General features: G+C 45.3%; 48 protein-coding genes and 1 pseudogene (1 of these 49 only partly in view). 12 read left to right on the plus strand and 37 right to left on the minus strand.

Translation table 11 applies throughout. The features are described 5' to 3' along the window. Positions 1–9,497, minus strand: the 5' portion of a protein-coding gene (locus tag BN98_RS07315) for a SpaA isopeptide-forming pilin-related protein (protein ID WP_019189379.1). Its footprint begins 4,873 nt before the window's first position; the window shows 9,497 of its 14,370 coding nt (coding positions 1–9,497); it begins with the start codon at positions 9,495–9,497; the stop codon falls past the left edge of the window. 469 nt (positions 9,498–9,966) lie between these two features. Here BN98_RS07315 and BN98_RS07320 point away from each other — a divergent pair, with 469 nt between their 5' ends. Together BN98_RS07320 and BN98_RS07325 are read left to right on the plus strand one after the other, a co-directional pair. Continuing rightward, positions 9,967–11,532, plus strand: coding sequence for an AcpB/EbpR/MafR family transcriptional regulator (locus BN98_RS07320; protein ID WP_019189378.1), 1,566 nt, complete (start codon positions 9,967–9,969; stop codon positions 11,530–11,532). Then, positions 11,529–13,004 carry an AcpB/EbpR/MafR family transcriptional regulator gene (locus BN98_RS07325; RefSeq protein WP_019189377.1) on the plus strand — a complete coding sequence of 492 codons (1,476 nt, stop codon included), beginning with the start codon at positions 11,529–11,531 and terminating at the stop codon, positions 13,002–13,004. Before BN98_RS07320 ends, BN98_RS07325 begins: the two co-directional genes overlap by 4 nt. Before the next feature lie 58 nt (positions 13,005–13,062). On the opposite strand, the gene BN98_RS07330 is transcribed toward BN98_RS07325, so the two are convergent. From BN98_RS07330 to BN98_RS07345, 4 genes are all read right to left on the minus strand, one after another. Beyond that, on the minus strand, positions 13,063–13,722 hold the full coding sequence (locus BN98_RS07330; RefSeq protein WP_019189376.1) for an SIMPL domain-containing protein: 660 nt from the start codon (positions 13,720–13,722) through the stop codon (positions 13,063–13,065). A gap of 62 nt (positions 13,723–13,784) precedes the next feature. Beyond that, positions 13,785–14,534, minus strand: a complete 750-nt coding sequence (locus BN98_RS07335) for a nucleoside phosphorylase (protein ID WP_019189375.1) — start codon at positions 14,532–14,534, stop codon at positions 13,785–13,787. Further along, positions 14,524–15,036 carry an NUDIX hydrolase gene (locus tag BN98_RS07340; RefSeq protein WP_019189374.1) on the minus strand — a complete coding sequence of 171 codons (513 nt, stop codon included), beginning with the start codon at positions 15,034–15,036 and terminating at the stop codon, positions 14,524–14,526. Before BN98_RS07340 ends, BN98_RS07335 begins: the two co-directional genes overlap by 11 nt. 594 nt (positions 15,037–15,630) lie before the next feature. Beyond that, entirely contained in the window at positions 15,631–15,957 is a 327-nt protein-coding gene (locus BN98_RS07345; protein ID WP_019189373.1) for a cupin domain-containing protein, read from the minus strand. 181 nt (positions 15,958–16,138) lie between these two features. On the opposite strand from BN98_RS07345, the gene BN98_RS07350 reads away from it, so the two are divergent. Together BN98_RS07350 and BN98_RS07355 are read left to right on the plus strand one after the other, a co-directional pair. Continuing rightward, a complete protein-coding gene (locus BN98_RS07350) occupies positions 16,139–16,810 on the plus strand; it encodes a Crp/Fnr family transcriptional regulator (protein ID WP_019189372.1) in 672 nt (223 codons plus the stop codon). Then, entirely contained in the window at positions 16,803–17,171 is a 369-nt protein-coding gene (locus BN98_RS07355; RefSeq protein ID WP_019189371.1) for a DUF488 domain-containing protein, read from the plus strand. The genes BN98_RS07350 and BN98_RS07355 overlap by 8 nt, the downstream gene beginning before the upstream one ends. Positions 17,172–17,305: 134 nt before the next feature. Here BN98_RS07355 and BN98_RS07360 read toward each other — a convergent pair whose 3' ends face one another. The 20 genes from BN98_RS07360 to BN98_RS07455 all read right to left on the minus strand — a co-directional run bounded on the left by BN98_RS07360 (position 17,306) and on the right by BN98_RS07455 (position 42,058). Next, on the minus strand, positions 17,306–18,577 hold the full coding sequence (locus tag BN98_RS07360) for a DUF438 domain-containing protein (RefSeq protein ID WP_019189370.1): 1,272 nt from the start codon (positions 18,575–18,577) through the stop codon (positions 17,306–17,308). Between the two features lie 201 nt (positions 18,578–18,778). Beyond that, positions 18,779–19,165 (minus strand): ABC transporter permease, encoded by a 387-nt coding sequence (locus tag BN98_RS07365; RefSeq protein WP_242826689.1) that lies wholly within the window; start codon positions 19,163–19,165, stop codon positions 18,779–18,781. 124 nt (positions 19,166–19,289) lie between these two features. Continuing rightward, the gene (locus BN98_RS07370) at positions 19,290–20,228 is read right to left on the minus strand and encodes an alpha/beta hydrolase (RefSeq protein WP_019189368.1); all 939 of its coding nucleotides are present in this window, start codon (positions 20,226–20,228) and stop codon (positions 19,290–19,292) included. An 89-nt stretch (positions 20,229–20,317) separates the two neighbouring features. Further along, positions 20,318–20,851, minus strand: coding sequence for a methyltransferase family protein (locus tag BN98_RS07375; protein WP_154654978.1), 534 nt, complete (start codon positions 20,849–20,851; stop codon positions 20,318–20,320). Positions 20,852–20,892: 41 nt separating this feature from the next. Beyond that, positions 20,893–21,567, minus strand: a complete 675-nt coding sequence (locus BN98_RS07380) for a DNA alkylation repair protein (protein WP_019189366.1) — start codon at positions 21,565–21,567, stop codon at positions 20,893–20,895. Positions 21,568–21,572: 5 nt separating this feature from the next. Next, on the minus strand, positions 21,573–22,634 hold the full coding sequence (locus BN98_RS07385) for a Fic family protein (RefSeq protein WP_019189365.1): 1,062 nt from the start codon (positions 22,632–22,634) through the stop codon (positions 21,573–21,575). A gap of 77 nt (positions 22,635–22,711) precedes the next feature. Next, the gene (locus BN98_RS07390; protein WP_019189364.1) at positions 22,712–24,214 is read right to left on the minus strand and encodes a YcxB family protein; all 1,503 of its coding nucleotides are present in this window, start codon (positions 24,212–24,214) and stop codon (positions 22,712–22,714) included. A gap of 130 nt (positions 24,215–24,344) precedes the next feature. After that, a complete protein-coding gene (locus BN98_RS08505; RefSeq protein ID WP_052332337.1) occupies positions 24,345–28,709 on the minus strand; it encodes an InlB B-repeat-containing protein in 4,365 nt (1,454 codons plus the stop codon). Between the two features lie 238 nt (positions 28,710–28,947). Continuing rightward, entirely contained in the window at positions 28,948–29,271 is a 324-nt protein-coding gene (locus BN98_RS07400; RefSeq protein WP_019189362.1) for a type II toxin-antitoxin system RelE/ParE family toxin, read from the minus strand. Next, positions 29,271–29,573, minus strand: coding sequence for a type II toxin-antitoxin system RelB/DinJ family antitoxin (locus BN98_RS07405; protein ID WP_019189361.1), 303 nt, complete (start codon positions 29,571–29,573; stop codon positions 29,271–29,273). Before BN98_RS07405 ends, BN98_RS07400 begins: the two co-directional genes overlap by 1 nt. Before the next feature lie 160 nt (positions 29,574–29,733). Further along, the gene (locus tag BN98_RS07410) at positions 29,734–30,270 is read right to left on the minus strand and encodes an LOG family protein (protein ID WP_019189360.1); all 537 of its coding nucleotides are present in this window, start codon (positions 30,268–30,270) and stop codon (positions 29,734–29,736) included. A gap of 215 nt (positions 30,271–30,485) precedes the next feature. Then, positions 30,486–30,638 carry a hypothetical protein gene (locus BN98_RS08345; protein WP_019189359.1) on the minus strand — a complete coding sequence of 51 codons (153 nt, stop codon included), beginning with the start codon at positions 30,636–30,638 and terminating at the stop codon, positions 30,486–30,488. A 69-nt stretch (positions 30,639–30,707) separates the two neighbouring features. Further along, positions 30,708–31,484, minus strand: a complete 777-nt coding sequence (locus BN98_RS07420; RefSeq protein ID WP_207636737.1) for an ADP-ribosylglycohydrolase family protein — start codon at positions 31,482–31,484, stop codon at positions 30,708–30,710. Between the two features lie 329 nt (positions 31,485–31,813). Beyond that, the gene (locus BN98_RS07425) at positions 31,814–33,550 is read right to left on the minus strand and encodes an ABC transporter ATP-binding protein (protein WP_019189357.1); all 1,737 of its coding nucleotides are present in this window, start codon (positions 33,548–33,550) and stop codon (positions 31,814–31,816) included. 3 nt (positions 33,551–33,553) lie between these two features. Next, on the minus strand, positions 33,554–35,467 hold the full coding sequence (locus tag BN98_RS07430; RefSeq protein WP_019189356.1) for an ABC transporter ATP-binding protein: 1,914 nt from the start codon (positions 35,465–35,467) through the stop codon (positions 33,554–33,556). A gap of 63 nt (positions 35,468–35,530) precedes the next feature. Further along, the gene (locus tag BN98_RS07435) at positions 35,531–37,252 is read right to left on the minus strand and encodes an ABC transporter ATP-binding protein (protein WP_019189355.1); all 1,722 of its coding nucleotides are present in this window, start codon (positions 37,250–37,252) and stop codon (positions 35,531–35,533) included. Continuing rightward, a complete protein-coding gene (locus BN98_RS07440; RefSeq protein ID WP_019189354.1) occupies positions 37,252–38,991 on the minus strand; it encodes an ABC transporter ATP-binding protein in 1,740 nt (579 codons plus the stop codon). The genes BN98_RS07435 and BN98_RS07440 overlap by 1 nt, the downstream gene beginning before the upstream one ends. Before the next feature lie 85 nt (positions 38,992–39,076). Then, entirely contained in the window at positions 39,077–39,673 is a 597-nt protein-coding gene (locus tag BN98_RS07445; protein WP_019189353.1) for a TetR/AcrR family transcriptional regulator, read from the minus strand. Positions 39,674–39,931: 258 nt separating this feature from the next. Further along, positions 39,932–41,431 carry a hypothetical protein gene (locus tag BN98_RS07450; protein ID WP_019189352.1) on the minus strand — a complete coding sequence of 500 codons (1,500 nt, stop codon included), beginning with the start codon at positions 41,429–41,431 and terminating at the stop codon, positions 39,932–39,934. Positions 41,432–41,539: 108 nt separating this feature from the next. Beyond that, complete coding sequence (locus BN98_RS07455) at positions 41,540–42,058, minus strand: hypothetical protein (RefSeq protein ID WP_019189351.1); 519 nt, start codon at positions 42,056–42,058, stop codon at positions 41,540–41,542. 238 nt (positions 42,059–42,296) lie between these two features. Between BN98_RS07455 and BN98_RS07460 the strand changes: the two genes are divergently transcribed. The 3 genes from BN98_RS07460 to BN98_RS07470 are packed head-to-tail and all read left to right on the plus strand — an operon-like array spanning position 42,297 to position 43,879. Further along, the gene (locus BN98_RS07460) at positions 42,297–43,046 is read left to right on the plus strand and encodes an alpha/beta fold hydrolase (protein WP_019189349.1); all 750 of its coding nucleotides are present in this window, start codon (positions 42,297–42,299) and stop codon (positions 43,044–43,046) included. 24 nt (positions 43,047–43,070) lie between these two features. Further along, positions 43,071–43,355, plus strand: coding sequence for a hypothetical protein (locus BN98_RS07465; protein WP_019189348.1), 285 nt, complete (start codon positions 43,071–43,073; stop codon positions 43,353–43,355). Between the two features lie 11 nt (positions 43,356–43,366). Further along, a complete protein-coding gene (locus BN98_RS07470) occupies positions 43,367–43,879 on the plus strand; it encodes a hypothetical protein (RefSeq protein WP_019189347.1) in 513 nt (170 codons plus the stop codon). A 220-nt stretch (positions 43,880–44,099) separates the two neighbouring features. Here the strand turns inward: BN98_RS07470 and BN98_RS07475 are convergent, their stop codons facing one another. From BN98_RS07475 to BN98_RS07510, 9 genes are all read right to left on the minus strand, one after another. Next, positions 44,100–44,546 carry an ASCH domain-containing protein gene (locus tag BN98_RS07475; RefSeq protein WP_019189346.1) on the minus strand — a complete coding sequence of 149 codons (447 nt, stop codon included), beginning with the start codon at positions 44,544–44,546 and terminating at the stop codon, positions 44,100–44,102. A gap of 28 nt (positions 44,547–44,574) precedes the next feature. Further along, complete coding sequence (locus BN98_RS07480; RefSeq protein ID WP_019189345.1) at positions 44,575–44,943, minus strand: hypothetical protein; 369 nt, start codon at positions 44,941–44,943, stop codon at positions 44,575–44,577. Positions 44,944–45,467: 524 nt separating this feature from the next. After that, entirely contained in the window at positions 45,468–46,739 is a 1,272-nt protein-coding gene (locus BN98_RS07485) for an ATP-binding protein (protein ID WP_019189344.1), read from the minus strand. A gap of 601 nt (positions 46,740–47,340) precedes the next feature. Continuing rightward, positions 47,341–48,051: a succinate dehydrogenase/fumarate reductase iron-sulfur subunit gene (locus BN98_RS08255; protein ID WP_019189343.1), complete on the minus strand. Its 711-nt coding sequence runs from the start codon at positions 48,049–48,051 to the stop codon at positions 47,341–47,343. Next, complete coding sequence (locus BN98_RS07490; RefSeq protein ID WP_019189342.1) at positions 48,048–49,592, minus strand: FAD-binding protein; 1,545 nt, start codon at positions 49,590–49,592, stop codon at positions 48,048–48,050. The genes BN98_RS08255 and BN98_RS07490 overlap by 4 nt, the downstream gene beginning before the upstream one ends. After that, the gene (locus BN98_RS07495; protein WP_019189341.1) at positions 49,589–50,128 is read right to left on the minus strand and encodes a hypothetical protein; all 540 of its coding nucleotides are present in this window, start codon (positions 50,126–50,128) and stop codon (positions 49,589–49,591) included. Before BN98_RS07495 ends, BN98_RS07490 begins: the two co-directional genes overlap by 4 nt. Positions 50,129–50,138: 10 nt before the next feature. Next, complete coding sequence (locus tag BN98_RS07500; protein ID WP_019189340.1) at positions 50,139–50,657, minus strand: DUF6921 family protein; 519 nt, start codon at positions 50,655–50,657, stop codon at positions 50,139–50,141. A 16-nt stretch (positions 50,658–50,673) separates the two neighbouring features. Next, complete coding sequence (locus BN98_RS07505; protein ID WP_019189339.1) at positions 50,674–53,028, minus strand: heavy metal translocating P-type ATPase; 2,355 nt, start codon at positions 53,026–53,028, stop codon at positions 50,674–50,676. Between the two features lie 68 nt (positions 53,029–53,096). Then, positions 53,097–53,447: an ArsR/SmtB family transcription factor gene (locus BN98_RS07510; protein ID WP_019189338.1), complete on the minus strand. Its 351-nt coding sequence runs from the start codon at positions 53,445–53,447 to the stop codon at positions 53,097–53,099. A gap of 105 nt (positions 53,448–53,552) precedes the next feature. Between BN98_RS07510 and BN98_RS08355 the strand changes: the two are divergent. Beyond that, positions 53,553–54,437, plus strand: a pseudogene (locus BN98_RS08355) (DDE-type integrase/transposase/recombinase); the annotation flags it as partial. Positions 54,438–54,503: 66 nt separating this feature from the next. Further along, a complete protein-coding gene (locus tag BN98_RS08260) occupies positions 54,504–54,716 on the plus strand; it encodes a helix-turn-helix domain-containing protein (protein WP_195891114.1) in 213 nt (70 codons plus the stop codon). 103 nt (positions 54,717–54,819) lie between these two features. Here the strand turns inward: BN98_RS08260 and BN98_RS08615 are convergent, their stop codons facing one another. Together BN98_RS08615 and BN98_RS08700 are read right to left on the minus strand one after the other, a co-directional pair. Beyond that, on the minus strand, positions 54,820–55,020 hold the full coding sequence (locus BN98_RS08615) for a hypothetical protein (protein ID WP_242826690.1): 201 nt from the start codon (positions 55,018–55,020) through the stop codon (positions 54,820–54,822). 607 nt (positions 55,021–55,627) lie between these two features. Continuing rightward, positions 55,628–55,750 (minus strand): hypothetical protein, encoded by a 123-nt coding sequence (locus BN98_RS08700; protein ID WP_338045875.1) that lies wholly within the window; start codon positions 55,748–55,750, stop codon positions 55,628–55,630. A gap of 133 nt (positions 55,751–55,883) precedes the next feature. Here BN98_RS08700 and BN98_RS08770 point away from each other — a divergent pair, with 133 nt between their 5' ends. The 3 genes from BN98_RS08770 to BN98_RS08430 are packed head-to-tail and all read left to right on the plus strand — an operon-like array spanning position 55,884 to position 56,385. Next, the gene (locus BN98_RS08770; RefSeq protein WP_242826691.1) at positions 55,884–56,000 is read left to right on the plus strand and encodes a recombinase family protein; all 117 of its coding nucleotides are present in this window, start codon (positions 55,884–55,886) and stop codon (positions 55,998–56,000) included. Beyond that, positions 55,997–56,185, plus strand: a complete 189-nt coding sequence (locus BN98_RS08775; RefSeq protein WP_242826692.1) for a recombinase zinc beta ribbon domain-containing protein — start codon at positions 55,997–55,999, stop codon at positions 56,183–56,185. The genes BN98_RS08770 and BN98_RS08775 overlap by 4 nt, the downstream gene beginning before the upstream one ends. Then, positions 56,098–56,385, plus strand: a complete 288-nt coding sequence (locus BN98_RS08430) for a hypothetical protein (RefSeq protein ID WP_019189333.1) — start codon at positions 56,098–56,100, stop codon at positions 56,383–56,385. The genes BN98_RS08775 and BN98_RS08430 overlap by 88 nt, the downstream gene beginning before the upstream one ends. A gap of 6 nt (positions 56,386–56,391) precedes the next feature. On the opposite strand, the gene BN98_RS07535 is transcribed toward BN98_RS08430, so the two are convergent. After that, a partial coding sequence (locus BN98_RS07535) for an ATP-binding cassette domain-containing protein (protein ID WP_040942867.1) occupies positions 56,392–57,542 on the minus strand: 1,151 nt, incomplete at its 5' end.

Consider the following 57,542-nt stretch of genomic DNA (forward strand, 5'->3'; position numbering starts at 1 on the left):
CCTTCCGGTATCTTCGTTTCCTTTAAGTGGTAGATGCCATCCTTTAACTTATCAAAAATGAATTGGTTCTTGGCCTTTCGGGTGGGCTTGATCCCCGGCTGAATCTCTACCCCGTTTTCTACTTTGACGAGTTCGAATTCCGCCCCTTCCAAAGGCTTACCGTCCTGATCCACCTTGTTGATGAAGAATTCCGTCTGGGAGTTGGTGATGCCTACGACGCTGGGGATTGTCGTCTTTGTTCCGGGTGTTTTTCCAGGTATGGTCAAGTCGGTTGCCGGCACCATGTTGTCGGTTTTAAATTGCTGTGCAAACGTGCTGTAATCCGTGGATGTAAGGAAACGATCATCCTGCGCGCGGCCATCAAAATCTCTTGCCTTCTGGATCCAGTCCTTGACAATCAAAGGTCGAATCGTCGCACCGGAGACGCCATCGATGCTCTCGCCCTTCCAGCCATCCTTCTTCCAATTTTCGTGAATCGGCTGGCCGTACTCGTTAATGGGCATCATCTGCCCCTGCATCTCCTTACCCTTTTCGTCTTTGGGCTTCGGATCCGTAAACGCTACCCAGCCCTTCCGGTACCACATTCCGGGAATCGTGGGGTGGTTACCATAGGACTGTTCCGCAATCACATCGCCATATTTGTCTTTGACATAAGTAGCCGGGTCCACCGGATTTCCGTGTAAATCCTCGCCGTTGGCATCTTTGGGCCGAATAATCAAGGGCTTCCGTCCGTCGGTCTGATAGACAAAGACCTTAAATCCCTCTTGGTCAGCAGTGATATCCTCCGCCGGACGATTTGTCGCGTTCGGGTCCGGCAAAGTATACGGATAAAGCATCTGGCTGTAGGCAACGGCTGCCGCCTGTTTCTTAGCCTCTGCTTCACTAACACCCGAAGACAAGTAGTCTTTCCAGTCTCTGGACTTGGCATGGAGCTCCTTCAGGAAGGAGGTCGGGCGAATCTGGACAATCCACATATAATTCGGCAGGGCAAAGCCCGGTGCCGTTTCGGTTTCTTCCAGATAGAAGTTATAATTCACCGGCAGATTATCAAAGGTGATGATTCCGTTCTCATCTGTGACCAGCTCGGCTCCCGTTGTTACCTGAGTGGTATGCTCGGTCTCGACAATTTCAAAGTTCCGACCCAAGGCGGCCCAGAGCTTAAACTTAGCGCCAGCCAAGGGCTTTCCGTCTCCTTCTTTGGTCTTTTGAACTGAGAAGAAGGTGGATCCGCGATAGTTTCTTACCACATAGGATCCTGTTCCGGGGTCTATCGTAGCGCTGGACATAATATCGGCATCATCCCCCTGCTTCCCCTTGCGGAAGCCGGTGATGATAGTTCCGTTATCGGAGGGCTTGAAATCCGTGATCTGATGGGTCTCTCCCGGATGTTCCTCGGTCGCAGAAGTGAAGAAGGTCAACTTGCTGGTAAATTTATCGTCGTGAACCTCGAGCTCACCCTTGACCTCGATAACATAGAAGTCCGTAGAGGGCAGGCTATCCGTAGAGGGCAGGCCATCCAACTTGATCGCCGACAGGTTAGCCGGCGCTTTGACTTCTTTGACTAAGCTGAGGTCATAGTTTGTTGTATCCAGGGCTTTGTTGAAGTCCATGGGGGCGGGCTTGCGGCCCCCCTGCGTTACCTTCCAAATCTTATAGGACGCATTGACAATCGGGTTATCCGCCGCAGCAGAGAAGAGCCCAAAATTAGCCTCGGTTAAACGCTCGCCGTTGCGGTTCACGTAGATCCGCTGCGTATAGAGCATTTTACGGTTGCCTTGGTTGTGGTCCGTAGCTTCGACCTGCGTAATGGCTGTCTCCACGGAAACATTGTTCTTCATCGTTTTCTGGATGCCCAGAATCCAATCGCCATCCTTCTTGGTTCTTTCCTTGAAGGATTTAATGTCTTTCGGTTTTCCGTCGGCGTCAATGGTAAATGTCGATACCGCCTGAACCGGAAGTTCGTAGCCTAAAACCGGCTTGGTTTCATAAATACCGTAATCGCCCGGGGGCAAGTTCTTAAAGCCGAACTCGCCGTTAGGGCCGGAGACGATTTTTTCATAGCCTTTTACGACGATCGAGCCACTTGGGGTTTCCCGACGCAGCTCAAATTCCGCCTCCGCTAAGGGTGTTTCGATCATGAGGGGGCCGTTCGGACCTTCAATCAGGTTGCCGAATTGGTCTCTCTGCTGTCCGCTTTCGCCCACCTTCTTAAACTTGATTTCATTGGTCGCATTGATGACGGTCAGAACAGGAAGTTCGGTCTCCTCGATCCGGATGAGGTCGTCTTCCGGTCGGTAGCTGGTGACCGTCTCCTCCCGAATGAGAGTGATGTTGTTGCCCTGGTCCTGGGAGGAGGAGCTATCCTTCACAGAATAGTCAATCTCATTTCCATTTTGGTCTTTTAAGGGAAGACTCGAGTAGACGATCTCATAGACGCCTTCCACCGGCTTGCCTTGCGCGTCTTTCTTCTGGACCAGCGTCCGTTTCTCTGATCCGGTATAGCCCAGGCTTGCCAAAGATTTTTCCTGGCCATTCACCTTGGCGACTAGGATGACATCTAAATCCCTTGCCCCAGGCTGGCGGTTATTGAAGACCTTGCGTACCGTAAGGTTTAGTGCCTTGCGCTCATAGACCACGCGCACGACGGGGTACTTCGACTTATCGATCGTCGGTCCTTGGTAATTGCTGTTGGGAGCCGGATCGGCAGTAAACTTAATATTGTTCGGGCCCTGCGTGTTCCCATTGACATCAAAGGTCAAGATGGTCTTTGCCTTTACATCTCCGTTTTTAAGGGAGAAAGTCTCCGTTCCCTCACGATTCGTGGTTACTGTTAAGCCTACCGTACCCGGATAGCCTTCCAGCCCCTTCACTTCAATATTCAGATTCTGCCCCGGATCATTCACATAGGCGGACTGGATACCTGCACCTTTGGTTGTTCCGTTTCCTTCCCACTGAACCGCGCCTGTCGCATAAACCGGATAGGAAATCGCCCGCTTATAGTCGCCCTTTAAGGTGACGTCGTAATCGACAACCAGACGTTCGCCCGAACCCAAAGTAACCGGGCCGGTGCGTAAGGTGGTCATACCGAGCGAGTCGGTGGTAGCGGTCATCTTTACGGTCTGAATAGTGTTGCCCCAACTATCCACAATCTTGGCTCTCTGGGAGCCAAGATTGTGAATGTTGGCAGCCAAAGGAATGACCAGGCTTTCGTTGTTGACCGTATTTTCGACGGTAAATTTAGAATATACGTCAGCAATTCTTCCCTTGAAGGTGGATGCCGCCTCCTCGGAGAGCACGCCCGATCGCAGCTTGTCCTTCATTTCTTGTCGCAGATTCTTCGGAATGGGGCTGCTCGAATCTTTTAAGGTGTTTTCGAGCGTGTTTACTCCACTTGTATTCGTGACCAGATTAATGTAGCGGGAAATGACCCCGGATTTAATCATCCGCTTGAGGTTGTGGTTGTAATAGGCTTCCTCACCCGCAAAGTTGCGGCCGGTGGAGAGGAAGGTAACGACTTTTACCGTATCCTCATGGAGATGACGATAAAGGATGTCATTAGCCGTATAAAGCGCCCGATCCATCCAAGCTCCGGTTTCCGATCGACCGATGGGAACCTGCGTCAGCAAAGCCGGTACATTTCCAATGCGCCAATAGGTATATTGGGTGGAGGCTTCATCATATCCACCATAGATAACGTTGATATAGCCCTGATAGCCCTCTTTGGCCAGTTCGTTGCTGTAGTCCCGAATCCGGTTGTTAAAAAGCGTAAGATTACCGGCGGTTTCCGGAACCAACAGGAAGTAGAGGTCCAGCTCCTTTTTCAGGGTCTGCCCCACTGCCTCATGGTGAATAGCGAACTTCTTATTGTCGGGATCCGCGTCATTAAAGGTCGTCGTCGCCGAAATCTTGTAGTTGTTTCCTGCAGGCGCACCGGCTCCCACGGCAGCAAGGCCCATCATGGGACCCATCTCCAGGAGATTTCCCATGGCTTCCGGCGTGGCCGAGCGGGTAGAGAAGGCCGACCGAGAGCCCGTGGGATTTTGGGTGATGGTCGTCTTTCCGTTATCATCGACGTGAATATGCCAAGAAAGCCCGGAAACAACATACCCTGCCGGAGCCTCCACCTCTTTTAAAGTATAGTCTCCCTTAGGAATATTGTTGACTTCAATCTTTCCGTCCTTGCCCGAGGGCTGGATCATGATTTTTTCGTGGGTGACATCGTTGGTCAAGGTGAAGTAAGCCCCGGACAGGGCTTCCTTCTTCTCGTTGACCTTCAAAATCCGGATACGCCCGCTCTTGGAATAGGCCTGGTTGCCCACCTTGACCGTCGGCACAGCGACCCGATCCCGAATTGCCGGGATGGGGAAGTCTTCGGTACGGCCGTTGTTGACCAAGGTCGTCGTATTATTGGTAGGGGTAAAGTTTCCGTTCCGGTAGCTGTCTTTAAGACGAACGGAATAGTAGAGGGAAACCGACTCGTCCTTTCCGAGTGTAAGTCCCTCCATCTTGAATTTTCGGTCCTTCTCGTCATACGTCAGCTTGACGTCTTTCAGCAAGCCTTCTGTCGGCGCTTTGCCGTTTTTATAGATGGATCCGTCGGAAGCAACCAGGACATAGTCCTTCTCGTTAAAGACGCCGTCCTCGCCTAAATAGAGATCGACACCATCGCCCATGGGATCTGTCACGACCGCTTTCTCAATGGAAGGCGTGGTCGTCTTTTGGCTGTTCAGGTAAAACTGTTTGGACACTTCATCGTAAATGCTGGTGACCGCATTGTCGGTATTCCCGGTCTTTCCTAAACCGGAGTAGTTTTGCGGCGAGGAAGCCATTTGGGGGAAGAAGAATTTCTCCTGACCATTGAACCAGCCGGCATTGTTGAGTGTCTGGAGGTTATAGCCAATGGTGGTGACTTTGATTTTTTTATCGGTAAGGTCACGAACGGTAGAAACTGTCGCATAGACGTTGTCTAAAACCTCATCGCTACCGGCTGTATAAGAGGCATACGCCAATTGGTTGGTATCCCCCTTGGAGGTGCCAAATTGATAGTAGGTGCCGTCGCCGCGGAGGGTATTCGTTTCAAAGCCCGAAGCGCGCCCATTATACTTTAAACCACTATCAGAAACATCGTTGTAGTTGTCGGGAATTTTAGAATTCGGCTTATAGATGCGCCCCCAGTCACTTCCGTCCGGTCTTTTGCCATTGTCCTTTGAACCCTTCGCTTTAAAGGAAAGAGTCGGGCCACCGTCGGTGATTAAGATGATGTGCTTGTTGGTGCCGTGTCCCTTGGCAAGAATCTCCTCTGCACGCAAAAGGGCACGCTGCGTGAAGGTTCCGCCCCCAAAACGGTTTGTGTTGAATTTAGAATCGGCGGCCAGCTTTCCGGGGGAAGTTAACTCCACGCTGGAGGTTACTGCCGGATCGTTATCATATTTACCATTCTTTTCGTAGGGGTTCCACCAGCGGTAATCGCTGAAGTTGTCGTTTCGTGCAGATGCATTTTTGTTTTTATCCACCGTAATACCGGCATATTCCACATAGCCCATATTGACATTCGAAAAGTTGGAAAATGCGGAGACAATGTTGCGAACCTGGTTTCGTACCTGGTCTTCATTTCGCGAGGTTTTGATGGAACCGGAGTGGTCGACAACCAGGACGATGTCCGTGCTTTCGCCGCCGGCAAAAGAGGATCGTCCTCGACCTTGAACGGTCAATTCCACTTGGTATTCATTCTGGTTCTTATCCACGGTATTGAGGATGCGCTTGGAAATATCCCCAACCTGGTTTTCGTCTTTGGCTTTTTCTGCGTCCGTCAAACCGTTCCGGGTGTAGATGGTCTTTTGGAAGGGGACGGGGTTTCTTGCCTTCTCGTTAGTAATGGTACGAGCTTTAGCGCCTTCCCCATCTTTTACGAATTCCTGTCCCGTCTGGAGCGTTTTCGGGAAACCGGCGTTTGCCGGATTGGTGACACCCGAACCCACCAGGATGGTCTTTCCGTCGCTGGAGACTTCAACCTTCCAAGTCTCGGTCGACGGTTCATAACGATCCGGCGCCTGGGTTTCTTTTAAGGTATAGGTGCCGGCAGGAATATCTTTAAAGATCAGTTTTCCATTCGCATCTGTCTTAAGTGAGCGTTCCGGATTCAATTCCTGGCCATTGTCCATGGTCCCGGACAGGGTGAACTGCGCGCCTTCCAGCGGATTTCCAGCAGCATCCGTTTTCTCTAGGTTGAACTCGCCGCCGATCTTACTGTTGTCGATCTTCGTGTTGAGAACGTTCTTTCCCAAAATAGTCTGATCCATCCGATAGCCGGGCAGAGCCCCGCCGGCAGACATCTGCACTTCTTTTACCGTATACGTAATTTCTTTCCCGGACTGATCAAAGCGAGGAAGATTCGTAAAGCTGTATTTCCAGTCGGTCGCTTCCGAAACCGTGGCACGATACTGCGTTTCCCGGCCGTTGGCCAACAGAATTACGTGGATAATGGCCGGTCGTTTCAAAAGATCCTGACTGTCGTTGTACCAGATCTTGTTTCCGGTAACCGTCACGGTTCCGCCCGGCCCTTCGGGAGTCGAAATTTCATGCACGTCAATATTGACGACACCATTTACAATCCGATAGGTGGCGTAATATTCCGGATGATCCTTGAGTTCAATCCGGTAATCAATCTGTTCATGGTTCGCATCATACTTGGGTAGATCTTTAAACCGGTAGATCTGGCCGATCTTCTCCGGTGTCCGTGCCGATTCCACGCCGTTTTCCTTGAGGATGACCTTGGCATCCGGAACCGGCGTCACATTGCCCCAATTGATTACCGCATCCATGTTATAGGTTACTGACCCGATGTCCTTTAAGGGGTTGGGAATCAGGTAGATGTCCTGGTTGGTATCGTGGGGCAAGGGTTGGACAACGATGGGTGTCCGCGCATTGGGCATCAAGTGATAGGCATCGGTTGTCAGTTGCTCAATGGTATAGTTCCCCGGACGAACATGGAAGGTGATCTTTCCCTGGCCGTCCGTGCGAAGGGTGCCGATGTCTTTAATGACTTCACCGCGCTCATCCAGAATCTGGAACGCCGAGCCAATGATGGAAACCTGCTGGTCGCCCTTCTCATGGTTGTAGACCGTGATGGTAACCGCTTGATTGGTATTTTTCGACAGGTAAACATCCAGTTTTTCCTTGTACTTCACGCCCCCGTTTACTTTGAGCGGCTGGCCATTGTCGTCTTGGAATCGAATATCGGAATAGGTCGCTCCACTGCCTGATGTAAAAGCATATTCATATGGTGCCTTAACCACAACCACCTCATAGATATATTTGGGAAGGAGATCGTTAAAGACAAAGTGGCCTTGCTCATCCGTATAGGCCGTCCGGTTCATCGAAGGAACAGAATTCCCCTTGGTGCCATGATTGTTTTCATACGCCAAAAGTTCCAACTCCACGCCGGCAATTTTTATCGTTCGGTTATCGTTGTCAACAGCCGTACCTTCAATGTAATAGAGTTGGGTACCAAAGTCTTTGGCGTTATCAATGCGAACATACTTTGACGTCTCAATGGCCGAGAAACGGAACGTAATCTTATATTGATTGGGAAAATAGCCCTTCGGAGCCGAAACTTGGACAACTTCATAGTTGCCTACATTGCAATTCTCTACTACGGCCTGGCCGTCTTCACCGGTCGTGACTTCCCTGACCATGCCGGGGCCTGTGATCCGCACCACGGCGCCCGGAATCTTCACGCCCTTATTGTCCCGATCTACCACCTCAATGATGATGGGACGCTTGGTCGTGTACGGATTGAGCGGCGCGCCCATGGGCTGCAGCAAATTGGTGATCGTTCCTTCTTCCAACGTCTTGCGCAACGACGCATTTTCTTCTAGCGTCTTGCCCAATGGCAGGAGCTCAGCGGTTTTTGCGGCGGCCTCTGCCGCTTCGTTTGCTGTTTTTTCGTCGATGCGTGAGGGTGCTCTTTCTGCGTTTTCATCCGTCGCATTGGCGGCGGATGCGGTGTTCTTCTCTTCCGCCTCTTCCTCGGTGGTAGAGGGGGCTGCATTTTCGGAGGGCTTTGTCTCCGTGGGGGGTTGAGGCGCTTCGGAAGCGGTCGTCTTTTCTTCCGCTTTCACGGTCTCGCTTGCCATGGTGATCGCAAACTGACCGGGTTGAATCGAAAGCGTGGCCGCTTTGCGGGCGTTCTGCAACGCTTCACCGGTTAATCCTTTTTCTTCGATTTCGGTTAATTGTTTTTCGTATTGGGCAAGCGAACGCTGGTCCACAGCTTTGAAATCGTAGAAGCCATCTTGGGACAGCACGAAATCATAGACCATGATCTGCGCCTGCTCTTTTTGTTTGGCATCGGTTGCGTTAGAGGTTGGCGCCTGGTAGGCGGTTTCTTTTTTATCCTGATTCGGCGCGACAAAGAGAACGCGCTTTTCTTGTTCCTGTTGCGGATTTTCTTGTTGCTGTTTTTGCGGGAACACATGGGTGACGGGAGTCGTGTTTTCATCCGTCGCGGTAAGATCCGCTTTTCCATTCACTTGAATACGTTTCGTGATTTTCTGTTCCCCAAAAACGGAAATCATATCCAGGGTATAGACGCGTCCTTCGAGTTCCTTGGCTACGTCTTTGAGTGCTTTTTTATCGATGCTCTTTGCCGCTTTCGCCGCATTAATTTTTGCCACCATTGCTTCGTCGCGATGAATGGGCGTCGTAATGGTCGTTAAGAAGAAGCCGTCTTTGTTGGCTTCTTTGGTTTCGATGTCATACAGGAAAAGAGGGGCTTTGTCGGTCTGACGGGCGCGCGCCGCTTCGCGTGCCTTCATGGCCGCTTCTTCGCCGGGGGCATAGGTGCGGTTACCAATCACCGGTTGGTCGAGGTTGTCGCCATTGGCAACCACAAACGCCTGATGAGCGGTTTTTTCTTTGGGAGCAAAATAGGTCAAAACCCAGGATATGGATGCGGGGATGCCATCCGTATCACGATTTACGATATAGTTGACGCGCGCTAAACTCTTCGTTCCATTCAAGTCGACATCTTGAATGGGAAGCGCCTTTCCGCCGGTCAGAGGATTCTTTTCCATCTCGCGGCGAACGGCTTCTAAGGTTTGCGCGTCCTTTTCTTCCTGATTCTGCGCTGGGGATTCCTGTCCGGTCGTTTCTGCTGCCTGCTCGGTTTTAGCAGAGGAAGGCAAGGCTTCTCCGTTTTGCTCTCCGCTTACGGAAGAGGTGGATGTGATGTCGGATCCGGTGACGATGGTTTGTGATTCGGATCCTGAAAGAGCGGGATCCTCCGTTCCCTCTTTCGGAGGCTCTGCCGGTAACAGCCGTTTGGTTAGGGAGGGCAGCGCTTTAGCGCTTTCCGCGACGAAAAGTCGAGACTGTGCGTCACTATACGCATCCTGCCGTCTGGCCTCACTGACCATGCCAAAACCGCCCACCGGAACACCGGTAAGGAGCAGGATTATGGCGAGCAATAATGAAAGAACTCTCTCTGTCTTTTTCATGACAATCCCCTTTAACCTGACTATTTTGCACCTTGCTGAAACATAAGCTGAGCGGTTTTCAATTTCATCTAAGCCGCTTTTTTGTTTTCTCTTTTTGGTTTCTCAAGAAGGACGGCTGTTTTGTTCTTTTCGTATGAACAAGATAGGCGACCCGCTATAAATCCATATAAAAATTATAGTGGATGAAAACACTCGCATTTCTTATGTTTTCTTTTCTATTGAAAAAAGATAAAAAAACTGGCGATTCTATTGACAAATAAGACGAAAATATTGCTTATTCTGCGTTTTCGCATTGCCTAAAACGGGATATTACTAGCGCTCTCTAAAATTTTTAAAAATTTGCAAAATCGTGAGAATGGCTTATTATAAGGGATAGAAGGCCTCTTAAAGTCTCTTATTGGCGTTTTTGGGATCATTCTGCCAATATTTGAGACGTTTCCTTTTGGAAGAACGAGGAAGGGGAGAATCCATGCATTATTTGGTTGGTTCGGTTTTAGATCGCAGGCTTCAGTTGGTGGAAAGGCTGACGAGTCTTGCTTCGCCACAATCGATACAAGAGCTCGCCCGTGCATTGAACACCAGCGGCCGAACATTGGCTAACGACGTCCTGGTGATCAACCGCGCCTGGACACCGGTAGAGATCACCATGACGGGTGATTTGCTTTCGATCGCTTATCGGCCCGGGTTTAATCTGCGCGATGTGTATCGCATGATTTTGAAGCGCGAGCCCATTTTTCGTCTGCTGCGCGCCCTTATTCTTTATCCCGAAACGCCTACGTCGGAATTGACGAAATTGGCCACGATGTCTGAGGCCTCCCTCTATCGAAACATAAAGATCTTTAATACCTCGTTTTTTCCGCAACTCGGCATTTCCATTGCCTCGAATCCGTTCCATTTGGAAGGGGAGCGAACGCACGTGCTCCTGTTTTCTTCGATTTTTCTATGCAAGCAAACGCGCATAGATGACTGGCCTTTTACGGACTACCCCAGGCAAGAGGTGGAAGAGTTTCTATCGCGAATCCTGAACTCTGTTCACATGGTAATCCATTTTTCAGAATTTCGGATGCTGTGCTTCTATGTGGTTCTCTCTATGATTTGGGCCAAAACTTGTCGGAAGACGGAAGACTTTACCATAGCACCCCCCCTCGACAAAAATTTAACGAATTCTCGTGCGCAGGAAGTAACCGATATTCCTCCTAACTTGCAAGCAATCGTGGATAAGGTGAAGCATTTTGAGACGGTCTTCTCCTTCCCTATGACGCGCACCTCACTCCTCTATCTTTTCTCTCTGTTCTTTCGCAAAGGGTTTTGCCTTACCTACCGTTCGTTTTTGGACCAGGCGGGTGCGGATCCGGAAATCAATAAATCTTTTTTCTATCTGATTAAGGTGCTGTATGAGCTGGAAAAGACATACGGCATTAAACCGAAAGATCGCCATGAGATCCTTCGTGAGCTGCATAACACGTTGTATTGTCAGTACATGGAACCGGATATGGCGCCGTTTTTCACGATGAACGACGACCACTTTCACGCATGGCTCAGCCGAAACGTAACCGGTCTGCCGTTGGACCTTAAGAATAAGATTCGCGGCTATTTCATCCACATGAATCTTCCGGTCATGGAGCCGCTTGTGGACAGTTGTGTCTTTTATCTGTTTATGAAGTGGGGACGTTTGATTTACCGACAGCTGTCACCAGCCGAACCCATTTCCCTGCTCATCCTTTCTTCCATGGGGCAGGAACACGCGCAGACGCTCCGGGAAATGGTGGAAATGCAGACCTATCTGCCTCTTCGCATTGATATTTTTGAGGGACCTCGATTTAATGGTCCCAAGCTTCTTCACGCGGGTTACGATATTGTTTGGTCCAACTTTTCGATTCCGGATTGCGAAAACGATGCGAATGATCTTCCTTGGACCAAGGAAGCCAGCGAATTGGTTCTTTATACTCTTTATCCCAATCAAAAGGATATGCTTGCACTTCGCCGTGCGATCGTGGCCAAAGCGAAAACGCATGAGGAGGGTTATTTCGTATGAAAGGCTTGGTCAGTAAAAAAATGGAACGTCTTTTGGACTTGATTACCTGTTTTGAAGTCCATGACGGGGAGTTGGATATCAATACTGCTGCGGAGGCATTGGATTGTCCGGCAACGACCCTATTGATGGATATTCTTCAGGCCAATACGACGTTTTCGACTATTTTTCAAATTGAACGGGACAACAAGATTCGCCTGGTGTATAAAAATGGAAATTCCTATCCGGATGTTTTTTCTCTGGTCATGAAACAGGATCCCATCTGTTCTCTCTTGGAAAAAGTGTTTTTTCATTCGGACTTGGATGTCGCAGCTATGACAAACGACTTATATGTCTCCCCGTCCACGATTTATCGCTGGGTAGAGCAATTTAATAGTGCGGTGTCCGGCTCCTATGCGGTACATCTGGAGACGCACCCCCTCGTGCTCACGGGAGAGGAAGCCGAAGTCCGTTCCTTCTATACGAGTTTCTTCAAAGAACGCTATTCTCTTTATGAGTGGCCTTTCCCGGCGGTTTCAAAAAAAGAACTTTCCCGTTTTCTGAATGAGACGCTCCCCATGGAGTACGGTAAAAAGTTCCTTCATTATTATGAATGCTTTCATATCCAATTAGCGGTAACGCTGCAACGCTTTTCGCAAGGGTTCCGCCTTCCGGATGAGAATCTTATGCAAAATACACGAGCGCAGCAGATGGCAAAGGCAATTATCGCGAAAGGCATTCGCTCTTCTTTCTCTTTTTTCCCTGTGGAAAAGGAAGACGACGATGTCCGCTTTTGTCAGGAGCTTCTTGCCCCCTTCGTCAGCGATCGGGACGCCGAGTCGTTTGAAGTTCTTCTGGACCTGACGACAAGAGACCCCCTTGCCAACAATCTCTTTCTCTACATCAATAAGCTGATCGCCTATCTGTGTCAGGAGTTTCCGGTGGAGCTGGATAACGAGAGTGCCTTAATCCTTGCTCTCTACAATGCCCTCATGGGCACCTTCGGCAAAACCGTCAGTCGTTCCTTTTTGTATTCTCCTTATCGCATTTATCAGGAGTCGATTCGCGTAAAGTTCCCCAGCGTCTGCAACCAAATTCTGCGGATCATTCGCACGCAAAATGAACTATTCGATCTTTCCGTCGACCCCGATTTTTTGGGCTACGTGTTCTATGTCATCTGGTCCACATGGGAAAACCTGAGCAACCAGCTTGTTCAAAAGCCCCGAAAAATCAAAATTCTGGTCATCAGTAAGTTTTCTTCCTTTCATGCTCTTTCCCTTCGATCCCAAATTCTATTTTACTTTGGGAGCATCGCGGAAGTCAGTATTCCCAAGGATTCGCCCATCTTTCTGGACGCCATAGACCTTTCCCGCTACGATCTTCTGGTGTCCAACTTCAAAATCGCCGACAGTCCCATTCCCACCGTTTTCTGTAACGGCATCGATTCCTACGCCGCCTATTCCGCCTTGTCGAAAGCCATCTCGGCGCGACTCTGATTTTGACGTAGGCGGCGTGGGGGGCCAGTCGCCTTGTCTCCTTGCCAGCCAGCCCTTTCTATTCAATCGTCCATTCGATCGTCACCGTGTCATCCACATCAATATCGTCCGCTTCAATATCAATATCGTAAGCGTCGTCGGGTGTAGCAAGTAAGGATTTTGTCATGAACCCCTCAACAGGGTGCGAAACGATTTGTAACTCTCCCCAAGAATAATCAATGCGTTCAATCTCTCCCAGTTTCACCCCGGCAGACTCGGCCAAAATCTCCGCTTTCGCTCGAGAATCGGCAACGGCTTTCTTAAGAAGCTCGTTTTTAACATCCTCCGGATGGGAGACGGTGTAATGGATGGTAAATTCGACTTTCACGGGACAATGGGACAGGGCATACAGTGTGCGACCGAGTTGTCGATTGTCATTCGGGAATTTAATTTCGGTATGATGCGTAAACTTATAGCCTATAAACCTTCTCTTATAATCATCGTTCTTGTCCCGATAGCTTTCATATTCGGATTGAATGGAAAAATGTTTTGTTTTGAGATCCTTTCCGGAAAGACCGGATTTTTCCAAGGATTCCTTCAGTACTTTTGTCTGATCGGCGGATTCTTGTATCGCTTTTTCATACTCCGAATAAACACCCTCTGCCTCAATAGCCAAACAAATGGTATCCGGCTTAACCGAAAGACTGCCCTTTCCGGTCACTTTGATCGTTCTTCCCATTGTTTTTCCTCCTTAAAATCGGTTCCGTGCTTATACTTTCAATCCTTATCGCGTCCCTTACTTTATATCTCTGATAATAATTGCAGTGCCAAATAGAGCTTTTGCATATCATGGTTGGCACGAGGAAGCCCCTCGACTTCATAAGAACTCTCATTTAAGACATCTCCGGGTTCGAGAAAAGGATACAGTTCAAATCCATAAAAATCACAGGCTGCCTGTACCCCGGCAAGTTCCATCTCCACGGCGATGCATCCCTCCGCCTTTCGTTTTGCGACAAGCCCGCGCGTCTCCCGAAGCATCACATCCGTCGTCCAGACTTTGCCTTTCGTATAGGGAGCTTTTACTTTCTTAAAAAACGCTTCCACTGTATCATGGTTAGGAATGGTCAGATAGTCGGAAGGAGCCGCATGATAATAAGAAGCCCCCTCACCTCTATAGGCCTCAGTCGGAATGATGTACTTTCCAAAAGTCTTTTTCCTGTCTAAACTTCCGCAGGAACCGAACATAATAAATTGATTGGCGCCGGTAAGCCAGTTCACTTCTACACATTGCGAAGACGCCGGAGCGGATCCTATCCTCGATAAGTAGAAGGCAAATTCTTGCCCTTTATATTCGCTTTTATATATCGGCATTGCGCCATTGCAAGAGTTTACCTTCCCGATTTCTTGGCATTCAAACTGTTCAAGCAGATAGTCCAGTATGCTTTCTGAAAATGTGATCAAACATTTTTCGATTAACGTTTTCTTTTCACCGTAGAAATCTTTTAGGCTAATAATGGCCTCAGTGTCTTTATCATAGCTATCAATTATCATGATCTTGCCTTTTACCGTACTCCCTTTCATCCGTAATGATATGCGCAACACCTGTATGCGGTGTTTGAAGAAATTCTTTCATAAACGATGGATAGGCGTTAACGTTATCCAGTTCATCAATTGGTATCCAATACATCGTCTCTTTCACCCCGGACATGGTACGGCTTTGGCTCATAAACACTCTTTTGCCCATTGGTTTCATCCAATAATAAAAGGCAAGCTCATGGCACTCGACGCCTTTTAAGCCGGAACTGCCAATGAAAAAATTCTCATGGATCAACGCCAGATGATCCACTTCATAGGAAACGCCCGTCTCTTCCAAAACTTCTCTTTTCACCGCTTCTTCGGCCGTCTCTCCCATGTGGACGGCTCCCCCTACAGAATAGAAATAATCATCTACTTCATTTCCTGCAAACAATACGCAATTGTCTTCGACGATAATGGCGGCTGCTCGATATCGAAAGGCCTTTTTTTCATTTCTCAGGGCACAATCTTGTTCCATTGTTTTTGTCCTGTCCTTTTTCTGATATAGGGATTGCAACTGTTGTTTTTTTCGTTGTTTTGTGAATTCCAATTATCAATGAGTGTAGTCTACATCGTGCAAATGAGTCAATTGTTTCTTCTTGTATTGAGTAAGGAAGCGAATTTCATCATTCAGTGGTTGGATGTACAAATCATACGTTCCATCATGGAATTCGTAGCGTGCGTCCCCAGCAATGGTAGTTTTGGCGTACATCCAGGAACGGTTTCGGTATACACGACCCTGGCAAACAACAAATTCTAACTTCAGCTAGGGCGCGGTGTCCCCACTAAATGATGAAGAAATAAAACCACCCGGAATAGCTCGCCACCCGATTGACCGACTTCAATAAACGGAACTTTGTTATCGTTTCAGCGTCTTAAATACTCTTTTTATGTCGGTGTCAGGCACTTTTCCGGGCTTTCTGTATTGTCTTATTGTGCGTCCAGGTATCGAAGCGATGATCTTCCATGTATTTTATGGTCGCATCCCATTGCTTTGTCGAAGCGGTGGCAAAGAACCATGCAATCATCCTTCGAACATCGTGGTCTTCACAACGAACCGAGGCGGATATCGCTATTCCATTATAAGAAGAAGCGCCATCTTAAACTTCTTTGTTGCTTTAACCGCGTGCAGAGCGGCTTTTGCAAAGTGGAAATTTTCGCCCGCCTTGATCGGATGATCTTTTCCCTCGTATGCAATCACCGCTTCGCCGTCCAAAGCAAAAAGGAGCGCCTCGCCAGGAGCGGCGTGCTCGGGAAGTCCCGCGCCTTCATCAAAGGCCATAAGGATACACTTCATCTTGTCATTGTGCTCCACATCCATTTTGACGACCTTTCCTTCTGCATATGGAACAAGATCAACCAATTTGAAAACTTCGCCTGCTTTGATTCTTTCGTTCATAAGATCATCCTTTCTTGTTAATGCCTCCGTATAGGCCACGTATAGACCATAGCTTCTTCGGTTATCATTTCATGGGATCGTTTTTGTATGCTATCGGCTTCTTTTATTTTAATTTCCCGCTTTGATTATAGTAGAATGTAAGCAACAAATACGTTGCCTTGGCAACGGAATAGAGGTTTGCATGAATACTTTTTTTCTGACCACGACACAACTATTTTATGGCATCAGTGAAAGCGAAATCAACGAGCTGCTCCCCTGTCTGGGAGCAAATGAGCGTAAATTTCAAAAGGAAGAGATCATCTTCCGGGCAGGATTACCCGTCAACGAGATCGGGCTAGTGGAATTTGGCAGTGTCAATATAGTCGTTAATTTCTATTGGGGAAATTGCAATATTTTTGCCCATGTTGGAGCAGGACAGGTCTTTGCAGAAAACTATGCCGCTATTCCCGGAAAAGAGCTCCTCTGTGAGGTCGTTGCCTGCGAAGAAACACAAGTGCTTTTTTTAAATATGCAGAATATACTGACTACCTGCTCTCGCGCTTGTGCCTTCCATACCCGCCTCATTAAGAATATGCTTCGGATTTCCGCGCAGGAAAATCTGAATTTATCAGCTCGCATGATGCACACCGCTCCCTATTCTTTGCGGCAAAGGCTGCTATCCTACTTGTCCGAGCAAGCACTGGAAAATGGAACACCACACTTTACCATCCCGTTTAATCGTCAGCAACTGGCGGACTACCTCGCTGTCAATCGCAGTTCTATGTCGAAAGAGCTGTCCAGAATGCAGGAGGAGGGATTACTTACTTATCATAAAAATAGATTTACATTGAAGGGACCATGTCTTTATGAATAAATTACAATGCAAGCGGATTTATGAGCCGGCCAACGAAACAGATGGTTTCCGTATTCTTGTGGATAGACTATGGCCGCGGGGCATCAAAAAAGAAAAAGCCCAAATTCATTTATGGGCTAAGGAAATTGCTCCCTCAAACGAACTTCGGAAATGGTTCTCTCATGATCCGGTAAAATTCGATGCGTTTAAAAAAAGATACAGACAGGAATTGACCAGTAATCCGGCATCACAAAAATTAAGCAATCTCTGTCTGCGAGAGATAAAAGATCAAAACATAACCCTTCTTTATGCCGCAAAAAACGAGCAATACAATCAAGCCGTCGTTATAAAAGAATGGTTAGAAGAACAGATCCAGGATTAAAAAACAGGAAAAGCAAAATCGACGACCTCGTGGAAACTCTCTAACGCAGTTGTTCTCACTGAACACGCAATCCCTGCAACAAAAGGTTCCCCACTGAATCATCGCAGCAGGGAACCTTCTGTTTTAACACGGGCTTATTCCTTTTCTCCAAGAAAATGGGTCTTGGCAAATTCCATATCCTGCACAAGCTCAACCGTGCCTATATACTTGCCGGCAGCATCCCTTACCGCCAAATATTGGACGAGCATGGTTCGTCCGCCTTTCTTCATCCAAACCGAAACCTCGTCGCGACGGTTATTTCGGAAATCATCAATGATTTGTCGTACCATCGGTTCAATCTTCGGCGGATGGCAGGAAAACACATCGCGGTCAATCGTCATAAAGGGACGCTTGAATACCTTCGGCCCTTCGTTGAAAAAGCGATTGATGTTGTCGGCATCGACAAAAGTAATTTCCATCGGGATCGTGTTCAAAAGTGCAGTAAGCTGTTCCATGGTCAGGTGTCCGCCCGGCATGACAATTTCGCCCTCTGTGACAGCAGATGGAATCGTTCCTGCGTTGTCAGCCTCTTCCCATGTTTCCTTTTCTACACCCAAGCAGACCGCATAATCCTTAGAATCCCGATAAATACCGTACCATTCTTCTTCCGTAAAATGCGCTGCACAAATGGGAAACAGAATGTTCTGTTCTTTATATATCATCTCCTCTGCGCGAGCCAGTACGGCGTCAAGCCGGACATTCCATTCTTCGTCATGCTCTTTTTCTCTCGCAAGTACCCCCAGCTCGTCACGGATTTCATCGTCCACCGTCCACATCACATCGGAGGGGCCGGATATGCCATATTTTACCTTAAGCAGAGGATAGAGCAGATCGCCCTTCTTTGCATAGTGGATGGAAAGTTCACGAATGGAGGGAAGAAGAGAGCCATCACGCTTTTTCTTAAATTTTGCAAGCAACTGGGAAAGCGCATTGTTTTCCTTCGTCAGTGTGTACAAGGGATGCCCGATTTTTTCTCCCATCACGGCAGCGAGTCCTTGTTCATCGGTGCCGTTTTGCACAGGGGCACTCTTGTCCCGAGCCTTCTTCCTTTCTAATGAGGCTTCCACTTCTTTTTCGGCATTGGCGATTCTCTCCTCTATCGTTGCGCCATGGAAAAGGGCCGAATGGACGTCGCATAGGCGCTGCACCTCGGAAAGTGGCGTGCCCTCCGCCAGCAACTCCTGCTCCGCCTGCATGATCTCGGAAGCGTCGACTTCGCGGAATGCACGGACGAAGTCTGCCCTTACCTCTTCCAGATCTTCCCCTTCCCCCAGCCTTTTCAAATAGGCTTTGAGTTGTTCCGTTCTGTTCTCGGAAGAATGGCCTGCTGCTGTTTCTTCTTTATTCCAATCCAGTTTCTTTGCCATAATGACATACTCCTTTTCCTTTTAGTTTGATTTTATCCTGTGCGCACGTTTCTTTATGTTGCTATAACAACATGTTTTGCAAATAGTACCATTTATGTAATAACGAGCGTAATGGCAGTCACGCTGCGGCTGCGTAGTTGAAGTTTTGTTAAAACGGGGACGAATACATGTGATGTCCGATTGCTCTATTTTGATGCTTGATCAAAACAGAGTTAAAAGATATCCGTCCAGCAGTGCGACAAGAAAATACAGAACCAGTGCTCTTAGAAAAGCTTGTATGTGCTTTTTAGGATTCTGGTAGAGTTTCTTTTGCGGTATTTTTACGAGTCGAATCCGCTTCGTATTTCTCCACCATAAGAGGTCAATAACGATAAGGTCAAAGGCATTTAACGTTTCACCTAAAAAGAGCAAGCTCATAAAGTTATGCTGAAAGTTCGGCTGACGGATTCTGATTCCTAAAGCGAAAAACAAAACGGTGAAGATTAGAAAATTGGCCATCCATGTGGCGAATTTGCTTGTTTCCCTATATTTACCACGGTATTCTTCGATCTCTTGGATTCGCTTTTGCACTTCATCCGGATAGGACATGTAATTCCTCAAATTTTTCTCGTCCGTGCCGGTGCCTAAAAAACAAAACACGAAAAACGCAGAACACAAAATGACGGTTTCCAGTAAAAGCATGGGCTTCCCATCCCTTCTTTGCGTACCTGTCTTAGAATTGCAACAATGCAATCATTTTATCCTGCGCCTCTCTGCCTTCTCTAAAGAAGCGCAGCAACGGATAGCAGTGACACATCCCCTCGCCTACAATCCTCTCATGTGGGGCATGGTATTTATCCATCGCTTTTTCAAAATACTCCGCAAAAGCATACAGGCATTCATTTTCACCGTAATAAAAATAGGTCTTTGGAAAATCCGAAAAGTCTCCGCATGTCCCATCCAGCATATATTCGGGCACATCTTCATTTCCCTCCAGGATTTCCCTGGCGGTATGGAAGTAGGCCGGATCAAGCAGGATATCTTTTGCGTTGAGGGCTTCTATCTTTTCCCAAAGCTCTTTACTTTTAGCAGAATTCTTTCTGGGAAGTCCGCCCGGAGAAACCGCAAGGATCCTGCCGGGCATGGGTAAAGGCCGGCCTAAGGCATTGTTATGTAAAAAAATTCCAAGAGCCAAGCATGCTCCTGAGGAGAAGCCCAATACTCCTATCTTGTCCGCCTCATATGTTTTTGTCATCTTTTTATACGTTTCCAAGCAAACGTCATACGTCTTCTTTATATTCTGATCTGCTGTACAAAGAGGATAAAATGGGAACCACACATCTTTTCCTGTTTTTTCCATTATTCTTTCGGAAAGAGAAAAATCCAATTGATCCGGTCCCGTAATCATGCCTCCGCCAAAAAGATACAGCACCGCTCCTTTTGCCGGAGTTTCATTTTTTTGATACGTCAGAACCCTATGTCCCATCACTTTTTGATCAAAGAGAAAATACTTTTTTCTGCGAGCCCTTTCCATCGCTTTGTCCATGTCAAAAGCAGACTTTGCGTTTTGTTTCTTTGCATATTCCAGGATATCTTTCTTGGACTTTCTGAATATTTTTTTCACGCCCAAAAGTCTGACTATGCCTGCCGCGATTTTATAAGTCAAAGACATTTTTGCACCTCCGTTTTTTAATACGTGTTGAATGGAAAGATCCCTCTTCTTATCTACCTTTATGAATCCTCCGGTTCTATTCTCCGGTTCTATTCTGCTTTTTTCGGCATCCACGGCCAACAACGGTTAACGCGCCTGCAATACTCCTTATAGGCATTGCCATACCGATCCTTCAGCCATTTTTCCTCGGTATGCTGCATGAGCACCGTCAAAAGCCCCCAGTATAGAAAGGGAAGAATAAAAAACCAGGCGTTGCCGGCAATAAGAAGCATTCCGGTGCAAAGAAGCATAAAAGCAGAATAAACCGGATGCCTGACCCAGGCATACACTCCCGAGGTCACGAGATGATTCTTTTTAATATTCTCATCCAGTTTTGATACGATGACCGCCTGTATCCATATAAACACAGACAAAGTAATGAAAAGCGCGCCAATACACATGAGCAATGGTCGTAAAGAAGTCAGCCTCCCGGATGTCAATGCAGGATGATCCCTTAAAAGCACCGCCCCAAGCGTCGGCAATAAAATGGAAACAACATACACAGGTCCTACGCCGAAAATTGGTAAATGATCATGTTTTTTCATCGCCTGTTCCTGCTTTCTTATGTTAGTCTTTGCTAACATTATATTTCTGATTTTATGGCATTTCAATACGGTGAAAATTATTATCGTTTCAGTGTCTTTAAATACTCTTTTTGTTTCGGTGTAATGCGCTTACTTTCCCGGGCTTTCTGTATTGTCTTATTGTGCGTCCATGTGTCAAGGCGACGATCTTCCAAATAATCTATGGTCGCATCCCATTGCTTTGCCAAAGCGGTGGCAAAGAACCATGCCGTCATCATGCGAACATAGTATTCTTCACGATGCACCGAAGCGGGTATTTCCAGATAGGCAGGCTTAAAATCTTCGTCCAAAAAGTGAGACAGTAACATCTCAATGCCAAAGCGGCAGGTATATGTCTTTTTCGATGCAGACCACTCTTTGATTTTTTCCAAAAGCGCTGTTTTATGCTTCTTGAAAATCTTGGGCGACAAGATATCGCAAACCGCCCAATTATCTACATATGGCAAAAACGCATCAACCGCTGCAATGCAGGCATCATAGTCCTTCATTTCCGAAAGAAGGAGGCTGTGGAGAATATTTTCGTCATAGTAGGTATGCGGCAAATCGCGCAGAAATATCGCGGCTTCCGGTTCCTGAGCAAGCCTTTTGGCAAGCTTTCTGGCCTCTGGAACTCGGACTCCTATAAACCGCTCTCTTGGAATATTCGGCGTCAATTTTGCCTGAAAGTCTGCATAGGCAACATCCTGCAAGGCAAATAGTTCTTCTGTGATATGCACTTCGTCTATTCTCCGTTACTGTCTGCACGAACATAAAATGTGCTTCTGCCCGAACCTTCTCGGATGATACGTCCTTCTTCGGTTAGTTTTTTCAATGCTGCCAGCGCAGAAGACCTTCCTACGCTCGGACAGTGCGCAACAACATCTGCTCCTCTAAACTTGCCGATTTTTTCCTCGGTATATTTTTTGACAATGTCGTATGCAGTACTGCCACTTTCCGCCATTAATCCTACACGCTCTTCAAATTCTGTATAACATGCCAAAATTACCTGCAGCATATATCGGATAAATGGCGTCGGATCATTCTCCTCTTCATGCCATCCAGCATCGGATTTTTCAAGCGTATCGTAATAGCGATCCTTTGTTTTCTCTATCTGCTTTTCAATGCTTATGTATTTTCCCACATGATATCCAGTCTTGTACAAGAGAAGCAATGTAAGCAGCCTGCTCATTCTTCCATTGCCATCATTAAACGGATGGATGCAGAGGAAGTCACAGATAAAAATCGGAATCAATAACAAAGAATCTATTTTTTCATTTGCAATGGCCTGTTCATAAGCATTGCACAGATTCTCTACAGCATCCGGTGTGTCACAAGGAGCAATCGGTGTAAACCTTGTGACCACCGTTCCATCTGGCTTTGTCTCATTGATATAGTTCTGAACGTTCTTAAACTGACCGCCGTATGAGAATCCTGCCCTTTTCAGAAGATCCCTATGAAGCTGAAGGATGTACGACGGACGAATCAGAATGTACGCATTACTCTCATGAATGGTATTCAGGACATCTCTATAACCCATGATTTCATCTTCCGCTCGGTTCCTGGGAATTGTTTTCTCCTCAAAAAGCTGTTTCAGACGAGTGCTTGTTGTAACAATTCCTTCAATTTTATTTGATGCTTCTGTACTCCGTATCTTTGCGATTTCAACCAAACGATCCAACTCCACAGGCTTTTGACGGATAAATAAATCCTGTCTTCCTTTGCGCTCGTGAATCTTTGCAACGAGATTTAGAATATCGGTATCCCAGGCCTTGTCATAGAGCCTGCTGTAATCAAACGATCTCATTCGCACTCCTTTCGTCCAGCCAATTCCTTTTCGTCCAATTATACTTCATTTTGGACGTAAATTGCTCTATTGGACAATCATGGCTCTCCCGTAAGTTTCCAGTACTCTTCGCTTCCTGCGTCGGACCAGTCCGTCTTGCCGCTCTCAGCAAGGGCCCCGGTGCGGTATTCATAGGCATAGGTGTTCTGCATCTGCGCATCAATAGGAGACCAGCTTCCCTCTGCCGTTTTGGAAGCCTTCCACAGGACATAGAGACCGCAGCGTCCATTCTGCGAATCCCGGTCATACTGCAAATACGTAATGGCTGCATCGCTTTCCCGCAGGATAAAGTACGCGTTTCCTTTGGCTGTATAGTTCTCCCGGAAAGTAGCGCCTTTTGACGCAAAGTACGCATCAAAAATCTTCAGCGCTCCGTTTCGGATCTGCTCGGCTTCGGAATCCGCGTTTGTGGAATGCTGTGCGTTCGAATTATTATCGCTTGCCGGATTTTCCGAAGTTCCCCCATCCGCCGGTCCTGCCGCATCTGCCTCAGTCTCTTTGCGACTGTGACTGCGCAGTCGTTGATACCATGCAGATTCACTAAGGTTCGGATCCGTATCTTTTGCATCCGTCATGGGGCGAAGATAGCGCAAGAAAAACGGTCCCTCGGGCTGATACAGATAATACGCAAAGGGGGAATACGAATCATCCACGTGCTCGGTGTAGGTTCCATTCTCATTTTGTTTCACCGGATAGCGGAAAAGCAGCAATAGGAAGTCCACAAGGCCAAGGCTCAGGATAAGAACGGCACAAAGCAGAACGGAAAGCACACGAAGTACAATTCTCCCGCCTTTCTTCCGTACAGAAGGAATGTAATACCAATTCCAGGAAATGCCCGTCAGAACGGTCGTGAGCATCCAGACAACGGGCATTGCCACGCAGAGGACAAAGGCCCAGGTCTGCAGCAGCCATTGGTTCGGAAGGCGTCCCGCGGTTATCCCGAAAAATGCCGTTAGAATTCCGCTGAGTACAGAAAACCAGAAAAGGACCGGTGCAATTTTGTTTTTATCCTGTTGCTTCCTCTGGCGCAAAAGCAGTTTGTCACGCTCTCCCTGATCGCGCGGAACCGGAAGCGCATGATTCTTTTCCAGTAGCAGATAAATATATTCCGCACCTTCAACAATGCGGTAGAGATCCGCATAGTTTCGCACGGTTGTCGTATTTTTGGAATTCAGCGTAAATGCATTCTTATAGAAGGCATACTTCCATTCGTTATCACTCTCAATATGGGCACTCTGGAATTGCGTGCGGAGGCTGTGTCTCCAGACAAGCGGAATCGCAACAAGAAATAGAAGGGCAACACCATAGCTGATCCATCCGAAAAGCCGCAGTTTTTCCGCTACCATAAAGGCCGTTCCAACAACGGTTAGGATGGCAAAGAGGGACGCCGCCAATTGCCGGACCTTTTGCCGGTACAATTCCTCGTTCATCCTACGATAGTTTTCCCACGTCTGTCCATACGATGCACAATAGAGTGGTTTTTCTCCATCCGGGGGGATCCGATCCTTATTCTGTTTTTCTTTCGTCAATGACTCTGCCATTTCGCATGCCCCTGTTAAAATGTATAAGGCGATAGAAAATTCGAATCGCCTGTTAAGAACAATTGTACCCTAATGCAAAAAGCCGCCGGCAGGATTTCCTACCGACGGCTCTTGTTCTTCAAAACCTTATTTAACGCTCTTCTCTTCTTTTTTTCAACAGAGCGATCGCACCGCCTGCTGCCAAAATGCCGGAAGCGCAGAGGGAAAGTGCACTCGCATCTCCCGTTTTCGGTGCCGTTTTACCCGACTTGGTCATGTTGGCCTTACCCTCTTTTTGGGAAGGTGTCGACGTCTCCAGAGTCTTCGACGTACCCGGTGTGGTTGTGCCCGGCTTGTTCGATGTACCCGGTGTTGTGCCTGGCGTCGTGCCCGGTGTCGTACCCGGCGTTGTACCCGGTGTTGTGCCTGGCGTCGTGCCCGGTGTCGTACCCGGTGTTGTGCCTGGCGTCGTGCCCGGTGTTGTGCCCGGTGTCGTACCCGGCGTCGTGCCCGGTGTTGTGCCCGGTGTCGTACCCGGCGTTGTGCCTGGCTTTGGATTGCGCTCCCATTGGGCAGTAAAGGTATGTTCTTTGTCGATTGCTGTATACGAATCGCCCGGTTGATACTCGGAGCCTTTCCAATATTGGAAGGTATAGCCATCCCTTACAGGGGCTTTCATTATCTCTATTTCTTTTCCTTTTTTCACCTCTATGGTTATCTTTTCACGGTTATTATTCCAGTTACCACCATTCGGATCATAGATGATCTTTACCATGATGTCTTTCCAAACAGCTTTGATAACGGTATCCTTGTCCGCCTTGATTTTGGTTCCGGGCGAAACCTTCTTACCATTAACTTCCCAAGTATCAAACTCTTGGGTGTCATCTGGGGCTTTGAAAGCGTTCGGCAGCACCGTGTACTCACTGCCCTTATCCACGGTTTCAGGTTTCATTTCGCCGCTGCCACCGTTAGCGTTGTAAGTAACGGTAACCTTAATTTTCTTCCAAACGGCCTTTACCGTGGTGTCCTTGTCAACGGTGATCTCGGTGCCCGCAGGAACCTCTTTGCCATTGACTTCCCAGGCTTTAAACTCTTGGGTGTCATCCGGAGCTTTGAAAGCGTTAGGTAACACCGTGTACTTGCTACCCTTATCCACGGTTGCGGCAGCCATTTCGCCGCTGCCACCGTTCGCGTCGTAGGTCACCTGGACCTTCTCTTTCTCTTTTTCCTTCCAGATCGCTTTTATAACGGTATCCTTGTCAGCCTTGATTTTGGCTCCAGGCGCAACCTTCTCACCGTTAACTTCCCAAGTATCGAACTCTTGGGTGTCATCCGGAGCTTTGAAAGCGTTCGGCAGCACCGTGTACTCGCTGCCCTTATCCACTGTTGCGGCAGCCATTTCGCCGCTGCCACCGTTCGCGTCGTAGGTCACCTGGACCTTCTCTTTCTCTTTTTCCTTCCAGATCGCTTTTATAACGGTATCCTTGTCAGCCTTGATTTTGGCTCCAGGCGCAACCTTCTCACCGTTAACTTCCCAAGTATCGAACTCTTGGGTGTCATCCGGAGCTTTGAAAGCGTTAGGTAACACCGTATACTCGCTGCCCTTATCCACTGTTGCGGCAGCCATTTCGCCGCTGCCACCGTTCGCGTCGTAGGTCACCTGGACCTTCTCTTTCTCTTTTTCCTTCCAGATGGCTTTTATAACGGTATCCTTGTCAGCCTTGATCTTGGTTCCCGGCGCAACCTTCTTACCATTAACTTCCCAAGTATCAAACTCTTGGGTATCATCTGGAGCTTTGAAAGCGTTCGGCAACACCGTGTACTCACTGCCCTTATCCACGGTTTCAGGTTTCATTTCGCCGCTGCCACCGTTAGCTTCGTAAGTAACGGTAACCGGAATCTTCTTCCAGAGGGCTTTAATAACGGTATCCTTGTCAGCCTTGATTTTGGCTCCAGGCGCAACCTTCTCACCGTTAACTTCCCAAGTATCAAACTCTTGAGTGTCATCCGGAGCAGTAAAGCCGTTAGGCAACACCGTGTACTCACTGCCCTTATCCACGGTTTCAGGTTTCATTTCGCCGCTGCCACCGTTAGCTTCGTAAGTAACGGTAACCGGAATCTTCTTCCAGACAGCTTTGATAACGGTATCCTTGTCAGCCTTGATCTTGGTTCCCGGCGCAACCTTCTCACCATTAACTTCCCAAGTATCAAACTCTTGGGTGTCATCTGGGGCTTTGAAAGCGTTCGGCAGCACCGTATACTCACTGCCCTTATCCACGGTTTCAGGTTTCATTTCGCCGCTGCCACCGTTAGCCTCGTAACTGACCGTAACCGGAATCTTCTTCCAGATAGCTTTGATAACGGTATCCTTGTCAGCCTTGATCTTGGTTCCCGGCGCAACCTTCTTACCATTAACTTCCCAAGTATCAAACTCTTGGGTGTCATCTGGGGCTTTGAAAGCGTTCGGCAACACCGTGTACTCACTGCCCTTATCCACGGTTTCAGGTTTCATTTCGCCGCTGCCACCGTTAGCCTCGTAAGTCACCTGGACCTTCTCTTTCTCTTTATCCTTCCAGATGGCTTTCACTTCGGTGTCTTTGGTGACAGTAATATCAGTACCCGCAGCAACTTTTTTGCCGTCAATTTCCCAAGTATCGAACACTTTGTTCTCAGGGGCATTGAATTTATTATCCAAAATCGTGTACTTTGCGCCCTTGTTTAGCGTCTTGCTATCCATTTTGCTAGTGCCGCCGTTGCCATTGTAGCTCACAGTGGCAGTTTCGAGCTTCTTGCTTTCCTCAACTGAATCAAGCTTATCGGTGTCGCCTTCATGACCACCATTATCCTTTGCGGTTGCCTTGATGGTTCCGGCGAGTTCGATCTTTTCCACGCTCAAAGTAATCACACCGGTGTCCGCGTCAACGCCAGTTCCGCTCCATTTATTGGTTTGCAAATCTCGCGTTGCAGTGACGGTTTGATCTTTATCATCAGCATCCTTATAGGTGACGGTGTAAGACAGCAAGTCGGTATCATCACCGGGATCTTTATAAGCCGGTGGAGTAATGGTGACTTTGCCGGTATCCGTATCTACCGCAATCGCAGGAGACTTAGGTGCGATATTCTTCACCAGATCTTTAGCAGGGAATTTAGTGACTTTGGCCCCATCGTTTAGTTTATAGGTTCCATCGGCATTTTTTTGATATATCGGATTGCCGGCATTATCCCAATCAACTTCCACATCATTAGGACTGATTATTGTAACGTTTCCGTCTTTATCAAATTCAATGAATGCAGGATCGTTAATATAACCAGTTCCATTGGGGAGTTTAGACTTACCATTTACCGTATTGGCATCTCGAATGGCTTTATCGATGGCTTTTTTATCGTCATCAGTTAGCTTTCTGGGATCTCTTACGGCGACTTTGGCGGGGGCTGTTATTACCGGCTCAGACTTCGCGCAAGAACGGAATTTATGTGGCTCTTTGACAATGATACCGAACTTTTTTCCGAGTTCTAAATCATCATCATTGATTGGGAACGTAACTTTTGTGCCGTCAACGGATACTGTTTGAGACATCTCTCGCCATGTCGATTTGTCCACTATACATTTTCCACCTTCACAGAAACTATTGTCCTCGTTATCCGTGAAATTGTTGACAAAATAAAATTTCGTACCTGCGGCAACCTCTTCAGCAAATGTAACGATAATCTGTTTGTCTGTTACCTGGACTTTTTGTATTGTCGGAGAAGCAGATGTTTCCGTTACCGTTATGATTTTTAGGTCCGGAGCTTCAATTTTTTTGGAGGTTGATTTATCGGTATAGGTCACTTCATAGTAGGCATGATCCGTGCCAACGATAGAGAATACAACACTTCCAAAGTCTTTCGCAATGTCCGGATTGGCTTTCTTCAGCATTTCAAACGCTTCTGCTTGCTCATCGTCACTTACTTGGTTGGAGTTCGTGTGTTCTATCCAGATTTCGCCGGTGGGCATTGTGAGCTTATCTTTATGCTGATCCGCTAAAGTTTTCTTAACTTCCAGAACGACACCTTCAGAAATTTCGCCACCGGCCTCTTGCGTTACAGTGACTTTATCGCCCTCTGCAAGTTCACTACCTAAAGTAACCGTCCAGTCCGGCTTTCTGGTCGTGTATGAAATAGTGACCGTTTCTTGTTCGGTTCCACCTGCTTGACGATTCACAACCACGCGAATAGTCACGTCTAGCTTTTTTGACTTCCGTTGACCGGCTCCGATAGTTAATTTTCCAGAAACAGTTTTGTCTCCTATAGATACATTATTAACAGTCGGTGGTTTGACAGCACGCACGGGTTGCCCAACAATCTCCGGCCCGATCTCCAAGTCTTCGGCATGGAGCATCGGTGTGGCCAAAGTAAGAGCCAGAGCGCAGGATAAGAAAACAATGGATATTTTCTTTATCCATCCTGTCGACTGATATTTCTTGCCGATCGCCCTGTCGTGGATCCCGCGATCGGATTTTCGTTTGTCGTTCGACATAAAACCTCCTCATATGATAAATATCTTTTATTGATTAGCCTATCTTGACTTCTACAGTATAGCATGAATGGCTTGGTTTTATCCACTTTTCTTCTATATTACTGGTCGGTGTACTGTAGAGATACAATGGTGTGAGACCAAAAAAAAGTGCACAGCATGGATATTGGGTGCACTTTTTGAAAAAGCTATCGTTATAAGTTTTAAATAAGATTTAAGATTCGCTTGATAACACATGTTATCACAGTCGTTCCAGTTGACCCGCCTGATCCCTTCTTACGTAAATGACTGCAAGAATTTGAATTTCTTTTCTATCTTCATCAACCCAAAAGTAAATGCAATAGTTTTTTACTCGTATTTTTCTAAAGCCAAGCTTGCCCCACGGTTGCTCATCAATTAACTTCACTCTATAGGGCATCGTCTGTAAAGACATCATTTCCGCCTTTAGCTGCTCGAGCATTCTTTTAGCTATTATCGGCTCTTTTAACTCCGTGGCAATATATTCTCGAATTAGCGCAAGATGCTCTTTCGCCTGACGAGTTACTTTTATCTTATACTTCTCCATTAAAGGCCTCGTTCAAGCTCTTCAAAAACATCCTCTATCGGATAGGAGTCACCTTGAAGTGCTTGATCATACCCTTTAACCATCAACGCATTAAACATTTTTTCATCCATATCCTCTTTTGCTGGAAGCGACTTCGGAATAGTAAGCGAAAACGGAATACCGTTATTAAGGATGATTTGACGGTAGAACATATCAATAGCAGTAGCCCTCGGAATACCAATCGTTTCCAAGATCTGCTCAGCCTTCTGCTTAATATTTTCTTGTATTCTCACATTCACGTTCGCTGTTTTAGTAACTGCCATAACAATCAACCTCCATACGCATATCATAGGCCATTGTGTCGCATATTGCAACACAATTTATACGAACAAGACTCCGCGATTTATGGAACATCGATCGGCACGATCGTCAAGAGTCTGCCGCCCTCAAAGCCGGAGCTACAGAATCCGTTCAAGCGGGGGTTTATGCCCATTTCAAAATTCGTTTTATCTCGTCCAGATTCTCGGCAAAATAGATGCCCTCCTGTCTCTCTTTGGAGGACAGGCCTTTTTCCATCATATGATGCAGAAGGGCTTTCAAATCGTCATAGTAGCCGTTCAGGTTATAGAAAATACAGGGGGCATGCAGTTGTTTTAAAGACACCTTCGACATCACCTCTGCAATCTCCTCCAAAGTTCCTGTTCCACCGGGAAAGGCAATAAAGGCTTCGCCCAACGCAATCATTTTGTTTTTGCGCTCCGACATATCCTTGGTCACGATTAGCCGGGTTAATCCGTCATGCTGTAATTCGTTTTCGATAAAAAACTGCGGCTCCACACCGATTACTTCGCCGCCAGCTGTCAAAACACTGTCCGCAAGAATGCCCATCAGACCCGATTGGGAGCCGCCATAGATGAGGGCATGTCCGCGATTTCCGATCCATGCTCCCAATTCTTCCACAGCTTTTCGTAAGCAAGGGTCATTTCCTTCGTTTGCGCCAAGATAAACGGTAATATGCATGAAAATTTTCTCCTAAAATTGCGAGATGCTATTTTGTTCTTTACGATTTTGGCCTCCGGCGATATGGAGATGCCGGCTTCGTACCTATGTTTGAGGCCTCTTCGTACAAATATAGAGTAGCACAATAAGCAGGATAGGAGCTCGTGGGCATAACAAAAAGTCACCCCGCAGGGAGTGACTTTAGAGATCGAAGAGATCGGCATGATAGGACGACTTTAAGCATTAAGCGCCCCGTTTAGTGCATCCGAAAAAGAATCGTAGCGCTTGTAGTTTTGAGGATTTGCTTTCATATCGTAGTACTCTTCAAGCGCCGCAACGGTTTCATCGTTCGGCACATCACGCTTAATGGCGAACGGAATTGCCTTCATTTTTTATTGATTGAGTTCCATTCAAGTCTCAACATCGGATCAAACTTCTCGTTTGCATTCCGATGAATCCTATTCCCTGCGCCCACAAGAACACAACGTTTGAATAAAGTCGTCCTCGTATTCCTTTAAAAAGGTTCTAAATTCCGATGGGAGAATATGTAAAGCCTTATTTGCCATCTCTTTCATTGCTTCCGAAAGACCATTTTGTTTTATATAGAAGGGCCAAGCCACGGAACCTGTAATGGCGCCAAGAGTATCCGCATCTCCTCCTAAAGAAATCGCATTGCGAATAGCATCTTCAAAGTCTACGGAATCAAAGAATGCAGCGAATGCCTGCGGAACCGTCCCCTGGCAGGATGGATCAAAGGAGTAATGAGGACGAATCTCTTCAACGGTCAACCGCTCCGGATAAAAATATTGATAGATGTAATGGCGAATCTCTTCTTTCGATTTGCCTTGTTTCGCCAGAAAAATAGCGACCGCTATGGCTTGCGCACCCTTGATGCCTTCCGGATGGTTATGACTGACAATGGCACTCTGCTCCGCAAAAAACAGCGCCTCTTCCAATGATTCCGCCAGTTCACCACAGGCGGAAATTCGCATGGCTGCGCCATTTCCCCAGCTATTATAAGGCTCAGGATTCTTCGTCACTAACCACTGTGAAAAGGCACTTCCATAAGCCCCCGCAGGATTGGGATAGGAGCGGCCAATAGACTGCATGGTCCGAATAAATTGATCTTGCAAAAAGGCAGCGTCATTTTCCTTCTTATCAGCAAAGGCTTGCTTCAAGGCTAGCCCCACCGCAATGGTCATCAAAGAATCATCCGTGTAATCCGATCCGTCCAATTATGGAACAAAACATCCATTCCACACACACCCGGACAAAAGTGCTACTGTCTCCACGTGTATTAAGACTACCCTGATGATATCCCTACGTCAGGAAGTGAGTCTTAACACTCCTTGCGGGACGAACTTGACAGAATTTACTCCTGTGTTGCCTGATGAACGATTCAACGGTCAATGTGCAACTTGTTATTGCAATTTACGTAATTTAAAAATCACGATAGAAAAGCGACTAAGTTTTTTTATTCTTAGTCGCTTCAAAAATTGTCTATATGCGCTTTACAAAGCTATTTAATTCTTAAATATTGGTTACTTTGAAGCATTTTGTTTTTTTACAATCTCCAGCTTGCAGCTCGCTCTCTTGCCTTGATAAATGCCGAATAAATTCCTGCTCTATTTATCAAATCGTTATGTTTGCCTTCTTGAACCAATTTACCGTCATCAATCACCAGTATCTGATCGGCTTTTTTCACAGTTGAAAGTCTGTGAGCTATCGAAACTACCGTGTGTCCTTTGGACAATTCCTCAATCGCGGCCAAAATCTCATATTCATTTTCAGGATCAACGGAGCTGGTCGCTTCATCCAAAAGAATAATCGGTGCATTTTTAAGTAATGCTCTAGCAATAGAAATTCGTTGTTTTTCACCACCGGAAAGAGAACTGCCACCCTCACCTACCATGGTGTTATAGCCATCAGGAAGTTCCATAATAAAATTATGGCAACGAGCCTTTTTAGCGGCTTCCACTACTTCTTCATGACTTGCCTTAGGATTTGCAAAGCGAATATTATTCTCTATAGTATCTTGAAAAAGATAAACATTTTGGAAAACAAGTGAAAGATTTTTCAGTAAACTTTCTACTTTATAATCTCGTATATCCCTATTTCCTAATCTTATTTCACCACTGCCAACATCATAAAAACGAGAGATCAAATTGATTATTGTTGTTTTCCCGGAGCCTGACGGTCCTACGATAGCTGTCTTTGACCCTTGTGGAATAGTAAATGAAAGGTCTTTTAAGACAGAATTACCTTTGTCATAACTAAAGCTCACCTTATCAAAGACGATATCCTGATTTTCCATAACTTCTAAAGAGCCGTCACTTATTTCAGGAATATCTAAAACCTCATCCAAATATTGCATATTGGCAGGATTTTTAACCATGAGGACGGCTGCATTTTCAAGTTGTTTTAAACCGCCGAAAATCATAAAGCCGGCAGCCGAAACGGTAAGTGCATGTGGTAATAAAACTTCCCCTTTCGTATAAAGATAACAAGAAAATAATGTAACAAGAAGACTCGAAAGATTAATAACAGTAGAAAAAATTCTCGTACAAATAACAAAGACTATTTCAAAATGTACTTGAGAAAGTCTGAGCTCCTCAGAAGCATTATTCAATTTAGAATGAATTTCTTCAACAACACCTTCCTCTGTAAACGGAAAACTGCGAAGCACAGGAATCCCGCTAATGCTGTCAACTAACGCATCACCGAGCTTTGTAATCGCTGCATGTTCACGTGCAATCTCTTTTTTTGCCAGACTAATCATAAGAGACACGCATAGCCAAATAAGAATTAAACAAATTAAAGTTAAAAATCCAATTTTAGTATTTACACCGAACATCCCAACCAACAGGAAAAAGGATATTGAAATGCCTGAAACAGCAAAGTCGATACTCATTGCAGAGTAATTTTCAAGACTCTTCATAACATTGGTAAATGCCGCCATAATTCTTGATAGGCTTTGTTCTGCAAAATATCCCATAGGCGCCTTTTTAAGTTTTTCGCCAACTTCCAGTCTGTAGTCCTTGAAAATGCCAAAGAAAACACCGTCACTAAGACCGCTTTTCGCCCAGCCTGTCAAAAAATTAAAAAGAAAGGAAGCAAAGAGCACTCCAAAAATCGTCCAAATATGGTCTCCGGTTGTTTCATTCATCCAACCGAATGCAAGAAAGAGAGCGAAAAATGCAAACAGCATGGAAGCATTTTGTAGAAAAATAAGAAACATTCCCGCCTTAAGACGATTTTTATACTGTCCTGCCAGTTTGAATGATAATTTTATAAACTCCATGTCTTACGCCTCCCCTAAATATTGTTTCCAAAGGCTTGCATAAAGCGGCTCTTTCATCAGTTCTTCATGTTTCCCCTTGGCGATAATTTTACCTTTATCAATGAGAATGATTTGATGTGCCTGCTTGATGGTATTTAACCTATGAGCAACCATCACAAGATTTTTCCCCTTTACGAGATTCGATATTGCTTCTTGGATGAGAGCTTCGTTTTCAGGATCGGAATAAGCTGTTGCCTCATCCAAAATAATGGTTGATGCAGGTTTCAAAATTGCTCTGGCAAGAGTTATTCTCTGTCTTTCACCGCCCGACATGGCTCCTCCTGCTTCTCCCGCTTTGGTATCATATCCATTAGGAAGTGCCATAATAAAGTCATGGCAATGAGCCGCTTTTGCCGCCGCAATAATTTCATCTTCGGTTGCATTAGGCTTGCCAAGACGAATATTATCTCTAATACTTACGTCAAAAAGAAAGTTATCTTGTGAGACAAAAGAGATCTCTTCCGCAAGCTGCTTAAAGGAAATATTCTTTGTATCAACATTACCAATGGAAATTTTACCCGATGACTGATCCCAAAAGCCTGCTAAAAGCTTTGCAATGGTAGATTTTCCGCCACCTGAAGGTCCGACAAGCGCAGTCACTTCTCCGGGGCTTGTTTCAAAAGAAATATTATGCAATACCTCAGTTCCGTCATGATAAGAAAAACTTACATTATCAAATTTTATCCCCTTGCCCCTATCTATAGTAACTTTATTTTCCGCATCAGGACGTTTTTGGACAGGCATATCAAGCAATTCTTGTATGGATGTCCAAGTATTAGAAGCCATCTGAAAAAGTTCAAAACTCGTAATGATTGCAAAAGCCTGTGGAAGAATAGCAAACGGCAGAATAAGTGATAAAAGCAATGTTTCAATGCCTATTTGCCCGTTCCCATATAAATAAAAAGCTAAAGGCAAGCTCACTATCTGTGGTGTCATCATTGCAGCCGTCATCAGTGCTTTGCCAAACCAACTTTGCTTCCACCATTTCATCGTTGAAAAATGGTAGAATTTTACCGCATCCGCAAATTTACCATACGAAGCTTTGTCTTGTGCAAATGCTTTGATTACAGGAATTCCACGAACATATTCCGCACTTCTGTCGGCAACATTGGCATAACTTGATAACCACACCGCCATTCTACTACGGTATTTATACATCATTGTAATCATTCCGACAAAAATAATTGGTAGTGGCACAAATATTGATAATCCTATGCGCCAATCTAGATAAAACAAAATCACTGTGCAGAGTATCGGATGCAAAAGCCTGCTCGGTAGCTCCGGCATAATATGGGCTACCCAGTCTTCCATATCTGCTACTCGATCCATGATAATTACCTTAATTTTACCTACAGGATTATCCACCAAATACCCCATTGGAATTACCTTTAATTTTTCAAACAAAGTCTGCCTCAGTTTTGCAAGTATGGAAAAAGAGGTTTTATGTGAAATAGTTGTGCTAAATCCTGTAAATATAAAGTACAGGAGCAGTGATCCTATTGCAAAAAAAGCATATTTCAATAGTGTTTGAAAGCCGACCGGGTTACCCCCTGCATTTTTTATAAGCCATCCTGCTGCATAAGCACTAAAGAAATAAGTAGAAAAACTAAAAAGCTCTCCAATGCACGCAAAAATAACAGAAAGTCGCATCCTACCCTTATACTCAGGCGCTACACTCATAAGCGCTTTATTTAAACCACCCATACTGATTTTAGGCTTTTTTTCGCTTTGCTCTACATCCCTTTCGATTCGCTGCATAATCTCATCGGGAACATCCAAGTTTAGACTCTCTACCTCTCTTATTAAATTTTCATTTTGCTTGCGTTTCTTGCTGTCCGAAGCAGAGCAACTCAACTCATCATTTTTTTCTTCATTCACTCATCTCCATTTCAGTTAGCTTGTACTAACTATTAGTTTAAAAAAATTACCTTTTATTTCTTTCTAATAAACATACGCTTCCGTCAAACTCGACTTCTCCACCAAGTTCCGATAAAGCTTGGAGCGGGTCATCAGTTCCTCATGACGACCTATGCCATTCACCCGTCCGTCTTCAAAGACGACAATTTGATTCACATTTTCAATCGACTTCATCCGATGGGAGATGATGACCACGGTCTTGTTTTTCATCAATGTATTCAAACTCTTTTGAATGGCCATCTCATTTTCCACATCTAGGGAAGCGGAAATTTCGTCCAGGAGGAGGATGGGGGCATCCTTTAAGAAGGCTCGGGCGATGGATAGTCTTTGCCTTTCACCGCCTGAAAGCTTGCTGCCGTTCTCGCCGATCAAGGTTTGGTAGCCCTCGGGAAGTTTTACGATAAAGTCGTCGCAGTGGGCCTTCTTGGCCGCTTCCATGACTTCTTCATCACTGGCGTCTTTGCGGCCAATGCGGATATTTTCCATGACCGTTCCATTAAAGAGGGTCACATCCTGAAAAACCATCGAAATCTGCCGATAAAGGCAGTCCGGAGCGATGTCTTTTAGGGAATGACCGCCAATGGTAATTTCTCCCCGGTCAACATCGTAGAGGCGTGAGAGGAGACGAATCATGGTGGTTTTACCCGACCCGGAAGGTCCAACCAAGGCCGTTACTTCCCCCTGCTTGGCCGAGAAATTTACCCCATTCAAAACCGGATTTTTTCCATAAGCAAAGGAGAGGTCCTTCACTTCGATATCAAAGTTTTTCAGTTCCACTTCCCGTCCCTTTTGAACCGGTGTGTTTTGGAGTTCCTTGATACGATCTACCCGAACATCGATGTCGAAGAGTTCCGCGATGTTCATGCTGACGCCCTCCATGGCGGAGGTCAGGCGAGTGGCAGCGATCATATAGCCAATGGCATAGAGGGCCGACATCTGGCCCTTGAGCATAAAATAGGCCACCGTCAGGATCGTGCTGGCTAGAGCTAATTTGACAACGGTCATGGCCGACATGACCGGGATGCCCTGGCCCACTTCGGCTTGCATGTGCATTTTTTCGGCCGCCCGTATGGCCTGGTGAATTTCCCGTCTTTTCTCGCCCACCAGATTGTAGGAGCGAATTTCTTGCTGCATTTCGATGGCATCTTGGATAATTTCCACATTTTTTCGGCTTTGGTCATAGAACTTTTTCACAAAGCTTTTTTGATAGCGTTTGGAAAGCAAGATGATGGTAAGGCCAACTGCCGTGGGGATAAGAATGGCCAGGCCAATCCAAAAATGACTGATTAAAATCATGATGAGCATGAGGACTAAAAAGATCCCCGCTCCGATGGCCTGGGGTACCGCATGGGAAAAAGCATGCTCCATATCCAAGACATCCTGCATCATGGTCTGGGCCAGATCGGACAAATCATGTTTGGCAAAATAGCCCAAGGGGAGTTCTTTCATGGTGTCGGCAATAGCAATACGCATGTCCCGGGATTCCGCGTAGGTCGTGTTGTAGGTAGCCCGATACTCAAAATCCAAAGTCAAATACATGAGAACCACGATTACGGCCATGGCCAAGAGATAAAAGGCCGGATGGCTTAGCTTTCCATCCGCCAAAAGGTCCTTAGCAAAGGCAAAAAAGGTCATCATAGCCGCCATGTAGGTAATGTTTACACAAAAGGAAGCGATCGATGCTCGTATCATGCCCCTCGCCCCTTTTTCAGTAAGGGCAAAAGTTTCTTGTAATTTTCTTTTCATCAGGCTACCCTCCAGTCATTGGCTTGGGCATAAAGGCCCTGCAGATAGGCATAACGCCCATTTTTTTCCATTAAAGCCCGGTGGCTACCCCGCTCGATAATCTTACCTTCATCCACGACCAGAATTTCATCCGCCTGGCGAATAGAAGAGAGCCGGTGGGCAATCATGATAACGGTTTTTCCCTTCATAAGATTGCTGAAGGCCTGCTGGATTTCATATTCATTTTCCGGGTCGGCTGCTGCCGAAGCTTCATCCAGAATGATGATGGGGGCATTTTTCAGGATGGCTCGGGCGATGGCGATGCGCTGGATCTCACCCCCAGACAGGTGGACGCCCTTGGAGCCGATCCGGGTCTTTTCTCGGTCAGGGAACTTGTCCAAAATATCTTCACAGCGTGCCAGCTTCATGGCTTCCATGACTTCATCCCAAGAAGCCGCCGGATTGCCGATTTTGACATTGTCGTAGATCGTGGTCTTAAAGAGTTTGGCATTTTGAAAGACCATGGCCAGCATCCGGGTTCTAGCAAATTCCGAATACTCCGACAAAGCCCTGCCACCAATGAGGATTTCCCCCTCCTGAACCGGATAGAAGCCGGCAATGAGCTTAGCCAAGGTGGACTTGCCTCCGCCGGAAGAGCCGACCAAGGCGTAGGTCTTTCCCCCATCCAGATGAAAGCTCAAGTCCTCTAAAACCTTGTCTTTTTCATAGGCAAAAGAGACATGTTTGAAGTCGATAGCACCATCCACAGCTTGGTCAACGGAGCCGGAGGCCAGCTTGCCGGTCTGCATTTCCTGAATCAGGCTTTCGATCTTATCAATGGAGGATGAGGCCAAGTAGGAATGCATGCCCACATACATAATCTTCATGAAAGCCATGAAAATTATGTCGCAAAAGAGGACATAGAAGATGGCCTTGGTCAGGTAGAGTTCAGGATCTTCCCCCCGAGCCAGGAAAAAGAAGGCCAAGGGGATGAGCAAAAGGTAAACGGCGTTAAAAAAGGTTTGGAAGGTCACGTAGGGAACACGGCAGGACATGCTGTAGGCCAACACCTTTTCTCCATAGCTGGCGATGGAGTCATAAAAATTCTTCATGGACTTGACGTTGGCATTAAAAATCTTGACCACACCCATATTGCGAACATATTCCACAGCATGAGCTCCCATGGACTCCTGCGCCTGCATATATTCGCCCATGAAGGCGGATTCCCCCATCATCTTGCTGCCAATTAAGCCACCAACAACGATGGTCAAAACCATAAAAACGCAGAGCCGCCAGTCGATCATGCCGGCCAAGACAAGACCAAAGAGGGGGACAAAGAAGGCTGCGGCCAAATCCGGCAAGAGATGGGCCACGCTGGTGTGGGTTAAGGCTGTATTATCATCCAGCATCTTGCGGATTTTCCCGGATGGATACTTGTCAAAAAAGGCCGAGGGAGCCTCCAAAAGGGCATCCATACCGGCTTTTTTTAAGTTTGCCTCCAGACGGAAGGCGATCCGATGAGTGGCCATGCAACCGATAAAATTGATTACGGTGTAGGCCAGGGCACAAAGGCAAAGGATCGTGACCAAATGGCTCAGGCCCTCTAGGCCGGATGCGACCAAAATCTTTTTTAAAAATAAGTAAATCGCCTGGTACTCGGCAATGAGGGCAACAGAAGATCCGATAATAAGTAAGAAGGCCAGGATGAGAATGCCTCCCATGCCGGGCACGTAGGGTTTCATTTTTTTGTAAACGGACATAGAAAATTCCTTTCTAATTAGGCTCAAATAAGCCTTCAAAAAAACGATTCGTTCGTTAGTATCAACTAACACCGGGCGAAATTTTTTATGTAATCATCTTGCCTTCCCGCATATAGTCCAAAGCAAGCTTCATCATAGCCACAAAAAGCGGCCGATTTTTACGGAAGACTTCCCGGGCGCCTAATATTTCTGATCCCAACATGATGGTGTTCATGAAATGGAGCAGGAGGTCGGAATAGAAATATTCCATACCTTTTTGCGATTCCGTTCCAAAACTTTCTTCAAACATGGCCTGATTATCCTTCTTCAATTCCTGAAAAAGATCCCTCAGAGTCTGGTTTCTCTGGGAGGCCTGAAGATAGATAACATAAAGGCTCATCAGGTCGCTTTCATCCAAAACCTTATCCACCATCATATTGACTACACTTTCGTCGTCCCATGCCGAGGCTTGACCGACCGTCTGCTTTATGATGTTAATGCGGTAGGCGATGCCTTCAATCATGAGGTCGTAGAGGATATCGGTGGTAGAGGCATAGTAGTGGTAGAAACCGCCCTTGGAAAGGGAGGTTTCTGCGATGATATCTTCCATGGTGGTTTTTTCAAAGCCTTTTTCTAGGAAGACAGATTTAGCCGCTTCCATAATTTCCTTTTTACGCTCCCTTTTTGATTTGATCACTCGCATCATTTCCTCCATCGACGGTACCGTCTATCCTGTTATCTAATGCTAACTCTCAATTTTTCTCCTGTCAACTATCCGCCGCCCCGTCTGAATCCGAGTTTTAAAAATTCACTTGCTTATTTTTTGCAAAATATCGTTTAACAATAAAAGCCACTCCGCAAGGAGTGGCTTTAGAGATTGAATATGTCTTTGGAGGAGCGGGTCAAGTCTTGCTTGGAAATCAATGAGATTCCTCCTTTGACTTCCGCGCGGACGTTTGAATCATCCCCGTCCCATGATGGATAAGATTCGTTCAAATAGCATTTGCGAATAGGTATCTTTTTGCACGAAATGATTCCAATCCAGGATATCTTCTGCGTTCATCACTTCTTTCGGTAACTGCAAACGGCCGTCTTTTAGACTGATGGAAGGAGAAAATTCCAATACATCGTCTCTGTAGCGGATGGTGATTTTCGCATTCGGGGCGATATCGCTCTGATTTTGGCAGATAAAGGTAGTGCCCGTAGAGGAGACGTTGTCCAAATAACTATTCTCCACTTCTTTTAATTTGCCCTCTTTCGTCGATTCCAATTCTTTGAGGGAAACGGAGGCATTCTCGTATTTCGGAATGACCAGATAACACTCCTCACCGATGAGGTAAGGCGTATGGTTATCTTTGCTCTCTTTTATTGCTAGGAGCAGCCGCGGATCTTCATAGTTGGTAAATACGCCTGTCCAGGCTTCCAGTTTGGCAAGGGGGGCTTTCAAACTCGTCTCGTCAAAGGCGGATCCGAGATAGAGGATAAAGGCTTTGTGTTTTTCATCCTTGGGATCGATACCGAGACGTCTTGCCATGCGCAGATACGCTGGAGAGATCGGATCGGAATCAAATCGATTCGCGCGCAGTTTCAATGTTTGCGGACTGCGTCCCATCATCATGCCGGTATACGACGAAAAGATAAAGGTGGGGCTACCCACTTCATCGATATAGATTTGATGCGTCTTTGATTCGAAATGGTCCCACAGTGCATTAAGAATCAGGCCGGTGCAGTTGTTTGGATTATTGATATACGATACATCAGTGTCTGTACTATAGTAGATGTTCGTTTCTGTCTCCTGCGCCTCCCGTAAACTGTCTTCAATGACTCCCAGAATCTCGTCCTTTCCCACGCCGAAATGCTTCATGAGCGCCGCATCATCCATGCGCTTGCCGTCCGGAAGTGAAAAGTTGAACACGGTGAACTTCGGGTACTCGCCAAGCCAGGCATTGGCTTCGCTAATTTGGACACTGAGCACATTCGGATCTTGGTAGACGGAAAAAGAAGAATAGATCCCGATATCGTTGCCCTCTATATTCTTCTTATTCGTCTCGTATTGCTCCTTCATGTTGTTGACCATTCCGTCAATCTTAGCGTTTGCCGCTTTTGCATCCGCCGAGTTCAAAAGGATTCTTGGCACGTGGAGACCGAGCGCATCGCCTTTGGCAGAATCGATGTATTTTGTATCGATGAAATCCTTCCAAATCTCGCGGTCCTCCACATACGAGGACATGGATCCGATCGTTGCCCCGGTAACCGGCTTCACGTTTTCTGTTCCTTTCAAAGCCATCTTGTTGGGATCTTTCTCCTCGTTGGTTGCGGTTTTAACGGATTCTTCCACCACGGAATTTGCTGCATCGGTATTGTCCGTTCCGCTATTCGCAGGCTTCTTTTCTTTGTTGCATCCGGAAAGCAGCACCGCCGCCAGCATAAAAAGAAATAAGCGTTTCGTATTTGTTTTCATGATATCCTCCATGGTAAGCCTTGACACGAGCGTTGATTCCGAATGAGAAAGAGGCCGGCCGGATGCGCATCCAACCGACCTCTCGTCTACTAGGACATAAACGTTGCCTTATTTTATGGTTATGCTGCGGATGATGGTCTGCACGTCGTCATCTTCCAGATTAATTTTCTGGCCCTCCACTTCCTTAAAGAGTACCACCTGCAACTGGTGTGGTTCCTTCAACAATAAAACCGTTATGGGATAGTCGAAGCTTTCCGCTGTAAAACCTTCCCATGTGTAGTCTCCAATCGTAACCGGGTCAATATCCTTCGTATTTTGATACGCTGCTTTAGGTGAAAGCATCTGCGTATCCGGATCACAATACGTGATAACCACCGCCGGGCTCCCCATTGCCTCTTTCTCGCCTTTATAAATATATGCCGAATCTGCTTTTTCCTGATTGTCTACAAATTTCCATCCTTTCGGAACCTCTACGGAAAGTAGTTTTGTTTGATAGACAGCATTCTGACTTTTCTCCGACGTCTCCACTGCCTTTTTTCCCTCTCCGCTATCTTTGTGGCAGGAGGACAAAAAGGGGAGCAAGGCGATAACAAAAAGCAAGGCTACGATGCGATATGTTTTTTTCATTGTTGTGAACCTCCTTAACAGTCATTCTCCATTTTCAGGGGCAGAAAGAGCATCACAACCCCCTTCTCTATGGTGATGGTAGCAAAATAAAAGAAGCCTGTAATCATCCAAAAGGATGATGACAGGCCTCTCTTACCTCCTTTTCCCGTTCCAGCTTTGGTCAACATACCGTCTGTAAAGCGTGGTAATATAAAATTACAAGTTAGCGATGACAAACTAAAAGTTGAGGTGATGGAATATGATTATGCATGATTGGAACAGCAATAAAAAAGACGTCATTCTGCTGATCCATCCGATGCTTTCGTCAGCAAATGGAATGAAAACTTACGTTGCCGACAATATCGGGAATGGATACCGCTACCTCGCGCCGGATCTTTCCGCCCATGGTGATGCAGTGAAAGATACCTACAAAAGTGCTGTAGACGAGGCAAAGCAAATTCATGCTTATCTGGTGAAAAATCAGATTCTGAAGCTTAAGCTTGGCTTTGGCGCCTCCTTGGGAGGGGTAATTCTTCTGCAGCTTCTCAAATATGACGATATTCAGTTTGAGCATGTGTTCTTTGAGGGAACGAGCTTTTACACAAATGCGAAACTTCTGGAATGGATCCTCCGATCCGTATTTCTAAAAAAACATAAAAAGGCCGTGGCCGATCCGGCGCTCAGTGTAAAAAAGATGGCCTCCCTGTTTGGAACGGAAGCCGCCCCGCTTCTGGCAAAGCATTTTATTGCCATGAGCGAGGAAAGCATAAGGAATATCGTTCACGACTGTGCCTTCGTGGAACTGCCGCCGTTGTCCGATACGCTTCAGAAGAATTGTCTGTTTGCCTATGGTGATAAAGATTTCGACTACAAGAAAGCAAGGAGAACGCTCCCGAAAACATATCCTCATGCAGGAATGAAAGTGTGGGGAGGTTATGGGCATTGTGAGAGGATGACGAAGGATCAAGAAGGTTATTGCCATGACATCGAAGGCTATATTCGTGCATAAATACAATGCGAGATGAGGTATTCAATGAAGAAAGAAAAAACAGCCATGCTTTGCGACGTCATCGCAAATGTCATCTTCATGATTGGAGATTGCCTTGTGGATGCGTTCGGAGCAGGCCTGAACGCTTTTGATCTGCTCATTATCGACCTGTGCTGGTGGCAACACAGCAAACCCAGACAGTTTCAAGGCATTAATGGCGGGAAAATTTATCTTGGTGCAAAGAAACATGTGAAGGCTTTTCTGAGAACTATTCCTGTTTTTGCTGTGTCAGCCCTGCTTGTTTCAGGGATATTGCAGATTATTCAATAGGAGGATACAGCATGGATATATTTCGAGCAATTCTTGATGGAATAGCAATGGCCGCAATATTTAACGGAGCTGCGGCAACTGTAGTTTTGATCAATCCAAGATATTTCTTCGATTCTTACCCGAAAGCGATACAGAAAGCCGCACCAAAGCAAATGACCAAAGAGGAGAAGCACGTTAATTTTATATTCACTATCGTGGTTATGGGCATCTGCGCGGCATATGAAATCATCAGTAATGTGCACACAGGCATCACCGGATTCTGGCCCTTATTCTGGACTGGATATATCAATTGGAATATTGTAAATTTCGGAGACTTTTTTCTTCTGGACTGCCTGTTATTTCAGGGGAAATATAAAGGCCGTATTGTCATACCGGGGACAGAAGGCCATCCGGATTATGAAGTTGGAAACTGGATGAAGCATCTTGGACTCCGAGAGCATTTTCTGCTGTGGCCATTCATCCTGGTTCCGATATATAGCGCGGTACAAGCCGGGATTATTATGCTGGTAAGAGTTGTCCTTTGAAGAATCGATCAGTCGGGTGTACGGTGATGCCTTTAAGCGCCGGATTCACAACTGTTTGGAATCTAGTTTGGACAGAAGCACAACCGTCTCCACGTGTATCAAGACTACCCTGATGATAACCCTACATCAAGAAATAGGTCTGCACGCTCGTTGCACGATGGAAGTTGGCAAAGGGGATGTCGTTGGAGGATAAGTGTCTAAACCTACTGCAAACTGAAATTTAAGCACGGTAAAGCACTTCAAATTCCTCGCAGATCACATTGCTGTTTTCATGAAAACTTATTCCGTATTCTTCAGCTTCTTTTCTGAAGAAATTTTTATGAACCTGTCTCCAATAAGATAAGGATCTGTCGCCCTCGCCTTCTTTGAAGGCATGTTCTGCTGTTATGTCACAGAATGGTGCTGTGTATACCTTAATATTTCTTATAATGCAAACTGCTTCATCCGCTGAATTCAGGATGATACTGATATCATCCACCTTGGGCTCCGGCTCATCCGGTTCGAATTCATATACTGCCGCCTGTGAGCAGGTTGCAGTCTTTATCCCCATACAGACTAATTCTGCCAGTTCATCTGCTTTATCGCCAAACTGCCATGCTTCATACGATATGCTTTTATCTATATCATATTTTTCACAGTATTCTTCCCAGATTTCATGTGGTGTCACTTTATCTTTTCCTCCGGTAAATTCTAATTTATCTAATTGCTGCTCCGATCTTCATGTTCAATCTCCACTCAGGCACTTCATCATCATCCGCCCAATATTCATCAAGTTCCGAGATCAAATTATCTTTGAATTTTATAAAGCTGACGGCATGGAATGACGCGCTCTTGTCTTTTGGGAAAACACGCACAGCTGTGATAAATGTTTCTCCGGCTTTTTCAATACGCTCTATCTCTCCATCCCATTCGCCCGGATAATCACAGTTGACTTTGATATACTCCTGAACACTAAATTTCTCGTTTGTGCAATGCCAACGGATAACGGCATCCTTGCAAAAATAAGCTTGCAGGGCTTCTCTGTTCTGGGAAAGCACATCCCGCCAAAAAGCTTTTACGTCCATCGCGCGCCTCCTATTTTTGTTTCTCAACCTGTCTCCGATTAACAGAAAACATCCAAACCACAGCTTCAAGATCTGACATCTAAATCACTGCTTCCACCCTACCAGAAAAACATCCATCCCACCCACTCAATTTGGCAACATCTAAATCGCTCACTCAAGCCTCCTCAGTTTCCTCTCGATAAGTTGGAACAGAGGGGTTTTGTCGTAATTTTCATGCCTCGATATAACAGTCATTTCCCTGAAAAAGGCTGTAAATACAGGCCTTCGTGGCGTCTTATGACTTCTCCTTTGACATCAATACCACACTCTCCGCCGTCGGCGGCTTTCCGCTCAGCCTGCGCTTCGCTTGCCTTCGCGGGCCGCCTTGGCATGAGACCTACATCTACTCTCACATCGATTAGCTACGCTAATCGCGTGAAAGTAGTGTTAAGGCTTCGACATGGCTCGAGGGGGCAGTATAGATAAATTTCCAAGTTTTTCAAAAGCCTCGTATGTGGGAATATGTCCATAAATGCTAGAAACTATTAAGGTCTTAAAGCAGTAATTGGTATTACGTAGACACTATCCTCTCTTTTATAAGCAAAAGGGGCTTTTGCACATAAGACCATCATAAATGATGGATTGGGCATATTATTTGTATCTATTTTGGATGCTAAGTCTTTTAAAGTTTCAGCACCTTCTTCAATTAATTTATCTCCACCGAGTTTAATCTCGACTAGACCATAAGCTCCATTTCTTAGATGAATCACGGCATCACATTCTAATCCGTACCTATCTCTATAGTGATAAACTGTTCCATCTAAATAGTCTGTATAAATTCTTAAATCACGGATACATAAGTTTTCAAACAAAAATCCCATGGTATTTAAATCATCTAGTAAATCCTTAGGACCTATACCTAATGATGCCGTTGCGATAGATGGATCTGAAAAGTATCTGGTATCTGTTGTTCGTATGGATGTTTTCGACCTTAAATTTGGATTCCATGCAGGGGAATCTTCTATCACAAATATTTTTCTTAAGGCATCCAGGTAGGAATAAAGTGTTACCTGATCAAATGTATCTGATTGATTAGCTAACATATCTTGTCGAATCGTTTCTAGCGAACTTTGTGTTCCTACATGTCTTGCATAGGATTTAAGTAATTTCTTAGCCTTTTCTTTGTCTCTTTTTATCGAATCCACCCTACTTATATCGGTAGATATGACAGCATCATAATAATCTATCGCTTGAAATAAGGCTGTTTTTTCATCTAAACCAATTGCTTTTGGCCATCCACCTCTACATATAAAAAAGGCTATTTCTTCAAGACTCGTTTCACCAATAGCCGAAATATTTTGACCTTCAAATAAATCTTTGAGAGATACTTCTCCATTCGAATCCTTCGATTCATATAAACTCATAGGTCGCATTAAAAGCCTAGAAATTCTTCCTGTACCTGTATGCATAGACTCGTCAAGTTCATTCGGTACTGCTGAACCAGTTAATATAAATTGACCAAATTCGTCCCTATTATCAACCTCATAGCGCACCGCATTCCATATATTAGGTGCTATTTGCCACTCATCAATTAGTCTTGGGGTTTCTCCTTCAAGTAAAGTACTCGGTGAAAGTTCTGCCATTTGCTGATACTGTCTCGTCATATCAGGTCGGTCCATAGATATAAAGCTTTTTGCCTTTTGTTTTGCTGTTGTTGTCTTGCCACACCATTTAGGACCTTCAATTAAAACTGCTCCTTTTGCGTCTAATCGTTCTTCCAATAATTTATCTACAACTCTATGTAAATACTTTTTCATTATTTCCTCCCATACTCACTACTTAAGTGGAGTTTATCACTTATTCAAGTATTTATCCAATTTCAATTCAAGTACTTGTCCATTTTCTGTTCAAGTATTTGGTCATTTATTGTTCTATATTTTTATTCAAGCACTTGTTCGTGTCCTATTTTCTTATATTTAAGATATAATACTTTTGGAACAAGCCCTTGCCATACGTGGTGGGGCTATTTTTGCAATCAAAAGACCCGACTTGGTCCACTTTAATAAGCAGCCTGTCGGGTCCTGTTCAAGTTTATTCAAAAAAATTATTTCCTCACCAACAAGGCAATGGCCTCAACTTGTTCATCATTGCCCAAACTTATATTCAAATTATAATCCCTTTTATATTGATTTTTTCTTACGGAATAGAAGAAATTTCTAGATTTCTTATAATCTTGATAGTTTAAACGCAAAAGCAAAATCTGTTAAGATGCTTTTTGAGCAATCATTACACCGATCGGTGCAAGACCTCCATATATCAATTTCATTTCAACTACTGAAAACCCATATTCCTCAATAAAATCAGAGAATCAAGTTTTTGATTCTCTTCATACATTCATTATAGCTTTTATCATCCATTTTATTTGCCCCAAACAGCCGCTGCATTCGACCTTACAAGCAGTTCTTCCACAGGCAGACAAATCGGACAAATATCATGACAAGATAACGACTTCCCGCATCCTTCAAAAAATCTCTTCTTATATTCAGCAGAAATCTCATTCAAATGAGTGCTTTCCTGTTCTTCATTCAGAATCCGAAATGCGTTGACTGCAGCAACAGTGCCTGCGAAAGTCCCATTTGCAGAGAAGTTAGGACACACTTCAAGGCAACAGCCACACATCAGACAGCGTGCCGACTGGTATCTCGGTTCATGTGTCCACGAACTCATATAAGCTTCACTTTCAAGCCAAAGGTTCAGTTTTTTCAAATTTTCAAACAGATTTGACCGGTCAACGATCAAATCTCTTACAAGCGGAAATTTGCTTAAAGGTTCCAAGATGATTGTAGAACCTTTTAACGTATGTAGAAATGTAGAGCATGCCAACCTCGGACGTTCGTTAATCAGCATGGCGCAAGCCCCACATTTTCGCACCATACAGCTACATTCCCAGCTGATGGGAGTAACTATGTTTCCTGAGTTATCTTTCAAAGGGGTTCTACTGTTCAATTCCTTTAGAACAGTGGCAACAGAGCTTTTTTTGCTTCCGTCATACTCAAATTCCTGCCAATAACTGTCTGATTTCTGACTCTCCTGCCGCCTGATTCTTATTTTATATACCAAGTGAATCACTGCCTTTCTGGAACAGGTACAAAGGAAATCTGTATCTGCTTTCCATCAAATCTGGCTACCGTTGTTTTAAGGTAATCATCGTCATTGCTCTTCGGATAATCCTCCCGCCAGTGTGCACCACGGCTTTCTTTTCTTGCAAGAGCACTCTTTAGAACTGCCATGCCAAGCAATGGAAGATTTCCTGTAAGCGCTTGTACCGTTTGAATCCCATTTAACAACGTATTCTCATTTCTGACAACGCCCATAGTCTCCTGCATCACTTTGTTTAATTGCTTTATTTCTGAAATTTGAGACGCTGGCGGAAAATCTATCTGTGTCGCACAAGATAGATCTACTACATCTGCCTGTTCGCATGCTGATTTTGCCGCAACACGCCCTCCGTATAACGCTCCTAACAGAGAATTTCCACCAAGACGGTTGGCACCATGATATTGGGCACAGCATTCTCCGGCAGCGCAAAGATTCTGAATCGGCGTTCTGTGCTGCTCATCCACCAGAATGCCTCCCATAAAATAGTGAACTCCCGGTAAAACAGACACCGGTTCCTTTCGTATATCTTTATGCAGATAGGTCATACAATCGTCTGCCAGACCAGATAGCTTATTTGAAATAATCTCCTCCGATATTTCCGTCATGTCAAGAAATACCTCTGATTCATGGCTGACCTTCCATATCTCTCTGGCGGTAATATCTCGTGGCATCAGATTTCCAAGCTCCGGGTATTTTTCCTCCATGAAATACCATTGTTTTCCATCTTTCATGGCAAACAACCTGCCACCTTCCCCTCTGGCCGCCTCGCTGATGAGCATGCGTTTTCCACCACATTTCACAGTTGTCGGATGATACTGGATCATCTCGCCATTTGCCAGAGGAACACCAAGCCGAAACAATTCTGCGGTGACTTCTCCTGTATTGCTCAGCGAACCCGTTGTATTTCCAAACAATCCGTGCATACCACCGGTGGCAACAATAACCGCATCCCCCGGTAATTCCACAGTCTCCTGACTGTATTCATCCCTGATTACGCAGCCACAACAAATATTGCCACACAGACGAAGTGTTAGGAAAGAATGATGGCTGAACCGTTCTACCATACCAGATGCTTCTTTCCTGCGAATAGCGTCTATCATAGCTGTCATGATCTGCTTCCCGGTATCGCTCTGTGCAAAAGCAGTCCGTTTCTTTTTCTGCCCGCCAAAATTCCGCAGATCCACATCATTATAGCCACTCATGTTAAATTTAACTCCAAGTTTTAGCAGCCAGTGCACCAGCTCCGGTGCTGCCTGTGTCATTCCCCAAACTGCATTTGGATCTGCCAGACCACATGCTGCCTTTATTGTATCTGTAAAATGTTCTTCGGGACTGTCGTTTTCATCTTTTGTATTCAAAGCTGCGTTGATACCGCCCTCGGCCATAACAGACTGTGCCCGCTCTGACGGAAGGGAGGAAACCAGTTTTACATTGCATCCATTTTCCGCTGCCTGCAAAGCCGCTGAAAGTCCTGCCAGTCCAGCACCTATAATAATAATTGTCTTACTCATAGATATTGCCACCGAATATAATATAAAATAACCGCTCCCGCTATAAAAAGAAGAAGCACCGAAAGGATCAAATAAATATCACTCCTTCGTTCTTTATAACTGATGATTCCCAGTGATACGAGCAATGGGCGGATATTGATAAAAATATGAACAAAGATTGCCGCTACGAACAAAAGCTGAGTTACCATCTTTACAGTTGTAAAAGGGAACAAAATATATGTCCCATTCTGCACCTTTCCAAACAAGCCAATATGGAATAACAACAGAATCAGTATTGCCATCCCACTGGCTCGTCTCGCCCAAAATATGACGTTTTGTTTCAGATACATTTTTCCTGATTGCTTCGCTGTCTGTAAACTCTGAACCGTCAGGATGACACCAATCACCGTATGCACAACAAGAATACCAACACCAATCCATGCAAGAAGTTTCCCTGCACTACTTCCAACTCCGTTCAGCATAAAGCTGCCCATGATTCCATGAATCATAAAAATGAGAAGCATTAAAATAGACAAAATCGTATTCCATTTTCTCATAAATTCCCGCTCACCTCATTTCTTTGCTGTCCATAATCATATAGTCCATCTGTGTTAGCGTTGTAACGTCAATAAAATCATCCGATGACAGGAATACATCATACTTTCCACTTACCACTCTTGATAGCATCATTGTGTTACTGTACTCTTTCAGATCTACGAAAAAACCGGCCTGTTTCAACCTATCACAGAGTTTCTTAGCATAACTGACAAGCGGATAATCCGTCTCAGATACATATAACCGAAAACTAATGTCCGTTTTCATGAGATCTGTTTCATTTGTTTTCGAATCGTCCAGTGCCAATTCTTTTAATTTATTCCGGGTGTTCTCATTGTCGAGACCATCTGACATCATATTAATACCGAGAACATAAGAGCCTTCCAACCGTGCGGCGGCTTGGGCAGCTTTTTTTGCTTTCGGTGTTACTCCTGTGACTGCATCAATCATAGAGGGCGGTGAGTGCAAAAGTACACCGAAACCTGCAAGAAAAACAATTGTAACTGCTAACAGAATCAATTTCCGTTTCACATTGCCACCTTGTTTCTTATTTTTTTAAAATCCTCATTGCGTTCAAAACGGCAATTATGGTAACGCCTACATCACCAAATACAGCTTCCCACATTCCAGCTATACCCAGAGCACCAAGGATCAGGAACACACTCTTAATTCCAAGGGCAATCACTATATTCTGCATGACAATTTGCTTTGTCACTTTTGCCACATCAATCGCATCCACCAGCTTAGATGGTTCATCTGTCATCAGAACCACATCCGCAGCTTCAATGGCCGCATCTGAACCAAGACCACCCATTGCGATACCAACATCCGCACGAGCAAGGACAGGAGCGTCATTGATACCATCCCCAACAAAAGCTAATTTGCTTCCCTGTCTCTTTTTACTGTCTAAAAGCTCAACCTTTTCCACTTTTTGATCAGGAAGCAGTTGTGCATAATATTCATCCAACTGCAATTCTTCCGCAACAGCCTTTCCGATTTTTTCATCATCACCAGTAAGCATGACTGTTTTTTCCACACCGATATGTTTCAAATCAGAAATTGCTTTTTTGCTGTCCGGCTTTACTTCATCTGTTATCAGAATGCATCCGGCATATTGACCATCTACTGCTACATAAACCTTTGTACCAACTTTTTCACAGGCTGTGTACTCCACATGCTCTGAATCCATAAGTTTCGTATTGCCAGCATAAACTTTCTTCTTTCCTGCCATGGCACTGATTCCATATCCGGAAATTTCCTTGTAATCAGAGATAAGTGATTGGTCAATTTCTTTTCCATAAGCAGAGAGAATGGATTTTGCAATAGGATGGTTAGAAAAGCTCTCTGCCTGGACCGCATACTCCAGAACCTGTTCTTTTGAAAATCCATTGGCAGACAGAATATCAGTCACATTGAAAACACCCTTTGTAAGTGTTCCAGTTTTATCGAACACAATAATGCTGACATTATTAAGCGCCTCTAAATAATTACTTCCTTTTACAAGAACACCTCGTTTAGATGCCGCACCAATACCTCCGAAGAAAGTCAGCGGGATTGAAATGACCAATGCACATGGGCAAGATACCACAAGGAAAACAAATCCTCTGCGAATCCACTCTGTCCAACCTCCACCAAGAAGGATCGGTGGCAGAATTGCCAAAATAGCTGCTAAGATTACAACAACAGGAGTGTAATAACGTGCAAATGTAGTAATGAAATTTTCTGTTGGTGCTTTTCTACTGGACGCATTCTCCACAAGATCAATAATCTTTGAAGCAGTAGATTCACCAAATACTTTCGTTGTCTTAATCGTTAAAACACCTGTCTGATTCATACAACCGGAAAGTGCTTCGTCTCCTTTATGAACGCTTCTCGGAACCGATTCTCCAGTTAAAGCCCTCGTATCCAGCATAGAATCTCCATCCAATACCACACCGTCTAATGGGATTTTTTCACCAGGCTTTACAATAATAATCTCGCCAATGGCAACACTTTCAGGAGATATGGTAATCAATTCTCCGTTCCTTCTGACTGTAGCACAATCCGGACGTATATCCATTAAATCTGATATAGATTTTCTGGAACGCTCAACAGCCAATGACTGGGAAAATTCACCAATTTGATAGAACAGCATAACAGCAACTGCTTCCGGATATTCACCAATGACAAAAGCACCAATCGTAGAAACGCTCATCAGGAAATGTTCATCAAACACACGTCCCTTTGAAATATTCCTCACAGCTTGCCATACAACATCCCCGCCAAGAATAATATAGGAGACAATGAGAAAAACTAACTCGACAGGCAGTGGCACTTTCGCAAAAACTGTCAATGCCATACCAATACCATAGATTGCTGCGCCAATCGCTAAACGAATCGTCAACTTCTTGTCCTCATTGTTATAGGATGTATTGGTATCCTGTTTTTTTGCAGGTATATAGTCTTCCTGTGCAATTTCGGAAACTTCTACATCTGGCTCATGGCTGTGGACAATCGTTTCAATCTGACTGGCTATTGTATTTGCGGCAACTGGAGCAACATGGATTGTCAGCGTCTGCTTCATCAAATTTACAACTGAGGATTGTACTCCATCCAATTCTCCGACTTCTTTTTCAATTTTTGCAGAACAATTCGGACAATCCAATCCTTTTAACGAATAACTCTTTGTAACATTCATAACGGTTTCTTCCTGAACTTCCACATCGGGCTCATGACTATGAACAATCGTTTCAATCTGACTGGCTATCGTATCTGCGGCAGCTGGAGCAACATTGATTGTCAGCGTCTGCTTCATCAAATTTACAACTGAGGATTGTACTCCATCCAATTCTCCGACTTCTTTTTCAATTTTTGCGGAGCAGTTCGGACAGTCCAACCCTTTTAATAGAAATATGCGTTTCATGATAATATCCTTATAATTTGTTTAATTGCTCAATTACTCAACTATAATATTAAAAAATATTGTTTCTGCTAAAGATGCTCAAATCCCTTGTCAATAATCTCTTTCACATGATCATCTGCCAGCGAGTAGTAAACTATCTGTGCTTCTTTACGGAATTTTACCAGATTCGCTAGGCGTAATGCCTTTAACTGATGCGAAATTGCAGATTTTGTTACCCCCAGTAGCACTGCAAGATCACATACACACATCTCACTCTGTTCTAGAGCGTGTAAGATTTGTACTCTAGTTCCATCTCCAAATAGCTTAAACAAAGAAGCCAACTGGATATAATCATCTTTTGGCTGCATCTTGGATTTCACATCATTCACAATATCCTCATGAATTACATCGCAATTACAAATATAAGACGTTTTTGACATATATTCACCTTCAAATAATAATAGTTGAACAATTACTGAACTATTATTGTACTTATTTCTAAATTTATGTCAATAAGCTGATGTTAGTTCCCCATAAATTTTACGATTAAAACCTATCGCTTGGGATGGTCAGTGAAATTTGTTGTTCGCCGCTACAAGATCTCGAAAGCCTCTCTCATGCGCTGGAATCGTCGTTTTGACGGAACGATCGATTCCCTAAGAGACCGCTCACATCGTCCAAAAACGCCGCATCCGAATGCCCATACACAGCAGGAAAAAACCTGGATAAAGAATTTCATCCGACGAAGTCCAACCATCTCCCTCATAGAATTGTACGCGAAACTCAAGTTTCAACGTGGCTATCAGCGTCATCCATGCTCCCTTTTTCGTTTTCTTCGAAAGCAAGGTTTCTACAAGGAAAAACCGACAAAGAAGAAGGCATACGTGCCAAAGCCTTACGATACACCGAAAAATCTGGGCATAAAATGACAACTCGATGTGAAATATGTTCCCAGGGCCTGCTATGTAGGGAAAATGCCCGACAAGTTCTATCAATACACAGTCATTGACGAAGCCAGTAGGGAGCGATTTATCTACGCCTTCCGCGAGCAGTCTTCCTACTCCAGTGTGGAATTTATCAAAATGGCCATCAAACATTTTGGCTATCAACCAAAAATCATACAGACAGATAATGGCTTTGAATTTACCCATTTCCGTGAGACACAGCGAACGCACCCCTTTGATCTTTATTGCCAGGAACAGGGCATTGTCCACCAGCTGATTCGCCCAAGGACGCCGAGACACAATGGCAAAGTAGAACGGAGTCACCGCAATGACAATGAGCGCTTCTACGCGCGCTTGTCTTTCTACAGCTACGAGGATTTACTGGTACAAATGAAGCGCTATTTATATAAGTCGAATCGGTTGCCTATGCAGACCTTGGGGTGGTTAACGCCTATGGAAAAACGTGCCCTATTGATGGCGGGTTAACCCGCCATCAATAGGGTAGCATACAGGAAATTCTCTCTCCTGTTTTTGGTCTCACATCATTTACAAATGTACAGGATTATCATTATTAGCTATCGCCCGTTATGGAATACCTTGAAGAATAAGGAAGTCTCTCAGTACAGGTTATTGCAGGCCGGAATTGACAATAAAACATTGGATAGATTAAAGAAAAATCAAAACATAACTCTTGCTACATTAGAGAAATTATGTGTTGTTTTAGATTGCTCACCCAACGATGTTGTTGAATTTATAAGTAAGTAATCCGTGGTGGATAGAAGATGTGCATGTTTTGTCTTAGTCGCTCTCGATCAGCGCAGCATGTCTTAAATGAGCCTTTTTAATTTGCTCAATGGACCACGGCTTCCTAATTTTCTTTTTTCCATAAATCCAGCATTTTGAAGTGCGCAAAAGCTGTTTTTATTGCTTCCATCTTTTCTTCGGGGCACTGCGGGATAACTTGCTTTTCTTTTTTGCTCACGTTATAGTTTCCCCTCTTTTCCAATCCAAATTTTTCCTTGGCTTGACCAATATATAGGTTGCTTACCTTAAAACCGTACTCCTTCATAATCCACGACTTTATCTCTTCATAAGTAGCGTCTTTATAAGGTATAATCTCATTTTCTCGGGGTTCGTACGCTATAAGGATCTCCTTCTCGATTTTTTGGTGGGACAAAAGAGCAACAGTCTCAACATGGCTCGATTGCTCCAGATGGATGTCAAATAATCGGGCAATCCACGGAAAATCAGTCCGTTCGTTCTCGGAAACATATCCACACCCATTTTAACCTCAAAATTGCCATTTTCTCGACCGCGCTCGTTCTCGGAAACAGGTCGATGTGCTTGTTCCTACTATAATAAAGCAACCGCACAGATTTCCCAATCGCCTCAAGACTTCGCTCTGAGGGAATATGTCCGAAAACCTGTGATTTCCCATCCACTCAACTCTACTGCTGCCGGAAGCGATACTTGCCTTTTCCGTGTCCGGTTTTAGATCGTCAATGTCCGGTTTTGCAGTTTCAATGTCCAGTTTTTCTGTTTCCTTAAAAGTGCCGCTGCTATGCAATGTCCGGTTTTGCAGCGGAAAGAATACCGCCATCGTTCTGGTGTTGCCCTCACCGAAAACATAGATCTGCCACAGTCTGGAAACAAAAAACGCAAGGTGGTAGATGATCTCATCCGGCGTGGGAATAGATACCAGTAAACAGCTTTCTGTGAATGGAGATATAGTCATTCGGCGTAAAGCTGAAGGCACGCTCGGATTCTTTGATATATTCCTTAAATGGATCGTTGTTCACTCCATATCGCCTCGCTTTTTTGCCCATGCCATAAATCCATCCTTACCAACGAAAAATACAAAGCGATGCGCTCCTGCAAAAGTCCTTTACCACGAACTTTCTTACCAAAGAGCACAAGATAAACGAAGGCGAAATTCCGCAGTACTACGTCTCCGGAAACCACGAAGCCATCATTGAACCGGAGGTGTGGGAACTCGTACAACGCGAGATGGAACGGCGCAAAAACGAAAAGGAAGACACAGTGGCGTGAGACTTTTCTCCGGCCAGGTCTACTGTGGTGAATGCGGAACAAGGCTCGGTTCAAAAGTCTGGCATTCCAACGACAAATACAAGCAGGTCATCTGGCAATGCAACAGGCACTGCAAGACCAGAGCGAGTATCAAGCAAAGTACGAAGATCTGGCACGCTTCTACAATGAAAAAAAGGCGGCCTTAGCGAAGGTCGAAGGAAAGCTCAAAAAGATGCAGGCGACCATAGCCGATACCAAGTTCTGCCTGAAGCAGCTACAAAAACAAGACAGGCTTCTGCAAACATTCGACGAACAGAGCTACTGTGCTCTTGTAGATCACATCACGGTATTCAGCAAAGAAGATATCCGCATAACCTTCAGAAATGGCAGCGAGATTTGCTCTTAGCCGCCGTTATTTCATCATCTGCTCAAAATAAGAAATGAGCTTATGATATTCTGCCGTCTGTAAATCAAGTTTCTCATATCCATCTTGTTTGATCAGAAGGACCGTCCGGCAGACTTTCAGTAATAGTTCGATGTCATGCGTAATAATAAGTGTCGGGCGACCTTTGGCAAGTTCAAAGATAAGCTCGGCGATTTTATCCATGTGCATGTAATCCAAACCGCTGGTCGGCTCATCCAAAATAAGAATTTGCTTTTCACTCAAAAAAGCATTGGCGAGAGCCAGCCTTTGCTTTTGCCCGCCGGATAAGTTTTGCGGATGCTCGCTGCGTTTATTCCAAAGATCAATATGCTTAATGATCCAAGAAACCTCCGCCAAATAAGCATCGCTTATTTTTTTGCCGTTTGCGAGCGCCTCGTTTTCTACGGTATCAAAAAACAGCTGGTAGTCTACATCCTGCATCATGTAGTAGGTATTTTTCAGTCGTTCTCGCTGAGTTTTTCCCCATGAAATATCTTGCTTCTTGCCGGCAAGTCCGCAGAGAACACGACCTAAACTGCTTTTTCCGATACCATTTGTGCCGACAATCCCCATGATTTCATCGGAATGTAAGTCGAAGGATAAATTCGAGATGAGTTCTTTTTTGCCTACAGAGACATGAACATCCTTCGCAGAAAAAACACGCTCACCTGCCTTTGTCGTGTTGTGCGGAACAAGTGCGGAAAAATCTATCGCTCGAAGTCCCAAGTCTTTACAATCGGATGATTTTAGTTCGCCCGCATCAAATTCTTTGATAAAAGTTCCGTCTTTCATGACATAGAGCTTATCGTAGAGATCCTCCAAAAAATATAGTCGGTGTTCGGCGATGATGATGGTTCTACCCGACGCTTTGAGCAATTTCAGGATGCCTTGCAAATCTCGGATACCTTCTTGATCAAGGGAAGCTGAAGGCTCATCAAAGAAAATAATCTTTGTGTCATAAACTAAGGTAGAGGCAATAGCTACCCGCTGTTTTTCTCCGCCGGAAAGTTCATTCAAATTTTTATCCATTAAGTGAGCAATGCTCATGTACTCAAAAGCTTTCTTCACCCGTTTTCTCAGTTCCGCCTGCGGCATGCCGAGGTTCTCTCCGACAAGGGCGACCTCATCTTCTGCCTTGC

The organism is Levyella massiliensis (assembly GCF_000308275.2).
In the GTDB taxonomy this organism is placed as follows: domain Bacteria; phylum Bacillota; class Clostridia; order Tissierellales; family Peptoniphilaceae; genus Murdochiella; species Murdochiella massiliensis_A.

Coding starts and splice junctions, on each gene's coding strand:
- BN98_RS07405 (WP_019189361.1), bottom strand. CDS start 29,573: ATGGCAGTTACTAAAACAGCGAACGTGAATGTGAGAATACAAGAAAAT.
- BN98_RS07410 (WP_019189360.1), bottom strand. CDS start 30,270: ATGCATATTACCGTTTATCTTGGCGCAAACGAAGGAAATGACCCTTGC.
- BN98_RS07495 (WP_019189341.1), bottom strand. CDS start 50,128: ATGAGAAAATGGAATACGATTTTGTCTATTTTAATGCTTCTCATTTTT.
- BN98_RS07505 (WP_019189339.1), bottom strand. CDS start 53,028: ATGAAACGCATATTTCTATTAAAAGGGTTGGACTGTCCGAACTGCTCC.
- BN98_RS07325 (WP_019189377.1), top strand. CDS start 11,529: ATGAAAGGCTTGGTCAGTAAAAAAATGGAACGTCTTTTGGACTTGATT.
- BN98_RS07340 (WP_019189374.1), bottom strand. CDS start 15,036: ATGGAACAAGATTGTGCCCTGAGAAATGAAAAAAAGGCCTTTCGATAT.
- BN98_RS07365 (WP_242826689.1), bottom strand. CDS start 19,165: ATGTCCTATCCGGATGAAGTGCAAAAGCGAATCCAAGAGATCGAAGAA.
- BN98_RS08505 (WP_052332337.1), bottom strand. CDS start 28,709: ATGTCGAACGACAAACGAAAATCCGATCGCGGGATCCACGACAGGGCG.
- BN98_RS07375 (WP_154654978.1), bottom strand. CDS start 20,851: ATGTTAGCAAAGACTAACATAAGAAAGCAGGAACAGGCGATGAAAAAA.
- BN98_RS07480 (WP_019189345.1), bottom strand. CDS start 44,943: ATGGACGTAAAAGCTTTTTGGCGGGATGTGCTTTCCCAGAACAGAGAA.
- BN98_RS07335 (WP_019189375.1), bottom strand. CDS start 14,534: ATGATAATTGATAGCTATGATAAAGACACTGAGGCCATTATTAGCCTA.
- BN98_RS07320 (WP_019189378.1), top strand. CDS start 9,967: ATGCATTATTTGGTTGGTTCGGTTTTAGATCGCAGGCTTCAGTTGGTG.
- BN98_RS07330 (WP_019189376.1), bottom strand. CDS start 13,722: ATGGGAAGAACGATCAAAGTGACCGGAAAGGGCAGTCTTTCGGTTAAG.
- BN98_RS07460 (WP_019189349.1), top strand. CDS start 42,297: ATGATTATGCATGATTGGAACAGCAATAAAAAAGACGTCATTCTGCTG.
- BN98_RS07370 (WP_019189368.1), bottom strand. CDS start 20,228: ATGTCTTTGACTTATAAAATCGCGGCAGGCATAGTCAGACTTTTGGGC.
- BN98_RS08615 (WP_242826690.1), bottom strand. CDS start 55,020: ATGAAGGAGTACGGTTTTAAGGTAAGCAACCTATATATTGGTCAAGCC.
- BN98_RS07425 (WP_019189357.1), bottom strand. CDS start 33,550: ATGGAGTTTATAAAATTATCATTCAAACTGGCAGGACAGTATAAAAAT.
- BN98_RS07355 (WP_019189371.1), top strand. CDS start 16,803: ATGAATAAATTACAATGCAAGCGGATTTATGAGCCGGCCAACGAAACA.
- BN98_RS07490 (WP_019189342.1), bottom strand. CDS start 49,592: ATGAGTAAGACAATTATTATTATAGGTGCTGGACTGGCAGGACTTTCA.
- BN98_RS07360 (WP_019189370.1), bottom strand. CDS start 18,577: ATGGCAAAGAAACTGGATTGGAATAAAGAAGAAACAGCAGCAGGCCAT.
- BN98_RS07485 (WP_019189344.1), bottom strand. CDS start 46,739: ATGAAAAAGTATTTACATAGAGTTGTAGATAAATTATTGGAAGAACGA.
- BN98_RS07435 (WP_019189355.1), bottom strand. CDS start 37,252: ATGAAAAGAAAATTACAAGAAACTTTTGCCCTTACTGAAAAAGGGGCG.
- BN98_RS07440 (WP_019189354.1), bottom strand. CDS start 38,991: ATGTCCGTTTACAAAAAAATGAAACCCTACGTGCCCGGCATGGGAGGC.
- BN98_RS07470 (WP_019189347.1), top strand. CDS start 43,367: ATGGATATATTTCGAGCAATTCTTGATGGAATAGCAATGGCCGCAATA.
- BN98_RS07390 (WP_019189364.1), bottom strand. CDS start 24,214: ATGGCAGAGTCATTGACGAAAGAAAAACAGAATAAGGATCGGATCCCC.
- BN98_RS07445 (WP_019189353.1), bottom strand. CDS start 39,673: ATGCGAGTGATCAAATCAAAAAGGGAGCGTAAAAAGGAAATTATGGAA.
- BN98_RS07465 (WP_019189348.1), top strand. CDS start 43,071: ATGAAGAAAGAAAAAACAGCCATGCTTTGCGACGTCATCGCAAATGTC.
- BN98_RS07455 (WP_019189351.1), bottom strand. CDS start 42,058: ATGAAAAAAACATATCGCATCGTAGCCTTGCTTTTTGTTATCGCCTTG.
- BN98_RS07400 (WP_019189362.1), bottom strand. CDS start 29,271: ATGGAGAAGTATAAGATAAAAGTAACTCGTCAGGCGAAAGAGCATCTT.
- BN98_RS07450 (WP_019189352.1), bottom strand. CDS start 41,431: ATGAAAACAAATACGAAACGCTTATTTCTTTTTATGCTGGCGGCGGTG.
- BN98_RS08345 (WP_019189359.1), bottom strand. CDS start 30,638: ATGAAGGCAATTCCGTTCGCCATTAAGCGTGATGTGCCGAACGATGAA.
- BN98_RS08430 (WP_019189333.1), top strand. CDS start 56,098: ATGCAACAGGCACTGCAAGACCAGAGCGAGTATCAAGCAAAGTACGAA.
- BN98_RS08260 (WP_195891114.1), top strand. CDS start 54,504: ATGTACAGGATTATCATTATTAGCTATCGCCCGTTATGGAATACCTTG.
- BN98_RS07350 (WP_019189372.1), top strand. CDS start 16,139: ATGAATACTTTTTTTCTGACCACGACACAACTATTTTATGGCATCAGT.
- BN98_RS07510 (WP_019189338.1), bottom strand. CDS start 53,447: ATGTCAAAAACGTCTTATATTTGTAATTGCGATGTAATTCATGAGGAT.
- BN98_RS07385 (WP_019189365.1), bottom strand. CDS start 22,634: ATGAGATCGTTTGATTACAGCAGGCTCTATGACAAGGCCTGGGATACC.
- BN98_RS07345 (WP_019189373.1), bottom strand. CDS start 15,957: ATGAACGAAAGAATCAAAGCAGGCGAAGTTTTCAAATTGGTTGATCTT.